This window comes from Pseudoalteromonas sp. SG43-5 (assembly GCF_014164345.1).
Taxonomy (GTDB): Bacteria; Pseudomonadota; Gammaproteobacteria; order Enterobacterales; family Alteromonadaceae; genus Pseudoalteromonas; species Pseudoalteromonas distincta.
Genome location: NZ_JACJFA010000023.1, coordinates 1 through 51,717, shown reverse-complemented (window position 1 = coordinate 51,717; position 51,717 = coordinate 1). Strand labels below are relative to the sequence as shown.

Here is a 51,717-nt window from a genome sequence, read left to right as displayed (position 1 = left end):
CAAAAAACTCAAAAAACTCAAATGGGTTAAATGAGTCAAAGCTTATGATTAAAGAAAAGGCTCTCTTACTTTTTTGTTTGCTGATAAAAGACTCGGTAGCAATGAGCGAAAAATATATAAGGAGGACGTTTGGTGTGAAGGCAGAAAATGCCTATGAAAAGTTTAACCAACTCAACTTAAAGCTTCATTGTGTCGTTAAAATACACTTTGAAAATAATAGCCGTATATTCAAAGTTGAAAAGATAGATAGCTATCAGATCGTCTTGGAAAGCTTTCAAGTCACCTTGCTTTTAATGGACTTAAACAAAGAGCCAAGTCTATTCACGGGAAGTGCTTTAAATTATAGCTTTAATGGATTTAGTACCACCCCATCACTGTCTAAACTATCTTCTCTTGTCAGTGATTATTTGGACTACTACCGAATTGATAAAATGAACAGTGAAGAACCTTATACTGTAGACAAACTGAATACGTTTGGGTTTAGTGATGAGGAGCATAGCCATTTGCTAATGAAGTACATAAGCAGAAAGTGCAGAGGGTTTAATAGCAAAACAGACCTGTTCAGTAATCATGCTGAATTGAAACTGACATTAGCTAAACAATATACTGAATTAGAAAATACTAAATTAAAGGGCTATATATCAGCACTTAAAGCAGGCCGCTATTCAGACGCTTATTTAGAGAAAGTCGGTAAAAGTGTTGTGAAGTTAATTTTTAAAAAAGATCATTATTTATTCGGCTATTGCTTTTTAAAAGCTGTTTGTACCTTTTATGTTTTATTTTTAAAGCGCTTGGAAAAAAGATTACAAGACGACTTCTATCAAAAAAAGGTGACGGCTATATACGTTAATGACGAGATGCCTACTTTTTTTAATATTCGTATCGCACAGGACAAGAAGCTAAATCAGTTTCTGTTTCAAAATAGGGTATTTAAGATTTAGCGAGAGGTTAAAAGCTTTATAATAGTGCACTAAGTTCCGAATGAAATAAGTATAATTTATATAGATAATCAGTGTGTATTTTTTAAGAACTTGAGGTTTAGCCTTCTTTTAACTTAGCTTTTTTTTCGTATAGTTAATATACATTTAATGTATTGTATTTAAATAATTTAATTCCTTAATGTTTTTTCTTACTTTAATTCCCCTTTGTATGAAATATACAAATTTATGGAAAAAGTAATGAGCTATAGAAAAGTTGAAAGAAATATATTCGATGAACGTTTTCGAGTACTAACCACATATAAAAAAATTATTGAAACAGAGCTTAAATATGCGTTCTATGATAATAGAAGAGTTTCTATAATTCGTTTTGATTTGCATATACCTAAGCTGTGCAGGGGACAAGACAATCCACTTACTCAAAGTACCGGATTGATGAAGAAGTTTTTTGGTTCTTTAGTTTCAAAATTAAAGGTTAGTTATCTTATTGATGATGTTTATCGAACGCAATGCTTACGTTACGCTTGGGTAAAAGAGTTTGGTGAAAATAGTGAGGTTGAACACTATCATATTTGTTTGTTTATGGACCAAGATAAGTTTGGTTTTATAGGAGATAGTGAATACACATCGAGGCTTAGGAAAAACAAAAAAGTAAAGAAAAAGTCATTAAAAACCTGCATATTCGAAGCTTGGGCTAGCGTTTTTGGCTTAAGTGCTAACTTAATCTTAAGTAGCGTTCATTTTACTAAAAAACCTGTACATTGGATTAGTTCTCGTGATTATGAGGAGGCAAATGAGGTATATAAAATTGCTGTTAAACGCTTAATGTATTTGGCTAAACCAGAAACAAAGTGCTGGAGAGGGGACGGTCTAAAATCAATCGGAACTGGTCGCATGACGATAAAAAAATCTATTAGGCCTAGAACTGTTAGTATTAAGGACTAGGAAAGTAGCTATGCACGGCTAAGAAATTACTGATAGTGATTTAACCACTCAAGATTTTGAAGTCGATAAGTGGTTAAATCAAATCTGAGTTAGTACGCTTTAGTCGTCTTCTTCACAATCACACTCATGTTTTTTAACTAAGCAGTCTTCACAGCCTGGGCACTCACAATTGCTTCCCATTTGTTCGCAGTTATCACAAATTTTATCTAATGGATCCATGTTCTTACCTTTTAATTAATACGATATGTCTGACACAGTGAATACTAGAGTGTGATTAAAAACAAGTATGCAATCAATTAAATAGAAAAATTTATCTAAATAGGGAGGCAGTACTGCATCCCTATTTTAATCGTCATTAATAACGTCACGTAAAATAATTAGAATTGCAATTACGTGAGTGACTAATTGTGCAGTTTTATTACGTCTAAGCATTCTACCTCCTGTTTTAGTTGAGCTAATAAATTAAGTTCAGCAAAAGAGGCGTATGAGTCACCAATTATTAAATGATCTAACACCTCAACATCTATCAACGATAAAGCTTTGATTAGCTTACCTGTTATAAGCTTATCCGCTTTAGACACCTCCACGCTCCCAGAAGGATGATTGTGCGCTAGTATTACACTAGCTGCATTAACCCTTAATACGTCCTTTACAACCTCTCTGGGATACACTGAGGCTGAATTAATTGTGCCAAAAAAAAGCTCTTTGTATTCAATGATTTCATTGTTATTGCTCAAGTAAATTATTGAGAATACCTCTCTCTCATAGCTACCTAATTTCAGCTTTAAAAAATCTACAGTTGATCTTGGGGAGCTAATTTTGCCTTCTCTTTTTAATCGTCGAAATATTATTCTTGATGCCAAATCAACAATTTCATTATCAGTTAAAATTGTATTGTTCGTGCTTAGTAATTGTTGGCTTTTTAACATGTGGACCTCTTATGAATTGTTTGCTCATAAAAGTGATATAGATTTGAAAGTATTTGGATTAGTGCTTTAGAAACGCAAAGGAAGCCTAAAAGTATTTTTTTACACAACTCCCTCATTAGATGACAAAAATTAGGAGTCATCAAATGAGATTAATTAAACTAAAAGAAGTTATTCAAAAAACGTCACTTGGCCATTCAAGTATTTATAAGTTTATTGCAGAAGGTACATTTCCAAAACAAGTATCGTTAGGTGCTAAATCGGTAGCTTGGGTTGAGTCAGAGGTTGATGATTGGATAATGGAGAGATTAGGGGAGAGGGATATTTAGTGACTGATTTGCTTCATGGTCTTGAAGGGGGAAAGCTCTGAAATCCGCTATGGCATATATTCTAACTTATGGCATGCTGCCTACCTTTAAACATAAGGAAGTGTGTTATGAAATCTTTTTATAATAATTTAGAAAAACAGCTCTCAGGTATGGATGGGGGGAACATCAATGCGCCCTTATGGCTTTCAGGTCTTGAATGGGGTAGCGCTGATGAAAAAGTTACCTTAGGCATAACGCGACCAATCCACGAAGTACATTGTAGTGGTCAATAAAATTTGGCTACAGCGTCCCTTACCTTTCTCATGAGTGGAAAGCTGAAAACCTGAATTTTTACAAGTGGCAATTCGACCAAAAAATAGCAAAAATTCTTTGTAAGACCTCTGAATTTGAAGGTGAGTATAAACAGTACATGAAAAATCACTACTGTAATTTTGATTCGAATGAGTTTAAGTTAAATCTATTCCCTCTTCCTTGCAAGAATATGAATACTTGGACTGAGGAACATGTCGAATTAACTAAAACTAAGATTAAATATCACTATCAAACACATTGTTCAATTACTCGGTTTAAATTGTTTAATGCCTTAGTAAAAGAGTTCCAACCAAAAGTCATAGTTTGCTTTGGGCCAAAGTATGTTGAAGAATATAAAATGGCATTTTGGGGTGATACCTATAATGAAAGCGAGTGCACTGAAGAGCGAGTATTTCTAGGGATCAAAAACGAGTTAAGAATACTTAAAGCTAACGGATTACCTGTATTAGTACTTGCGCCTTTTTTAGGGCGAAACTTAGTTGCTAATGTTGAGCTAAATAAAGTGGGGGAAATAATAAAAACATATCTTTAGTACAGTTCAGCAATAGGCTACTTTTCCTCTTTGTTAGTAACTTTATAAAACCCCAAAGGTGTATGTGATTAACTCATACTCTGGTAGGATGATTCATAAAATGTAAGGATTACAAGTATATGAATAATAATATCGAAAACATTCTACAAGCATTACTTGCTGGTGAGGCGGTATCAAATGCTGAACATGTAGTTTTAAAGGATGCTTTAAAGCCAGTTTTTTTTGGTAAAGGTTTTATGACATGGGCCCGAAATGAAAAAAGGGATGAAATAAAAGAAAATATAATAAGTGAAGGTAATAGCTTAATCTATAGTGCTAAAAATGACGCAAATGCATTAATTGACTCCTTCGCAAGTATGGCAAGTGAGTTAAATCAAGGTGGTCAATTAAACTTATTCTACGATCTCTACAAAATCTTCCCTAAGTTTCAAGGTGAAGCGCTTAAAGCTAAAGACGCTAAGCTTTTGTCTATAATTAAAGATGCACTTCAATCAGAAGAAAAAGATGCAAAAGCAAGAGCTACTATGTTGATTGCTTTGTATGCTGAATCCAGTAACTCTCAATCTAGAAAGTCATCCGCAGGTAACGCAGCTGAGCAAGCTATAGAGTTACTAATGCGTTCAATAGGCTTAGTTAAAGGTGAAACGTACGGAACACAGTTCATTTACCAAGGCTCTAATACCGATTTCGTAATTCCTTATGCGGAAAGTGGCGATATCAATAGTGTTTCAGCATTTATTGCTGTCCAAGTTAGTACTAATGATAGAGCCCGATTAAGTTCAAGTGAATTGCATCGCGGTGCAAAGAGATACTTGTGTTCACTCAATGGTTGTAATGCATCAAGTAAAAGCACTAAAGACATTGGTGATGATTTAGCCGCAGGTTATTTAGATAATGAAACGCACTATGTTGTCATTGAGCGTGAACGACTAGCTGCAATAGAAGATGCTGAAAGAAGGTTAGAGAAAGCCGAGGGCACTCCAAGAGCTGTGAATGCTAAAAGGCGTTTAAAATGGCTGAAAGCTTATGCAATTAACTATGAAGAATTTGCCCGTCAAATTAAACAATTAGCAAATGAATAACTCCCTCTTCTTAATTATTAAATCAGTTATATAAACAATTAGCTCTTAGCTTGTATTTATACCCTGGACTTAGCTTCAGGGTTGCGTTAAAATGTTAGCCATTAAAGTTTCGGAGTATTTATTTGTGCGGCATATTGAGCTGTTTGCTGGCTGTGGCGGCCTTTCATTAGGTTTAGAAAGTGTGGGTTTTGAGTTTGTCTTAGGCAATGAATTATCACCTATGGCAGCAGAGACGTTTGCTTATAATTTCTTTAATGAAAATTTAAGTGAATTAGCTAAAGCCCAAACAAAGCCAGCACGAGTAAAGTGGATTAATAGCCGCAATGATGACTTAAATGCTAGGTTACGAGAAAACCCTTTTGAATTTCCTACTATTGATGAGAGTGGTTACAGCGATTTACCTGTTGATGTTTGTGAATACGAAGGCAAGTTATTGGTTGGTAGTGTCAGGGAGCTAAACACTCTTTTATCACAACGACCTGAGCTCGCTGATGCGTTACATAATAGTTTCGGGAAAGGTGAATTAACACTTGTTTCAGGCGGCCCACCTTGTCAGAGCTTTAGTATGGCAGGTGCACGTAAAAAAGATTGTGAAAAGAATACCTTACCTTTGGAATTTGTTTCTTTTGTTGAACGTACTCGGCCGCGTTTTGCGTTGCTTGAAAACGTAACAGGTATTTTAAGAGCATTTCAAGACGATGACGGTAACAAGTACCATGCATGGTATGAAGTTGCTAAAGCCTTCGCTTCTATCGGATATGTGCCGCTTTGTCTTCACGTTAACGCTCGTTATGTAGGTATTGCGCAAAATAGACCTCGTTTTATTCTTATAGCTATTCGACAAGATGTTCATGAAGCTATTTCTGAAGCACAGCACTTGAATGAGCAAAGCCTTAGTCTACTTGCTTCATCCTTGCCGTTTTTTAATATGGTGCAAGAACAAGGCGCTGAATTAGAATTTGGCCATTTAGATTACTTTGATGTAGATAAACAACCAAAGGTATTCGAAGGAAGCTTTTTAGCTGAACTTGTCAATGGGACTCAGGTTTCTGTTAGTGAGGCAATTGATGATCTACGAGGTGAAGGTATAGAGTCATCTAGCTTTGTTACTCAACTTAACAGTACCTTTAAATTACCATATAGAAGCGCTATCCCCAATCACGATAAACGTGCGAATGGTGAACTTGTGCAAAGGCGCTTTAGGCTTTATCAGGTGCTACAACAGATAGGTAGCAAAGCTGTAAGCAAAGAAGTATTCGCTATTTTAAAAAGCGAATCTACAACCCTTAGTAATGATGCATGGGCTGCACTATCTAAGTACGAGTATTTAAATTTAGATGGTGCATTAGTACATATCAGAAGCCTTCAAGAGTTTATTGGTTATCTGAAGCTTCATCCAACTAAAAAACAAACACAGAAAGCTTTGACTCCAAACTCACCTGCACCAGCAGCTTTATCTATCCCTGATGATGCATGCCATTATCATGAAGATGAACTTCGCACACTTACAGTAAGAGAGATGGCCCGTATCCAGTCCTTTCCTGATAACTTCGAGTTTCGCTCTAAAGTAACTACTGGCGGTAAAATGAGGCGTTATGAAGTACCTCAATATACTCAAGTTGGTAATGCTGTTCCTCCATTGTTAGGTAGGAAGTTAGGATTAATTATTAAAGAACTAAACACTTAATATATTTAAATTAAAACCTCTATTAGCGGGTAAGGTGCTATCAAAGTACCTTATCCGTCCCTTCGCTATACCTTCCAACTCTAATCTTATCGGAATTAGATTTTATAATTTTAAACTTGTAGCTGAGTAACCTAATAAAAATTGATGACTCCTTTATACAATTATTGGTACTGAGGCTGGTTTTAATATTCAGTTTCAGTTAAGTTAGAAGTCAAAACATAAAAATAATATGGAAGTTATATGTCTTTATTTGATGAATGGAATTTACTTTTACTGGAAGAATACTTTTCTCCAGCCAGAGCTAACCAAGACGTTCGAATACCAACAACAAGAAATGAGCTTGAGGGAGTAGGTATTCGAAGAGGAGGAGCTGGTGGCCTAATTGAGGCAGTTAAAAGTGGACCAAAGTGTCTATCCAATTTTAAAGGCAATATTGCTGAAAAGGCGAAAGAGCTTGCTCGGCAGCGCGCATGGCCGAGTAAAAGGAGGTATGGTTATATTGACCCTGGGGAAATGTCGGTAAATTATATAGACTCTAAAGCACCCACCTATCTACCTTACCTTGCAATCTGGATTCTTGCTAAATCAGAGACAGAAAATACAGGTTTCTATTCTACTGTTGGCAGTTTAATCAATGAAGTGTTTCCTAGTAACACAGGGCCACTTATGGAAGCTGTATGGCTAGATCTAGATAACTGGTCAAATATAAGTCAAAAAGGCCGGTTTGGTAGATTTAATATCAATATTCTTGGTAGTCATAGGTTTGTTGGTATTGCATATGCTCAAACAATAATTACCCATAAAGATTTAGAAGGCTTAAGTCGTTTATTTGGTAGCTGTGGATTGCAATCAGGGCAAACTCTAAATCAGAATAGTTTTTTAAAGTTACTAGAAGTTGGCCGGAACTCGGACTATTTAAGTTTGGGGCTAAAAGATGCTATGAGTAATAAGAATTACACAGAGCATTTAAAGCAATCACTTAACTCACATCTAGAGTTTTGGGACGGTCAGGTTCCAATCCGCGATAGCTCCAATAATAGCTACTTTGATGGAAAAGCAGTAAACAGTGAAAATGATGAACTGACGTTGATCTTACGAATGAAGGATGAGGAGGATTCTTTCTCTTGGGAGATTGGTTGGCGCTTACCAGCAACAATTACTGGAGTGAATTACGCTATTAAAGCTGGTTGCTCGAATGAAGTTGGAGCAGATTTAGAATTAAGTGGAAGTCACATTTTTACAGTTCCCTCTAATCTTCAATCTGATATGCGAAATGTATTAGGGAAATCTGCAACGGCGAAAATTGATTCACTATTAACTTACTCAGATAGAGAGGGGGAACGTAACGAAAGAAAAATTTATTTAAGAGAGGATAAAATTCGAGTACTAGTTTGGGATAGCCCTGACCCCTTATTAAAAGATACGTTAATAGAGCGAGAAATACCTCTACAAGGCCCTGCTTATCTTCTTTATTTCCCCTCGATATACTCAAATCTAGAGCAGCTTTTAAATAATGAGAAAATAGATTTTGACCCGGTAGATATCCCCGGCTTGCCCGGTGAATGTAACCTTATTTGTATTCCGGATATTTCTAAAGTTACAGCAGAGCAAAGAGCCTTGATCCTTGATGAGGAACCAATCCATCCACCTAGAGCTCGTATCCGATTTGTTGGGGGGAAAGCTATTATTGGATCAGGTAGTAAGCAGTATGCATATTACGATTTACCAATAGTTGAAGTTGAAGCACCTGAGGGGGCAGAACTTAACTGTCCAGGTGTAACCTTTCAAGAGATTAACCGTGACGACAAAACATTAATAAGGCGCTTTCAATTTTCCTTAGATGATGAAGGTGTAAATGCTTTCAGAATAGGTGTAAGGCTGGCAGAAGAAATATTATGTACTGCCGGGCTTAAGGTTTTAGCGATTGGCAGCCTGTCTGCATCCAAGAGAACTAAGTTCTCATTAGATCGTTATGGCAAGGTCTTGCCTGATGATACAGGGCTCTGTGGAGCTACAATAAATAAGGCATTTACTGAAGGTTTAAATATTACTTCTTTTCAAACTGCCCCCCTAACCTTTATGAGTTGGGATGGTGAAGATGTTTGGAAGAGTATAGAGCCTAATATTTCAGCTCAATTTTTAGACTCCATTGCTGCCACTCCTTATGGATCAATGAGTTATGGTGTAGCTCGAGATCAAATTAGACGTCTTGCTAATAACGTTAATATTAAAGATGTTGCACCTGCTTTATTGATACGTGAGTTAAGGCGAAGAGGACATGTTGAGATTGAATGTGATGCTAAAGGTCATATGATACGAGTTTGCTCTGTTCCCCCAACAATTTATAGCTTGCCAATTACAGATAATAGAAACAGGCAGGTTTATGGTGTATGCGGTAGTTTGAGATTGCAACAGTGGAAAGAATTAACAACTCATTGTCATATACTTATTGAAAAAACAAATTCAGATACCCTTCCAGTAGTCAGATTCTACATAGATGGCCCCGGTTTGCTCAAACAGATAGCTGAAAAATATCAATTTTTAGTAGAAGAGCTTCCTATTAGAAAATTATCTCAATGGGTTGGTTCAGTTAAAGAAATGAAGGAAAGTTTGTCTTGGTATCACGAACAAGGCTATTCACCTAATTATCTGGAGCGGCTTAACCCTGGGAATGGAGTGTTTGGTGTTTCGGAAAATATTATGGTTGATCCTAAAAGAGTATTTGAGTTATTCAGATATGAAGATCCACAAGTACAAGGGCTTAGAGTCTATAAATTAGGGTGGAATTTTAAGGACCATCTTTCTAGGTATAGTTTCATTGAAGATTCCAGGTGGGGAGTCTGGATAGCAATAAATGCTTTTGCTGAATTTGTTAAACGTACAATGAATTTTGATGATGCTAGTCCTTGGCCAATTCACTTCGATAAAGAAAGTGGATGTTTATGGCTGCCAGCTAGAATGGAACCCCCCTTTATCATAGAGCGAATATTAACACTTTGCTCTGGGAGTAGCCCTTTATTGATTAAGACTGTTGGAGTGCACAATGACGATTCAATTTCACTTTATGATTCTAATGATAATTGTGTCGTTGAGGTAAGCTCTGCGTATTATGATATGTCAGATGGTAGATGGCTTTGCTATCGTTGGGTGCCAGAAAAAATTGCACTGATTGTCGTATCTTTATTAGGCGGTGAGCTCAAAGAAGTAGGGAATAACTCCCACACAATAAATTTTAAGGATGAAAAATGTCAGCTAGTATAGATAAAGATCCTATTGGTGCTTGGGAAGACTTGCAAAGCCATTTAAAAAAATACATAAAATCGGCATTTGGCACTAATTCAAAATCCTTTGAAGAGGAAAGAGAGCGCTTACTAAATACTCCTGGTGTTTTTTTTCAAGAAGCATTTTTAGAGATGTTGCCAACCTATGCATCAGGGAAAAAGTTAGATGAGTTAAGTATTAAAGACTTGCCCGCATTATCTCAAGATGTAATTGATGCTTTTCGTAAAGTAGCTGGATCTGGACTTATTCCTAGTTTTGTAAATTTGCATAAACATCAAGAAGCAATGTTGAAAAAAGCGATAGCAGAAGAAAGGAAACATTGTGTCGTCGTGACGGGTACTGGCTCTGGAAAGACAGAGGCTTTCTTATTACCAGTAATAGCATCAATAATTAAAGAAGCAAAAGCAAAATGGGCAGCTCCAGCTGCTATAAAGGCGGAGTGGCCATCTAAGATAAAATGGAATGATAGCAGAAGAGATATTAGGCAAGAGACGCGAAGACCTGCTGTGCGTGCTTTATTGTTATATCCGATGAATGCGTTAGTAGAAGATCAAATATCAAGACTTAGGGGGGCTTTAGACTCGGAAGAATCCCATAGGGCTATGGATTCAGCGTTAGCTGGAAATAGAATTCGATTTGGCCGATATAATGGTTCTACACCTGTTTCAGGACATCCTTTTAAGGCAGATGGTAAGGCGAATACATCTAAGAGAAATGAGTTTAGAAAAAAAATTGATGTTGCTAGAGAAGAGCATGTTGATTATAAAAAGCGTTTAGAAGTTGCGAAAAATAGTTTTAATAAAGCTAAAATAGATGGAGTTAGAGTTGAGGAAGCTCAAAGTGAGCTTGAGGCTTTAATGGAGCAGCGAGACTTTATTCCAAATATGGATGTTGATGCTTGTGAGATGTTTCATCGCTGGGAAATGCAAGATTCACCGCCAGATTTACTTATAACAAACGTTAGCATGCTTTCTATAATGTTAATGCGCCATAATAAAGAGGAAGTCCTTGGAGACAGAGCTGATTCAATGATTTTTGAGTCAACGAAAGAGTGGTTGGCAGAAGATAGAGATAATCATGTATTTCAATTGGTTATAGATGAATTGCATTTATATAGAGGTTCATCTGGAACTGAAGTCGGTTATTTACTCCGGCTGTTAATGGATCGATTAGGATTATCGCCTGATAGTAAGCAGCTTCAAATATTAGCTTCTAGTGCTTCGCTTGATGATAAAGATGAGTCATACAATTTTCTAGGAGGTATGTTTGGTTTAACTACTGATGAGGCAAAGAGGCAATTTCATATAGAAAGTGGTGAGTCCATCTACCCACCAGATGAGACTCCTCGTTCTATTTCCGAAAGGGATGGTAACGCCTGCTTGCAATTAGGCGTTGCTCTTAGCATGAATCATAAACCCAATGATCAACTGGTGAAGAAGCTAGTAACAAAAAGTAATATTGATACGTTAGCGTATAGCTTTTTTGATAAAGCTCGCAATCGTTTTGCCTCCTTATCATTAGAAAGTTTAATTGAAGAATGGTTTCCTAATTTACAGCAGAAAGATAAGTATATGGCTGTGAGAGGCTTTTTTTATGCATTTGGACAAGCAACTGTAATAAAAAATAGTGGCCAAGGCTTTCTTACAGATGTCCTACCCAGACTACGCTTTCATTGGATGGCTAAAAATATTGACGGACTTTGGGGAACAGCTGATTTGCCAAAAAGTGAGGATAGCCACCGAAGAGTTGGGCATTTATTACCAGAACCAATAATTTCCTTGCAGGGTAAGCGTGTATTAGAAGTCTTATACTGTGAGTGTTGCGGCACTCAGCTATTAGCTGGTTATAAAATGAATGCTGGTGGCACGTTAAATCACCCAAGATTTGAACTCGCTCCTATGCCTTCGGCAATTGCCAGTATGCCAGAATCTGTTCCTCAAGGGCGTACAGATGTACAAAACTATAAAACGCTTGGAGTTGTATATTTAGTACCTGATCAATACCCTGATGTAGCTGAGTTAATATGGGAACAAGGTTCAACTGAGCGGAAATTAAGAGATGGTCGCGTAGGCAGCCCCTGTGAGAAAACAAGCGCGGCATGGCTGAAGGCTACAATTGATTCAAATACTGGGGTAGTTGAAATTGGAGAAGGGGGAGAAAATAAAACTAAATGCTTATGGTTCAATGCTGATGTAAATGGTTGGGATGAAGATTACCAATTACCTGCTATGCCGCAAATGTGTCCATCCTGCCAAACAAGCTATTCTGAAAGGCAAGGCGGGAAGCCATCTCCAATACGCGCATTTGCAACTGGTTTAGATCAAATGTCCTTATTACTTGCTAAACATTTAATGAGTATATTACCAAAAGATTTCATAAAATTAGTTGCATTTTCAGATAGCCGTCAAGCAGCTGCAAAGTTAGCAAATGGCGTTGAATCAGGTCAATGGGATAATTTATTACAATACTTCATTTTGGATGAAATAAGGAATAGATCTCAAAGTCCAATAGAAGCAATTAAAGGGCTGATTTTAGAAAAAATTAAGCAAGGTGATGACGATAGCGTAGATGAGATTATAGATGAAGAAACTGACACTGATATTCAAGATGAATTGAAAGCGTTTACGAACGCTGCTGAGACAGTTATTTACAAACCGAGACGTGCTACACCAAAAGATAAAGAGCAAGTAGAGCTAATTAATAGCTATAAACCAGGGTATGTAAGGCTTGACTGCTTTTTACACCCCTTGAATGAGCAAGTTCGAGAGTTACCTGTTATTTGGAAAAGAATGCTTCAATTGGGTTTCAACCCCGGAGGCTCTGGTGTAGATACTAAGTACTCTCAGCCGAGGGGTAGTGATGAGTTTGGTTGGGTAGAGCTCATTAATTTTCATAAAATGTCATTAGCAGAAAACCTCACACAAGAGAAAATGAGCTTTTTAATTAATAAAATGGATAGCACGTTACGAAGGAAAGCTTGGAAAGCTATTTCAGGTAGGCTTTTATATAACTTAGAGGCTAAAGGTTTTGGTTATTTAGCGTTACCACCTGACCTTAAAATGTTAGGTCCTGATGGGGTTTCGCATGAATCATTGAGAGGTATCTCTACAAGCGTACTTCGTATACTCACAGAAGAGTATTTCACAGCGCCTTATGAGTATGATGATCTTTCTCCAAGAGAGGGTTGGACTCACGATAAACCTAATGAACGATCACAACAAGTTGCTCAAAAGCGAGTAAAGCGTTTTTTAGAAGCGTGTTCATTAAAACATAATACTACTTTCGAACTGCTCAGAGATGCTGTTCGCAGTTCAATTGTCGAGGCTGGTCATCAGTGGGGAGTTGTAAGGCTTGATCAGGTATGGGTCCACAGGGTAGAACGAAAAGATACTCCTTGGGTTTGTGATAATTGTACACAGATACATTGGCATTTTTCAGGAGGTGTCTGCTCTAGATGTTGTTCATTACTTACAAATAAAGCGAATGGCGAAAAAACGGCTAAGGAAATTGAAGAAGCACACTATTATGCAAATCTTTCTGGAACTTCTTCGTCTGCATTTCGTATTCATGCTGAAGAGTTAACTGGACAGACAGATAATCAAGCGCAAAGGCAACGACATTTTAGAGATATATTTTTTGCAAATGAAAAGTTAGATGATGTAGTTCCTCGGCTGGTTAATCCAAATATAGATAGTATTGATTTATTATCAGTAACAACAACTATGGAAGTTGGTGTTGATATTGGTGCTTTACTCTCTGTATTTCAAGCAAATATGCCGCCAGAGAGATTTAACTATCAACAGAGGGCAGGGCGAGCAGGAAGGAAAAAGCAGGCTTTTTCTTCTGCACTGACTTATTGCCGAGGACAAACTCATGATCGCATTCACTTTGAGCATCCTGAGGAAATGACAAGCGGGATACCACCTCAGCCGAGTGTTTCTATGAGTGAAGATCAAGAAATATTAGCTGAACGGTTATTTAATAAAGAAGTCCTTCGACGTGCGTTTAAAGCAATAGGGCTGACTTGGACTGACTCTAATTTACAACCAGATACTCACGGTGAGATGGGAAATGTACAAGATTTCTTGGCTAATAGTTGCGATCGGCGAGACAGCGTAGCTAGTTGGCTATGTCAGAATAATAAAATAGTCCAAGACGTTGCTGACGTTATAACTCGAGGTACAGAAATTGAAGCAGCTAAACTTGTTGAAAACGTAAATGTTTTAATTGCCCGTATGGATAATATAGCGATAAGTGAACAAGATAAAACTAGAGGTTTTGCGAATGCTTTAGCTGATGCGGGTGTACTACCAATGTATGGCATGCCTACGATGGTTAGAAACTTATACTTTGCACTTCCAAACAATGGTGGAAAATTCTCAGAGGCAAAGACCTTAGATCGTTCTATTGAGCAAGCTATAACCGATTATGCGCCAGGGGCTGAGCGTGTTTGGGATAAAAGGCTACTAACGCCAATAGGTCTTGTAGGCTCAATTCATCACAAAAATAGTAACAACTGGGCCTCTAAAGTCAAACCTGTTGGTGGTATGGAGTGGCAAATATTTTGCCGAGAGTGTAGAAACTTAAGTGTTGAGCCAATAACTATCGAAGAGGCTAAAAGTAGGCCTGAAATTGAGTTATGTCCTAATTGTAGTTCAGAGGAAGCCAATGCATATCTAGCTGTAGTGCCAAATGGCTTTATGACAGACTTTGACCTCAGTAAACCAGCTAATAAAGGTCAATCTAATGGCGGTGACGGGGCTGTATCGTTTGTTGCTTCTCCGGTAATTATTAGTAGTGAGAGAAAGTCGATAGGTGGTGTTTCTTTAGCTTTCTCTAGACAGCAAAAGGTTTATCGAATTACTCAGAATAAAAAATCAAAGCCTTTTCCTTTTAGGGAGCAAAAGACTTATCCATGCCCGAATGGTCAGTGGTTAAATGCTGATATGTGGATCAAAGATGAAAGACATCCAGAGGTTAACGCTTCACTTGTTGCACCTAAAACAACTGATTTATTGAGTTTAAGGTTGCTCGACCGACCTGGTACTAAGTTTTTTGATAATCATAAAGATATAGCTTGTCGCAAAGCAGCATGGTTCTCTGCTGCAACAATTCTCCAAAGAGCTATTGCCTTGGAGCTGGATGTTGATTCTTTAGATATTGAAATTGCTTCTGTACATAAATATAGCGACAAAGATGAAACCGGTGCCGAGTTATATTTATCAGATGAGCATCCTAATGGTGCTGGATTAGTAGATTGGGCTAGCAAAAAATGGCAAGAATTATTAGCTGGCTGCATTGACCCTCTTAATAATCAGGACTTTTCTAAATTAGGAATGTTTATAAAAGATGAGTGTAAGCGAGCACAAAAATTGGGACACGAATGGAGGAGTCCTGATTTACTATTAAAAGGTTTCAGAAATCGCCATTTACACCCAATGCTTGATTGGCGGCTTGGTCTGGAACTATTGTCTGTTATGAAGGATTCTTCTTATATCCCTGGTGTAACTCCACACTTTGAACTGTGGGGTTTAGGTTTAAAAAGTTGGCAAGAAGAAGCTACTGAGCTGGCAAAAAATTATTGCTCAGCATTTGGTGGTGGCAATATAAAACCTATAAGTAATGGTTCTTTCATTCATGGTTGGATTAATGAGAGTGAAAAAGTCTTAGAATTAGTAGCTCACCCTCTATGGGAATTCGATCCTTTATTAAGAGATAATGTGTCTAAGTCTATAGACTCTTTTGCTAAAAAATATACGGGTATTGAGTCTGTGAGATTACTAGATTCCTTCAACCTTTCTAGAAGGATGTCCTGGGTCAGAGGCTCATTAGCAATATATATTCGACACCCAATTAATAGTACTTCAGATAATACTGCTTCAAACGTTTCTATTGATTTAAATATAGATAAGGTTGAGCTAGGTGGTGTATTTGAATTTGAGAGCGAAAGCTGGATAAGAGTAGCTGAAATTGACGTATGGGATGCTGTTGCTGGGAGTTATGTTGTTCGACGTGAAGGGATTGCACCTTTCATTGTTACAGTAGTGTCTATGCCCGGGCGAACACTAGTAAGGAAAAAAGGAAAAGGAGCTTTAGATAAGTCCCTTTGGAATGGCTTAAAAGCTGTAGCTAGATACAAATAAGGAATAAATTTATGCCACGTATAATCGGGCCAGTCCCATCAGATAAGTGGGAAAGAGAAGTTCGTAGGCAATTGTCAAAACAATTACCATCTAGTTGGATAGTTATCTGCAATGTATCTTGGGCTTTAAAGGATGATCGAGGATTTGTTCGTGATGGCCAAGCTGACTTTGTAGTGCTTGTCCCTGAAATAGGGCTTGCTGTAGTTGAAGTAAAGGGAACTAAATTAGTTAGGGTTGATGAGTTTGGAAATTGGTACAGACTTGGTGGAGGTTATCAAGATCAACAACGAGAATATTTAATTAAAGAGCCACCGCCAGAGCAAGCTACACGAAATCTTCATGAGATAGCCAAACTTGTAAAAGCAGAGCTAACACATGAGCAGGGAGCTACTTTTCCTGGCTTACATGCTTGGTTGGTTGTATACCCTAATGGTGAAGTCGAAGGAAAGCTTGATACCTATGACCGAACTACGATAGTTACGAAGCAAAGTATGCATAAGTTAGGGAAGGTTATAAAAGAGGCTTTACTTGCGAAAGGTGATGAAAGAACAGGTAGAAAATTTAACTTAGGTTTAGCAAATAAAGCTGCTGAAGCTTTGACTAACCAACGCTTTCGAGTAGTGGCTGTAGATACTGAGCTAGACTCAATAGAAGATGAGAAAAATGTAGATGAGCTTACCCGTCAGCAATTTGCTGCTTTGCGTGGTGCGTTTGACTTACCTAGGGTGGCGATTATTGGCCCCGCAGGATCAGGTAAGACATTATTAGCATTTTGGAAGTTACAGGCCTTACTAGAAGAAGGGAAAAATGCGATTTTCGTTTGTTTTAATAAGAAGTTAGCTGAAAGTTTAAAGGCCCGGCACCCAAGTGTCGCTGGTGCAATTTTTAGTGTTGACTCTTTATTTTGGGGAATAGTTAAAGATCACGTTGGAAGTTATGAAAAAGACTTTTACTCGACGATTTTACCGGAAAGGGTTATAGATACTTTACTCAGAGAAGATGATAAATATGATGCAATCATAATCGATGAAGGGCAAGACTTTGGCGATGATAGAATTGTAGCTTTATATCAACTTCTTAAAGAAGAAAGCTCTCAGTGGTTATATTTTGGTGATAGTAAACAAGATTTATATGGCCAATGTACAAATGAAACACTGGGTGCTGAAGTAACATTTCGTCTTTATCATAATTGTAGAAATACTGAATTAGTAAATGCAGCTACAAATAAGGTTTGTAGTGGAATAGTAAAGCCTATGCCGGGAGTCCCTAAAGGTGAACTACCACTTATTAGTACTTGTAAAACCGAGCATATGGCACAAAAAGCTTGGGATCTTATCAATGATTTAAGCCCCGATGGTGGTGCAGTTATTCTGTCGCCATACAAATTAGATAACTCATGTATGAAGGCTTCAACAAAAGCTTTTAATTTAAATTTGACAGAAGATATTAGTAAACTTAATGAGCCTGGCTTTGTTTACTTTTCTACGATTAAGTCGTTTAAAGGCTTGGAGGCCAAGCATGTCATTATTATTCATGCTGATAAGCCTGATTCAAATATAGCACTGACAAAAGAAGATCTATATGTTGCTTTCACTCGAGCGGTAAGCAGGCTTGATATAATTACAACTAATTCAGAGGCCGGTATTTGGTTAAAAAATCTAATCAGTAGCTCATAAAAATTATTACAGTTTAGCTGTATTAGTTGTATTAGTTCAGTTCAGAAGCACAGCTAACAGGTGCTGTGCTTTTTGTTTTATTTCCTTTGTCTTGTTTTAATACTTTCTGTTTTAGCGCTCTCTACTAAAGAACCAATTCTTTCCCGTTGTTTTATTTCTTCCGACTTTTTAATTGAGGCTTCTTTACACTGGCTTATTGTTCTCGCCTGTTTTATAGCTTTGTGCTTTCTTTTGTTCTCTTTAACTTTCGGATATAGAGAGTACGTAACAATTGCCGCTATACTCAAAGTATGCGGTAAAGCTGCTAGTAGACAATAAGGGGCAAAACACGCACCAAAAATCAGTAACTGATTAAGAATGATTAGCGGCAACCAAATTTTTAGAAATAATGAAATAACTAACATCTAGACATGTCTTTTAATCCAACTTTCGATGTAATCTAAGCAGGTGTCAATCTCATCTCGGACCTCATAGACCCAAAATCGCTTAACATCCCAGCCTAGCTCAAACATACGCTGGTTTCGTAATTGATCTCTTCTACACAATTCACCAGTCCAGTTTTTGTGATACCTTTCCCCATCAATCTCAATATTCAGTTTTTTCTTTCCTGCGAACACTGCAAAATCTAGCGAGTATTTTTCAATATCGTATTGAGGTATTGCTCTGATACCACGATGATACATGGCCTTGTAGAACAGGTGTTCCCACTCAGATACTTGTTCTGGTTTAGCAACTATCGGGTACTCTGGTCCTAAATCAATTGCATCATGCGAGATAGGCTCAGTCGTTTTGAGTTTTAAACCATTGTAGTATTTAACAAATTTTTGAAAATACTCGATACCACAATCTGAGCAGTATTGTTGATCGCCTACAACGATAAGCTGTGCTCTAGCCCTTGTTATAGCAACATTAAACAAGTTTTTGTTATTTGATAAGAAAGACAGCGTAGCAGGCTGAGCGCCGTTAGATATCGTTGGAGAAAATATAATTATATCTCGCTCATCGCCTTGAAAACGGTGAACTGTATCAACCAATAGTTCGGCTTTATCTAGGCATTTGAACAGATGCTCGTGTAAAGAAATTCTTTCTCTTATTGCATTTGCTTGTGCTCTGAATGGACAGACAACACCGATAGTGCCTTCATAACCTTTGTGTAAGATTAAGTCTTCAATTTCGGCACAAACAGCATTTACCTCTGCAATATTGATCGCTCCACCTGTCACAGGTCTTTTGGTTTCACCCTTGACATTTATCCATCGAATACCAGAGTCTCCAGATGTTCTGCGTTTCAACCTGTCGTAGTTTGTTGCTACACGGAGCCTACTTTCATAAAACTCTTTATTTGAGTATTCAATGATGTCTGCATGGCTCCTATGGTGATCGAGCAAGTGTATAACATCATTACCATTCACTAAGCCAGAGGCCAAGTCAAACAGAGAGTTATTCGAATATGACCAATGCGGAAACTCGTCGATTAAGTCGTATTTATCCAGAAGCTGTTGATCATACCCTCGTTTCAAGGTGCTAATGTGGGATAACTGCTTGGGGTCACCAATGACTACTGCAGCTTTCGCTCGGTAAAGTAGTGGCAGCGCTGATGCAATATCACACTGGCTTGCTTCATCAAACACTACCAGGTCAAAATAGCCAGGATCAAATGGTAGTTTTCCTTTTGCTGACAATGAGGTGACAGCCCAGGTAGTAAGTAGATGAGCGACTTTTGCAAATAGCTCAGCATATTTTTTATAGATATTGCCTGGAAGTTTTTGGCCTTGAATATTATCAATAACCATCTTAAGCACCGAGGTATATCTGTTTAACATCGAACGTTGCTCATGAGTAAGTCGAGATGGCTGTATTTTTAGCCAATAGCTCCACATTACTTCAGCGTTGCTTGAAATGGACTTAAGTGTTTGTATTTTTTCTTCACTTAACGACTCGATAGACTTGGCACTCTGTAACTCTTTTAGTTTTAACTTATAGTCAATAATAGCACGGGCGCTGTTAAGCTTTTCAATAATACCCTCAACCCAATCAATCCATTGAGGAGCATTGGATTCGGTGATTTGATCAAAGGGTTCGACAAAAGATAATTTAGATAGTTGTTGCGAAACTTTTTGCTTTGACGCTAACGCTGAATCAATCTTTATATTTAGGACATTGAACCAAAAGAGCCTGCCAAAGAAAGAATTTTTTTCTTTGATACATTGGTTGAGACTATATATAAAGACACCGAGATTGTCCATTAAACGCGCAACGTCTATGGTGTGTATAATATTGAAAACATCTTTTCTAAATTGCTCGCGAACAGGCTCAATTTTCTGCTCCAGTCGGTCTACTTCATTTCTAAGGTTTATCAATTCACTGAGCGAAGCATTTATGTAGCTGAGTTTTTCTTGAAGTTCAGTATTTTTGTTTAAGCAGAATTCAAATTCATCAACATCTTCATTACTGGATACAGATGACATGATCCCCATGACATATTCTGCTAGCTTCATTTGGTATTGGTTTGAGCCAACTCTCATTAAGACTGGCCGTGGTCCTAAAGCATTAACTCGGGTTTCTACAACATCAACAGCTTTATTGTTTTTACTTGCAAACAATACTTTCTTGCCTTGCCAGGCCGCATTGACCAGAATATTAGTTACTACTTGAGATTTGCCCGTACCTGGTGGTCCGGTAATAATTGTCAAAGGTTTACTTATCGAGGAGCGAACGGCTGCTCTTTGTTCTAGGTTCATTGGCAGGACGTCAATGATATTTAGACTTTCATCTGTTGAAACCTCAGGTATTAAGCTTTTGAGCCAATGACCTAGCGCTGTTTGACTATATAGTTCTGGATCTAACTGTCCGAGCATTTTAAGCTCAGTTTCTAGCCCGGCTGTAAACGGCGAACGTTCAGCTTTGATAATGACCGCTTTGTTGTAGATTCCTCCATTTTTCAGAGAACTTATTTTTACATTAGGCTGATAGTTAAGTTGCTCAGGTGTGATCGCCTCTAACCATGGCCATTCAGCTCTAATTGCTTGGAGTCTGAGAGCCAATTCATCTATTTCTATGGGTTCATTGGTGGCGCCTAGTCCTAGCTCCGACTCTAACTGTGCAAGTTCGTCTAATATCAGCTCTCTCTCTGCATTCGTAAATGCTTGAAACGCTTTATAGTTAATAATTGGATAAGACAAATCTAAATAAGGGGAGCGATCTTCTGTATTTAGCTCTATTGGAAACAAAAGTATCGGTTCAACGACAAAGCCTTGCCAGTTTGATTTTTTTGATTTAATCAACTTCAAACTTGTTGGATACCCCAAGTAAGCTATTTGATTGCCCCGATCTTGTTTAATCTTATTTAACAGTGGCTGAATTTCCGACAGCTGAGTTAAGTCGTTTGAGGTGTGAGGTAATTTACTTAATTCAACATAGTCCTCATTGCCATACTTATCCCAAGCGAAAGTTGATATTCCTACCTCTTCTTGTCCTAAGCAAGCTAAGTAGTATCGGCAAAGACGGGCTAAATTAGTATTTTTGTATCCAATATGTTGTTGCGCAGCATCAGCCCTGAACCTTGCCGAGGAGAGAGACCAACGATAATTTGAGTCCTGAACAACTTTGCCTGTAAGTTGTCCGTAAAGGCAGCTATTAAGGAGCGCTTTATCTATATTTAGTTTCTTAGATAGTTCACTTGCAGTTTGATTCGGTACTTTTTCTAATTCAGAAACGATAGAGTTAGATAAATCATTCATGACAATTGATTCCATAGAGCTACTTTAGCTTCAGAGAAGCTAAGAGTGATTGACTTATTATTTATATAACTCAAACTGATATTTCCTTATAAATGCTCTGATCTAGAAAACTGGACACATTGTTGATCTACGTATGATTACTTAAATATTTAGGAGTTAAAAAACCCTTGATTACTATGCCTTTTATTTGTGTTTTAATCAATTTCAATACACTCTAATATGTTCGAATACATGGTTTGGCTGTTTATACGTGACTCGAGCTGGGCGGCACTATTAGATTGAGGCAGAAATGAGTTGCGCTGATGGTTTGCTTCTAGGGCTTATGACGACTGTCAGATTTAAGGCTAATTAAAATTAAGTAAAAATAGCTTTAGATCTTTGTAATTTTCACAGCAGCAAACCTCTTCACTATTCGTCTCACTATAAATCTCAGGTGTATCATTTGTCCCTTCATTTACTCCCTTAGTAATCAAATACCTCAGTGTTTCTTCCTCTCTTTGCTCTATGTCAGCATAATCAACCCATAGTACATAATACTGCTCGCCTACTTTAAAATAGAAGCTAGGGCAAAGATCATTGTGCCAGCTTTTATCTATTAAATAAGGGTGATTTTTTAAATCAAAGCCTAGGTCAAAGTTTTGACCAAACTCCTGTTTATATAACTCCATTTTTTACTCCTAAAAATAAATACTAAAGCAGGTGCGAACGCACCTGCTTCTATGTCGGTTTGTTATAGTGGAAAGCCTAAATCTGTTTCTGTGAGATAATAGCAGTTATCTTCTTTGTTAAAGCCTATAGAGCTTGCGTATGCAGGCGTGCCCTCAATAAAATATATTTTTAGATGCGGTGCATGGTTTTGGATGATCTCTATTTTAACGTTTCCATGAATTAGCTGTCTGCTTGGTATATTCAAGAGCTTTGATACACTTCTTACTATAGTCACGTTGTGCCCTAGTTCTTTAATAAATTTGTCGTTGTAAATTTCTAGCTCAGCTCTAACTATGCCTTTCTTTTTCCAGTCCCTTAGAGGGCCTGACCATATATTTGCTAATAGTTTGGATTCACTGTTAAATTTGCTGGCTTTCCAAATCCTTACTTTATGGGAGCCATCCGCATAATGAATAACTACTTCAGCTTTTTGAACCTTTACTAATCTAGATTTAAATTCCTCAGCATCTAATCCACTATAGCCACCATCAAATTGCTCCGTAAATGTTAGTTCAGGCTTTAGCTCAGCTTTACTTTCTTTCGAGTTTTCTACTAAATCAAGGAGGCGATTTATAGCTCTGTCAGCTGTGTCATTAAATCCCGCGGCATGTTTTTCTAATCTTTCATAAGTACACTTAGAAACCGAAAAATTAACTAAATTACTATTCATACATGACACCCATAATTTAAATCATAATTGATGCTTTTTATGATATTCTTACTATACCTTGATAGCCAATCAATTTTTTTGTCATTTATGATTTAATTTATGATTTAACTATAAATTTATGCAACAGGTGTAGTAAATGCTGTAAACTAGAGCCCATTAGTTGAGGTGATAAATCGAAATTATTCACCCAGTACCCCGCACAGTACCCCATGGTATTATGGGTTGAATTAAAAGGTTTAAAAATCAAATGAGTAGAGCAGGAATACAGTGGTTCCCTGGGCACATGAATAAAGCCCGCAATGAAATTAAAGAAATAATGCCACAAATGGATGTGATCATTGAAGTGCTTGATGCGCGCATTCCCTACAGTAGTGAAAACCCGATGGTGGCAACCTTGCGTGAAGGTAAGCCGGTCATCAAAATTTTGAACAAAGCTGATTTAGCTGATCCTAAAATGACTCAAATCTGGAAAGATTATTTTGAGCAAGAAAACGGTGTTAAAGCGATTTCTTTTGGGCATGATAAAGCAGCTGAAGTACACCGTATTAATGAGCTTTGTAAAAAGCTAGTGCCGCATAAAGTGGGTGCAGATAAGCAAATTAAAGCCATGATCATGGGTATTCCTAACGTGGGTAAATCTACGTTAATTAATGTATTGGCTGGGCGTATAGTTGCAAAAACAGGTAATGAACCTGCGGTAACCAAAGCACAACAACGCATTAAGCTTGAAGACGGTATTATGCTTTACGATACGCCAGGTATGTTGTGGCCAAAAGTAGAAAACGAAAACTCAGGTTATCGCTTAGGCGCCACCGGTGCCATTCGTGATACAGCACTTGAGTATGAAGAAGTAGCAAGTTACACAGCTGAGTACCTATTGCGTGCATACCCTGAGTTATTAAAAGCGCGTTATAAAATAGACGAATTACCAGAAAGTGATTGGGAATTTGTTGAAATGGCGGGGAAAAAACGCGGCTGTATTCGTGGTGGTAATCAAATAGACACATATAAAATGTCTGAAATACTAATCAACGAATTACGCGACGGTATCATTGGCCGTATTACTATGGAAACTCCGCAAATGCGTGAGGAAGAAGAAGTAATGGTTGCTGGTTTACGCGCTGCAGCAGAAGCTAAAAAGGCAGCTAAAGAAGAAGAGAAAAAACAACGCCGAGCACGCGCACGTAAAAACCGTCGTTAATTGATTTAGTTTAATTTAACCAACTAAATTACAGACATAAAAAAAGCCCGTAAGGGCTTTTTTAGTTTCATATCTACCGTCACCGATATGAGCAATGTAGCAAGTAAAATAGTAGGGCGGTTACTCATCATCAACATCAAGGGGCGTTGCGGTTCATAACAAGTAACCATAGCTGTTTACGTGCGCCACACGTTGTTTCAGGGTCGAGAAACAAATCAATTCATTCCTTAACAAGTGGTATGCAATCCGTCTTGTTGATATTGATTATCAGTTAGATTTAACTATCTGTCAACACCTAAATGCAAATAATTCTTATTATTGATTAGTTTGTTTTTTATTCATATATAAATCGGCTAGTTAGCACTGACATTTAATAAAAATACTTACTTTGGTTGAACAATGAAGAATAAAAAATAGATGCTTAATACTTATTAAATAATTTGATATGGATTTTTATTATAAAAGCATTGCTTGTAAAACCTTAGCCCCTAAAGATCAACAGCCTTTAATTTATGGCTAAAAATATTCGTACTTAACTGGATATTTTAAGCCACTAACGCACTTTATTTGCTGTTATACGTAAATTAATCTGCTCCACTAGTACTTTATCCTGCTTGTTTAGACGCCCTACAATGAGCAAGAAATCACTACCGTCAGTTTTTATTACTTTAATGCTTGTGTTATCAAGTTTGGTTTTACCGTATGTGGTTTCTATTTTTTCTATGTCTTTAAAGTGACTAAGATCTGATTCAAGCTTACCGTCATCGTTTTTGTAGTAACTAAAAATATAGTTCTCGGTTATTCCGTTACCGTCTTCTCGGTAATCAAACATTGCATCGCTATAAAAATAGAGTATTTCTTCGTTTTCAGGTGTGAGGCGATTACGTTTTAAAAAGTGTACTTGGTAAGGCCATAAACTATCGCCTTTTATAATTGCAGCATTGGGTAAAATATTTACTTCTTGAAGTACGCCTAAAAATAATAGAGGTGCAAACGCAAGCGAGATTAAATACTGCCTAATTCGCCAGTGCGAGTTGTAATGTAGGGCTTCTTTACTTGTATCGGTTTGTTCAATGTAACTAACTAGAGGCAACCATAAAAATGGCATTATACAAATCACTATGGTTGCGTATTCGTCCATTCGATAAGCAAAGGCGCTGGCAAGTACCATTAGCCAGAGTGTTAAGGCAGTCCAGTTAGGAATTACTCTATTTTTGTTTAACTGTTGTTGGCTGTGCTGTGCAAGTGCGCGATACAAAGGGTAATACCATAAAAATGCAAATATACCTCGAGCAATAGGCATAACACTTGAGTTATCGCGTTCTTTAATGGCCTTAAAGTTACGATAACTCCAGTAGTTAACAAATATGCCTAAACTTAAAATACTGTAAATTATAAACTTACTTACAGATACAGCATAAAATGGACTATCTTCAAATTTAACTTTTTTTGCTGACTCTAATCGCCAATCGGCAAAAAAGAATATGAGTACTAAAATATAGCCAGCCAACACATATTTAAGCCAGCTATAACCAAGGCTGTCTAGCACATCAGCTGTTGTTTGAGGCGTTTCACTCGCCTTTGCATATTTTAGAATAGGGTAATGAGTTGCTGATATTAACTTTTTACGCTGTGTTAAATAATCATCTATTTGAGTGGCTTTTATATGATCTTGTTTTGCGTAATAGCTATAGGTCAGTGTTAAAACGTTATTATTAAATTTAGTGGCTGTTTTTAAATTAAAGTAGTCGTTATCAATTTCTTCTTTTTCGCTATCAAATCCCCAATCTTTTTCTGTAAAATGTAGTTTTATTGTGGTGTTAATTATATTGGGATAGCTGAAGTAAAGCGGGTCAGTTCTGTTTACTTGTTTTGGTTCGTAAACACTGTTTTGTATTTCACTTGCATAAAAACTAGCTTCGTAGCCTTCATCTGTTTTTTCCCAAAATTCACTAATTAAATACGATTCTTTGGTTATTAGTTTACCCGTTTGCTCTTGCTCACTAATTGCCATTGCTTCATTGATTGATAAACCATTTAAAAATCCTTGGTAATACTCAAAGTAAGACTTAGCAACGCTATTTAGACCACTGCTGGCTATATTACTTCTTCGGTTAATTGCTTCAAATCCGGCATAAGTGTATTGGGTTTCAAAACGTGATGGCTCAGATACTTTTTCTGCAATAAAAAAGTTATCTTCTACAGATACATTTGTATGTACAGGCTTTTGTGCCATAGAGGTTAAAGCAGTTTCACCTTTATCAATAATTAGGGCATAGCCATAATCAGGTTGTGCTAAATATTCAAGTGTACCTCGTTGGTAGTTCACCGTAGGATCGAGCCAGTAGCGCTTTCCGTCTTGCTTAAGCGTAACAATTACGTGATTAAACACACTTGCAGTAGTCGGTAGTTCTATTAAACGTTTGGTTTCTTCAGTATCGACCAGCGCAGGGAAAGCCTCTATACCCATCGCTTTTAATAACGAAATAAGCAGTACCGTTTTATCTTTACAATCGCCGTATCGTAGCGAAAGCGTTTCTGAAGCTGACGTTGGTTGATGCGAGTTAGTGCCCATTTCAAGCCCTAAATATCGAACTTCGTCTTGGCTAAAGCGCAGTGCTGCTGCAATTTTATCTGATGTTTTTGTGTGTTTTGCTTTTATGTTTTCAGCTACATCCAAAATGCTATTTGGGGTTTCTATGGCTGATTGATAAAGCGGATATGCCCAATTAACTACCTGACCCCAATCGTCAAACTCAGAAAAGTAAACTTGTGTATATGGGTCATACCACGTTGGGGTTTGAGAATTCTGCTCCAGTAAAGGTTCTTCAAAAAGAGTTATAGAATAATCTTTGCCATATTTATTAAGCGTTTCTTGAATATCGGCTGCGCCGTTTATTGTATTTATATGTAGAGGTGTTTGTTTACCCCAAAGTACACGCATATTTTGTTGCACTACGGGTACCGACCAGTTCAGCGTGCGTCTTGTACTAAATTTATTAGCATATATAGGGTTGCTGCCTGTAACGGTGTAGCTGTAATCAAGTATGTCGCCACTGCGCATATCATCAATAATAATATTGAGTGATAAGCTACCATTATAAATACGCTCAGCTAACTCAGATTCACCCTGTATAACCGTCATTCTCGCGCTACCAAGCTTATCAATGCGCTCATTATTTCTAATAATCGTTAAGCTATTTAGTGTTAGCGACTCGTAACTTGGATCAAAATCAAGATTAAGCTGGCTTATATAATCAACACCACTTTGATTTAAAGCTTTCATAACCAAACGTGTATAGCGTTGCTGTTTTTGTCTGCTCGGTATATAGGATTGGTTATCGAGTAACAAATAAAGTGTGCCGTCACGTACCTTGGTTATATCGGAATTCTTGGGTTGCTCAATTATATGTGTATTAACCCAATTAGCTGGTTTATCTATTTTATATTGCTGCGCAAAAATATTATGAGAGAAAATTAATAAGGTAAGTGCAATTAGCCAAGCACTGAGTCGAAGGAAGTTCCATTTCATTGTGGGGTCTTATAGTTGTTTTTATAAATACTATTGAAGGAATAATGTACCAAATTTAGGCTTTTTTGACAATGAGATGTTAATAGAATCCATCGACATATTTATAATTATGATAATGAATAAGTTCAGCTCAATTTAGCTTATTATTTATAGGCATGGGTTATAAATACAATGAAAGCATAAAGGTATTTAATTATCTCTAAAAATGGCTTTGCTGTTTGTCTTATTGCTCGGCACACATTTTACTTTGCAAAATACATGATGCTTTTGTAGAGCACGCAACCACTGCATTTACTGCTCAGCAAATGGGCGATTTGGTCGGTGTGAGTCGCTCTACAGCACGCCGTTACTTAGAGTATTTGCTTGAATCAGGTAAGTTAACAGCGGATCAAAGTTACGGCAGTATTGGCCGCCCTGAACGTTGCTATAAAATAGCGAAGTAACTTGGTGTATCTGAAACTTAAGTATTAAATACTATTAATTTCAATGCCTTGCGATTTTTTTGTTATGTTTGATATTTAATAGATTCTGACGATAAAAAAAATATGTTGAATTGATTGCATTTTAAGCGGCTTGTATGGTGATGTTCGCATTAAGTGATGTTATACTCCTGCCGAATAATTTATCGACTTTATTAAGAGTAAAATTAATGGCAGATTTATCGAAGTACAGAAACATTGGTATTTTCGCGCACGTTGATGCGGGTAAAACCACGACTACTGAGCGTATCCTAAAGCTTACTGGTCAAATCCATAAAACAGGTGAGGTTCATGATGGTGAATCTACTACTGACTTCATGGAACAAGAAGCTGAGCGCGGTATTACTATCCAGTCTGCGGCTGTAAGCTGTTTCTGGAAAGATCACCGTTTTAACGTTATCGATACTCCTGGACACGTTGACTTCACAGTTGAAGTATACCGTTCACTTAAAGTATTAGATGGCGGTGTTGGTGTATTCTGTGGTTCTGGTGGTGTTGAACCACAATCAGAAACTAACTGGCGTTATGCTAACGAATCAGAAGTTGCACGTATTATCTTCGTTAACAAATTAGACCGTATGGGTGCTGATTTTTACCGTGTAACTGAGCAAGTACGTAAAGTACTTGGCGCAACTCCACTAATCATGACTTTACCAATCGGTATCGAAGATGAATTCTGTGGTGTTGTTGATGTTTTAACTAAAAAAGCATACATCTGGGATGAAACTGGTCTTCCAGAGAATTACACAATTGAAGACGTTCCAGCTGACATGGTAGACAAAGTAGACGAATACTATGAAATGCTTGTTGAAACTGCTGTAGAGCAAGACGACGACCTAATGGAAGCGTACATGGAAGGTGAAACACCTTCTTTAGAAGATATCAAGCGTTGTATCCGTAAAGGTACACGTGACCTTGCTTTCTTCCCTACATACTGTGGTTCTGCGTTCAAGAACAAAGGTATGCAGTTAGTACTTGACGCTGTTGTTGATTACTTACCAGCACCTACAGAAGTTGATCCTCAACCTCTAATGGATGAAGAAGGTAACGAAAACGGTGAATACGCAATCGTATCCGCTGACGAACCTTTCAAAGCGCTAGCATTCAAAATCATGGATGACCGTTTTGGTGCATTAACATTCGTACGTATCTACTCAGGTAAACTTAACAAGGGTGACACTATCCTTAACGCGTTTACTGGTAAAACTGAGCGTGTTGGCCGTATGGTTGAGATGCAAGCAGACGACCGTAACGAATTAACTAGCGCACAAGCTGGTGACATCATTGCTATCGTAGGTATGAAAAACGTGCAAACTGGTCACACACTTTGTGATCCTAAGCACCCAGTAACACTTGAGCCAATGGTATTCCCAACTCCAGTAATCTCGATTGCTGTACAGCCTAAAGATAAAGGCGGTAATGAGAAAATGGGTGTTGCTATCGGTAAAATGGTTGCAGAAGATCCATCTTTCCAAGTTGAGACTGATGAAGATTCAGGCGAGACTATCCTTAAAGGTATGGGTGAGCTTCACTTAGATATCAAAGTAGATATCCTTAAGCGTACTTACGGTGTAGACCTTATCGTAGGTCAACCACAGGTTGCTTACCGTGAAACTATCACTCGTGAAGTTGAAGATAGCTACACGCACAAGAAACAATCTGGTGGTTCTGGTCAGTTCGGTAAAATCGACTACCGTATCAAGCCAGGCGAAGTTGCTTCAGGCTTCACGTTTAAATCATCAGTTGTTGGTGGTAACGTACCTAAAGAATTCTGGCCTGCAGTTGAGAAAGGCTTTAAGTCAATGATGAGCGAAGGTGTGCTAGCTGGCTTCCCTGTGCTTGACGTTGAAGTTGAACTTTTCGACGGTGGCTTCCACGCAGTGGATTCATCAGCAATCGCATTCGAAATCGCTGCTAAAGGCGCTTTCCGTCAATCGATCCCTAAAGCGGGCGCACAACTTCTTGAGCCAATCATGAAAGTTGACGTGTTCACTCCAGAAGATCACGTTGGTGATGTAATCGGTGACCTTAACCGTCGTCGTGGTATGATGAAAGACCAAGAAGCTGGTTTAACAGGCGTTCGTATTAAAGCTGACGTTCCGTTATCAGAAATGTTCGGTTACATCGGTTCATTACGTACAATGACATCAGGTCGTGGTCAGTTCTCTATGGAGTTCTCACACTACGCACCATGTCCACAAAACGTAGCTGAAACTGTAATCGCAGCAGAAAAAGAGAAAAAAGCTGCTAAGTAATTAGTTCCTTAACTCTTTAAAAAAACCCGCACATGTTGCGGGTTTTTTATTACCTATAATTTGGTTTTATTTTTTTAGTTATTTATAACTACTTTTTATTATTAATTAGTCCTATATAACTAATTAATAAAAAGGTACTAGAGAGTAATTTATTTACATTAATTATTTAATCGATTGCTTTATATAAGGTTTATTGTGAGTAGAGTGTAACTTGTTGAATTTTGGTAGCTTATATTGATGCTTTACGATACGTAATGTAGAATATCAGCACTTTTAGACTAGAGCTCTAAAGTCAGATAAGGAAGTCTCCGAAGCAGAGACGTTTACATAGTAATTTTATATAAGACGTAACTATAATGAAATCTATTAAATTGGCACCAAACTGGTGGCTACAATTTACAAAATGCGTTTTCGCATTCAGCCTAATATTTTTAATTCATATTATATTTTCTGAGAACCTAGAAGTTGTTTTTTTCACTGCATCACCAGTTCTATTGATTATTATTGCTTTCAATATTCTCCATCTTCGTTTTTTACATTGTTACAGAGCAGGAATTTGTTATACACGTCTATGCACAGAGCGTTATATCAATAGTGAAGAAATTACTTTTGTATCATTTAGCGCGTTTTTTCTTTTCACCATTTTTAAAGTAGAGCTGGAGAATGGTAAAACTTTTCATTTTTATAACTGGCAACTTGATGATGAAACGCAATCAGCTATTTCTAAAATGTACTGTAATAAGTTAGCTAAAAAAGTAGAAAATATTGGCGGTAAATGCAGCGCGTGATTTTTTAATTTAGATAAAAAAGGAGCAATTAATTGCTCCTTTTTTGTTTTTATTTTATAACGCGCTAATTAAACTTTTTTATAGCCTTAGCTTTTAGCGCTTTCATCTTTAGCCTGCGTGGCTTTTTAAAAGATTGTATAGGCATTGATACCATATGCTCTTGTGGCAGTGCCGGAATTGTTTGTGGGTAAGTTCCTTCCTCTGGCACGGAAATCTCTTTTAGATGTACTTTAAGCGCCTCTAGAGTTGAGTCGTTATCAACTTCACTAGGGCAAATAAATATACCTAACTTTCTTAGCTGTACGCCGAGTTTGATACTACTGGTATAACGGATAATTGGAGCACCTAATACTAAGCCTAATAATATAGGTGATAGCCACCAAAAGAAGACAGGTGTGAAGTAGTAGGCTGTGCTGCCCCATGCTATAGCCACAATAGTAGAGAATAACGTATAACCAAACGCTTCTTTCCACGGAACCATACGACCTTCGCGAGGTTGTGCATCCCACTTCACTTTTTTACCTAAAAATACGCAAAGTACAAAGTAAGCATGAAATACCATCATTAATGGTGCAACAATAATAGCAAATACAGTTTCAATAATTGAACCTAGGATTAACTTAATTGAACCACCAAAGCGTTTGTTTCTATGTATTAGGGTGACTATTACGCCCATTAATTTAGGCATTAATAAAATAATAATAGTTAAATACAAGAGTGAATCAATAAGATCGGTTTTAGCTATTTGCCATGTAGGAAATAATTGATAAATACGATTAAAGTACACATCACTATTTAATGCGCGCGTTACTGCATCAATAGTACTTAGCGCTAGCATTGAGAGCCAAATTAGTGATGAAATATAAGCGGTTGCACCTAATAGAAAGTGCAGCTTACTCATTAATTTTAATTTAGATGACGATAGTAAACCTAAGTGCTGAATATTACCCTGTACCCAGCGTCTATCGCGTACAGCATAATCGAGAATATTACTTGGTACTTCTTCGTAGCTACCTTCAATATCTGATAGTAATAGTACGTCCCAACCTGCACTATGAAGTAGTGATGCTTCTACAAAGTCATGACTTAAAATCTCACCGCCAAAAGGTGCGTTACCTTTGAGTGTTGGCAAGCCACAGCACGTTATAAATGCTTCAACTCTAATGATTGCATTATGACCCCAGTAGTTGGCTTTATCTGTTTGCCAAAATGCTGAGCCAGTAGCGAGCATTGGGCTATATAGCACTGACGCAAACTGTAAAAAACGACCAAAAAAGGTATCTTGACGAACAGGTATTGGAATCGTTTGGATCAGGCCTGCTTGTGGGTTGTTTAGCATGCTTGTAGTAAGTTCTAACATACATTTACCGGTCATTACGCTATCTGCATCAAGCACAATCATATGGTCGTAATTACTTCCCCAGCGCTCACAAAAGTCGGTTAGGTTACCTACTTTGCGGTGTTTGTTATCTTCGCGACGACGATAAAAAACATGCTTTGCTGTATCCCCTAAACGTTCGCACAATGCATGCCATGCACTTAGCTCGTTTTTAACTATTTGAGGGTCTTGTGTATCGCTTAATAAATAAAAATCAAAATTATCAAGCTGACCAGTTTCTTTTAACGATTGTAGACTTACTTCAAAGCCCGCGATAACACGGTGGGTATCTTCGTTATAAATAGGCATTACAACGGCGGTTTTCTGAGCGTTAATTGCCTCGTTATTGAACTCAATTGGTTTAATACGTTTTAACGTAAGCGGGTCAATTCGAAATAACTGTAGTACAAAGCCGATTGTGCCACTACAAAAGGCCGTTACAATCCAAGCAAATGTGATTGAGAATAATATTAAAAGAGCATACTCAAGTAGTGTCATACCGTTTGAGCTTAAAATCTCAAACATAATAGATATGCCGTAGCCAGATGTGCCAAGTGCCGCAATGGCAAATAGCCATACTCTTAGTGTTTTGAATGGCATTGGAGTGCCCCTACCTTTATTACTTGATGTCATTTGGGTACCAAACATAGCTCCATACCTCGCTAATTTCTTTGTCACGTAGTTTTAACGATAAACGCATATCAACGGGTTGATCGTCCTGTGGTGCAATTTTAAAGGCTACACGCCATCCACGTGAATCCGGAAGTTTTTGTACATTCACGTCGGTTACTTCGCCTGTTGTAAGTTGAATGTCGGCATCTAGTTTTAACTGTTTAGACAGTTGATTTATTTCTGATCCAGTAAAATCAACAGTAAATTGGCGGTGGCTTTTTGGTGGTGGGTTGTCCTCACCAGGTAAAGCGGCGCTACCAATTCTTGTACGTAGTACACGTGCTTTCTCGTGCTGAGTTAAAACTGAATTGAAGGTGGTCATTTTGTAGCTTAATTTTAATGAATCTCCGGCCTTCATTGGTTTTTCTGGTACCCAGTAACTTACGATATTGTCGTTAGTTTCTGTATCAGTCGGTATTTCTACAAGCTCTACACGACCATTTCCCCACTCACCTTGTGGTTCAATCCATAGGCTAGGGCGGTCGTGGTAATGTGCTTCTGTGTCTAGATAGTTATTAAAGTCTCGGTCTCGTTGAGCTAACCCAAAACCTTTTGGGTTATTGTACGAAAATGAAGTAACGCTGAGTTGTGATGGGTTGTTAAGAGGACGCCATACCCACTTGTCATCAGCAGATTGAGTTAATAGGCCATCCGAGTCATGAACTTCAGGGCGATAGTCATCAAAAAATTTGGTGCTGTTTTCGCCGTGATAAAACATACTCGTTAATGGTGCTACACCTAGTTTTTTAATATCTTTACGCGCAAAAATCTGCATATCAACATCAACTAGCATGTTAGTTGTAGGGTCGACGCTAAATTTGTACGCACCAGAAATAGATGGACTATCCAATAATGCAAAAATGATGATTTGTGTTTGCTCTGCCTTTGGTTTAACTAACCAAAACTCTTTGAACATTGGAAATTCTTCACCCGAATTCTCAGCAGTATCAATGGCAAGGCCTCTTGCTGATAAGCCATAAACTTGTTGAGGGCCAACGACTCTAAAATACGATGCTCCCTGAAATACCATTACTTCGTCTTTATACTCGTTAGTATTTAATGGGTAATGTAAGCGAAATCCAGCATGGCCTAGTTGAGTGCCCGCCACACTTTTAGCTATTTCTTCTTGTAGTGGTGCAGCAGTGCCATCGTATTGGTAAAAGTCGGTGCTGAAAGGTAAGCGGCTACGTTTAGAGTCGCTATCAACAGTATTTATTGTTACAGGTGTTTTATATAAAAAACCAGGGTGGAATAATTGCAGCTCGTACAGGCCTTCATCTTTCCACACCGCTTTGTCTTTTTTAAATCGAATTGAACGGTAGTCTTGATAATCAATATTATTTAGTGCTTCAAGCTCGATGTTTTTAGGTGCCACATATTCTTCGCTTGCTAGCTTTTTAGCGCGAGCGCTAATTACATCAAATAAGCTACTTTGTGGAATTGCTACATCAACAGTTGCAGCAATCGCTTGGTTGCTATTGCCCCAAGTCGAAAAAATAATAAGTAGACCCAGTAGTGGTGCTGACTTTTTTTGCCATTTAGGCAAGTTTTGGGTTAGTTGTTTCATTCTCATTCCTTTATAAAAACACGACTTATTTTTACGTTTAGGGTAAATATTGATTTTGTTTTGTAAGTATCTTCTAATTTACTTAAAGCAAAATGTGAACCCTTATAAAAGTTCATATTTATCAATAGGAAAACCAATATACGTAACTCATTGAGGTTTTTGCTGTGTAAAATTCACTCAATCTTATGTAGTTGTTACTGATTAATTACTAGAAGACTCACTAATCGTATGAACATATTACGGGGAGTTTAATGAAGCTTGTCTGAATTACATTTGTATAAAATAAAAAAGCCGCAAAAGCGGCTTTTTATATGTTTAGATTTTACTTAATTATTTCTTTTTAAATCGACGCACTATTGATAGTGGTGCTAAAAGAAGTGATAACCATAATAATGAACCTGCATCATTATCATCATCTGAGCGTAAGTTATTTACCTTAACGGCTACTTTTTCAATGTTTGATAAGTTACCAGCACTATCTTGAGCTTGTACTGTTAAAGTAATACGATTTTCGAATTCGTAATCAATCTCTCCAGCAACAATTAACTGCCCCTCATTGTTAATAGAAACGCTGTCATTATCAGATGTAATAAATTTAACAACAGGTGATTCATCGGCATTTGGATCACTAAAATCGAGCGTGCCGATAATTGTGCCAATTGCGCTGTTTTCATCGATTGCAAAAACTTGATCGGCTGCAATTACAGGTGTTTGCTCTTCAGGCGTTAAAGTAATTTCAGATTTAATGTCAATAATCACAGGGTCATGGTCTGATGCGCGGTATGCACTTTCAGAGTACAAGCTAGATTGTTGTCTTTCGCTTTTAAACTCTACATTGTAATCAAGTGAAATAGGTTCATCTGCGTTGATATGCCAATCTGTTGCAGCGACAACTTTGCTAAGTAATGATTGTGTAGCTACTGCATGGTCTAAACTTCCTGCACGACCAGAAAAGCTATAAGAATAACCAAGTGTATCACCATCAATTTCAGCAACTACATTTTTGTAGCCTTTATCAGCAAATGCACGTATTGGATCTTCCATTGCGTAAGCATTCATATCGCCGACTAAAATAGTATCTTCGTCATCAACACCGGTTGGTTTGCTATCAAGCCAATCTGCGAATGCATTAGCACCTTGCGTGCGTATTTCATTCCAACAGCCTTGGCCATCACCTAAATCTGCATTATTTCCAGAAGCACTACCACAGCTTTTAGATTTAAGATGTGACACAGCAACAGTAAATACTTCATCAGTTTCTATTGATTTAAAGCTTTGTGCAATTGGAGCACGGTTACTAAAATCAAATGGAGCCTCAGTTGTAATGGCAGCAGTGCCTACTTCTTCTACTTTGTTAGCACGATAGATAAGTGCGGTAGTAATTGCATCGGTACCAATTTGATCTACGTTAAAATCAACAAATGCATAGTTGTTAGCACTATCTGCATCATTTAATGCATCTACTAAGCTAGCAATTGCACTAAATTCGCCAAAGCCATCATTCTCAATTTCCATTAAACCAACAACATCGGCCTCAATAGCGCTAATAGCACTTACAATTTTAGCTTCTTGACGAATAAATTCAGCTTCAGTATCTGCACCTCGAGATGTAGGGAACCCTCCGCCTTGGCCATCACCATTGAAGTAATTAAGTACGTTAAAGCTAGCTACACGTAAATCTGCTTCAGCATTAAGTTCAGGCGCATCTTCACGTGCATTTGTTGCAATAAACGAAGGCGCTAAAGTTGGGTGAATTCGGTAAAGACCGAAGCTATAAGCAAGTGCCCCTGTAACAGTATTAACAGTATCGCCAGTTCGTAATGTATTTTCTGCTGATAAGCCTGGAGTTGGATAAGCTGTAGGGTCTAAGTTTTGTACTGTAGAGCCATCATCTATTAAAATCTTTTTAAGTAGATTTTCAGTTTCAACTGCATTAGCAGCATCGCCAGGTAACGCAACCTGAGTACCTTGGTACAAGCGCTCTGTTGCTAATTCAACTTCACCATATCGACCAAGACCAAAGTTATTAGTCACTACTAATGGTTGCTCTAATGTGACTAACATACCTTCAAAAGCTTCTAAATCAGTTGTATTAGCTAAAGGTAAAGTGATTTTTGTAGCTGCTGCAGCTAAACCAGTGCCACACACCGCAACTTGGCTAACACTGCCTATTTGTGTTGCATCAAAATATTCTTCAACAGTACCTTGTACACGTACATGGTCGCCTACATTCACGTCAGTATCTGCAAAATATACAAATACACCTTCAGAGGTAAGTGGATTTGCATCTATATCAGCAGCCAGTGAGTTAACAAAAAAGCCTTTTAATTGTTCATCACCTTGAAAATCGGCGCTTACAACACCTTCAAGTTCTACTAATGTACCTACAAGTGGGCTAGCAGAGCCGTCACCTTGAATAGCATTTATTAGTGTTTTTTCTGCACCACAAACTAGTGGTTCAAGTGGTTCTGGCTCAGGGTCTGGCACAGGAGCGGTACCGCCGTTTCCTGTGTGTGAACCTAATCCATCAAAGGTGTCAATATCAAACTGTTCCCATTCTTCGCTAGGATCAAAAATGGCTGTCGAGTCAGTTCGGCCTGTGGTAATGCTATCTTTTCTTCGCAGCGTTTTGTTAACCGTAGTTACACCCCCTTCAGACCACTCTGAACCCGGATCAACACCAACTTGACCAAAACTATCAACAATTACACCGTCTTTAGTTAAAACAAGGGCATCATCACCGTTATAGTAGGTTACTGTGCTGGTTTCATCTGCAATATCAAGTATTGCAGCTGCTGCACTGGGGTTTGAAATAATGTAGGTGGTATTGGCGGCCAATGTTCCGGTTAAATCAATCGAGTTGCCAATCGAACTGCTACCATTTGAATAGAGTCCTAAAGTATAACCTTCAAGAGAAAGCTCCGTATCAGCATTATTATAAAGCTCGATTGCTTTATTATTACTGCTTCCCTCTATATATTCTGAAATGATTAGATCAGCGGATGCTGGTGCACTGAGACTTGCTATAACAAGTGCGAGTGGTGTTATTTTTGTTTTAAACATTTTTTTATTATTCCCGTGTATTAATCCCAAAATGGGACACCAGTTTAGAGAATAAATATGACGAAAATAATACAAAAATGTAAATGAATGTAAACAAAAGGCGGTTTAACCGCCTTTTAATAAAAAATTACTTTTTAGCTAGATATTTTGCGGCTTGCTTAGCAAAGTAGGTTAATATTCCATCGGCTCCTGCACGCTTAAATGCAAGTAAAGATTCCATTATTGTAGCCTCTTCACTTAACCAACCGTTATCAATTGCTGCTTTGTGCATTGCATACTCGCCACTTACCTGATATGCGAAAGTAGGTACACCAAATTCGTCTTTAACACGCCGTACAATATCTAAATAAGGCATACCGGGCTTTACCATAACCATATCAGCGCCTTCTTGTAAGTCTAATGCGACTTCACGTATTGCTTCATCAGAGTTTGCTGGATCCATTTGGTAAGTTTTTTTATCAGCACCTTTTAAGTTACCAGCAGAGCCTACAGCATCTCTAAATGGGCCATAGTAGCTAGATGCGTATTTAGCTGAGTAGGCCATAATTCGAGTATGAATAAACCCATCAGCTTCAAGTGCTTCGCGAATAGCGCCAATACGACCATCCATCATATCAGAAGGGGCAACAACATCAGCACCAGCTTCTGCATGGGAAAGTGCTTGTTTAACTAAAATTTCAGTAGTGACATCATTAATAACATAACCTGAATCATCAATAATACCGTCTTGGCCATGCGTAGTGAAAGGGTCAAGTGCTACATCAGTAATCACACCCAGCTCAGGAAAAGCTTCTTTTAACGCTCTTACGGTGCGTTGTGCTAAGCCATCATCGTTATATGCTTCTTCGGCAAATAATGATTTTTTATCCGCAGGCGTTACTGGAAAAATAGCAACGGCAGGTACGCCAAGTTCAACGAGTTCTTTTGCTTCAACAAGCAGTAAATCAATCGATAGGCGCTCAATACCAGGCATTGATTCAATTACCTCGCGGCGATTTTTACCATCAAGTACAAATACAGGGTAAATTAAATCATTTACGCTAAGCTGGTTTTCAGCCATTAAGCGGCGAGAAAAGTCGCTGCGGCGCATTCTGCGCATGCGAGTATATGGGAAAAGGTCTAATCCTGATTGGGCCATGTTAATATGCTCCTACTGTGGTAATGGAAAAGTAATTACTTGATTACGGCCATGCTGCTTTGCGTAATAAAGTGCTTTGTCGGCGCACTCAGTAAAAATTTGAGGGTTGCTAACATCATCAGCAATACTGGTGTATACACCAGCGCTAATAGTAAATTGAATATCATTATTGGCAACCGTTACTGTACTTACTGAGATATCAGCTCGTATTTTTTCAGCTATGTCTTGTGCGCCTTCACTAGGGGTATTAGGTAATAGCACAACAAATTCTTCACCGCCATAACGGGCAACTTCATCGAGTGGTCGTTTTAAATGGTCTTTTATAAGGTCAGACACTGCTTTAATAACTTGATCGCCAATGATATGGCCGTACGTGTCGTTGATATTTTTAAATCGATCTATATCAAGCATAACAATGCTAAGCGGCGTTTGTTCTCGACGAGAGCGACGAAGCTCCATTACCAGTTTTTTATCAAAAAAGCGTCTGTTTTTTATTCCAGTCAATGCGTCTTCAGTATTTAGTAACTCAAGTGAGCGGTTTTTTTCTTCAAGCTCTCTAAGCGTCACTTGTAATTCAAAGGTGCGCTCGTCCACCTGAGATTCAAGTTCTTGGCGAGTTTTTTCTTGTAATTTTAAGCGCTCTTTAAGTAGTGTATCTTGTGCTGTGTTTTCAGCAATCAAGGTTTGTTGAGCAATCACTTCTTCATCGCGTTGTAAAATAAATAACTTCATTACGCTGTAGCATAAGCAAAAAGTGCAACCAAAAAAGTATGCAAATACAAATGCGAGCGTACTTCTGTCAAAGGCGTATAGGCCCATTACTGCAACAGTAAAATAAAGCATTACCACCAAGAAAAAAACCAATACAAGTAATAGTGCTTTGTTTGGTTTAGAAGGCGTTAAACGCACGCACATAAACGTAGTTACAATATAAAAGCCTAAAACGATTGGAGTAGTGATTAAACAAAATAATGTAACTATGTTGTTTGGAAGTAGCCAAATAAATAATAACGAAATGGCTAAAGCGTTAACTACAACTTTTTGAATAGTTAGCAGAAGAGAGGACCTGGGATGGCAAACTTGCTTCTGCAAAGGCAAAAACAATAAAGTGATAAGCATAAGTAATATAGGGATCATAACTTGCTGTAATGCAGGCAAATTAGGATGAACGTACCTTAAGCCAAAACCACAAATGTAGGCTAATACACTACCTAATGTGAGAGATATAACCCCAGCATAAACAAAATAACCTTTACGTGAAAAACCATATAAAACTATGCAACTCACACCCAAAGAAAATATAAAACCAATCAATAAGCCATAGAGTAAATTGAGTTTTCCTTTGTGTGCCAAATAAGCTTCTGGTTGCCACAGTGTTAAAGGGACTCGCAAGCCTGAGCTATTCGCCACTTTCATTATAATAAGCGTTTCGCTATTTGCAGGGCTGAGCAGTTTAACTAATAAAGATTCACTTTTAATTGTGCGCTTATATAAGGGGTAGGCATCACCAATTTGAGTATAAGAAAGTAATTGCGAGTTATGTAATTGATATACTTGAACGTCGTTTAGCAAAGGATTGTTTAGTGACAATATTTGCTCAGTATTATAACTAAGTGTGTTTTTTATTTTAAATTTTATCCATACAGGACGCTGCTCTAGTCCTAAATTAAGGGGTTTTGCTGTGTTTTTTTGCCACTGTATATGGCTACTTTGTTGTGCACTTAATAGCGACGTTGGTTCAAAAGAGTAATACAGGTTATTAATGTTTTGAGAGTTAAAATCGTGTTTTATTATTACTGGGTTTGCGAAACAGCAAAAAGTGCAAAGGAATACTAATAGGCTTAAAAGTGCCTTTGCATAGGCCATTAACGATCTTCTAAACCAAAAACACGGTGAAAGTTTTCTGTAGTTTTACGGGCCACAACTTCTTCATCTATTTGATAAAGTTGTGCAACCGTTTGACAGATATAAGGAAGCAGGGCAGGTTCATTTTTACGTGATTTAGGTTTTGGTTTAACTGTTCGTGGAATTAAAAATGGTGCATCAGTTTCTATTAATAATCGATCTAGAGGAATGCTAGGCACTAGCTGTTGTAAATCTTTTCCACGCCTTTCATCACATACCCAACCCGTTATACCAATATATAGACCTAAATCTAAATATTGCTTTAGAGCTGCTGAGTTACCCGTAAAGCAGTGGAGTACACCGCGAATACTAAACTCTTTTAAAATACTTAGCATGTCGTCACTTGCATCACGTTCATGCAAGTAAACAGGTAAATCTAATTTCTCTGCAAGTGCTAATTGGCGCCTAAAAACACTACGCTGTACATCGCGAGGCGAAAAGTCGCGGTTATAATCAAGGCCACATTCACCAATAGCAATAACATGCTTATTATTTGCAAGTACAGTTAGTTGTGCTTCTAGCTCATTAGTGGCTGATTTTGCATCATGTGGGTGGATACCCGCCGTAGAATATTGAAGATGCTTTGTTGCAAGTTCAAGTGATTGCTGACTGCTTGCAATATCACAACCAATAATAAGCATATTTGTAACACCCGCTTCATTGGCACGGGTAATTACATCGTGATGCTGCTCATCAAATTGATGATTAGTTAAGTTAACTCCAGCATCAATTAACGTATATGACATTATTTAGTACGTTTAACGCGAATAGAGCGGTTTTCACCGTCAATTTTAAGTAAAAATGAGTTAAAAACACCACGGCTAATTACAATCGTATCGTTCTTTTTCAAGCGCATGCTGTCAGAGCCAATTTGACGCCATTGTTGACCGTTATCTAGCGAAATAATTAACTCGCCGTAAGCAGCTTCTTCAACTGAAGCAACCATCGCTTTAATTTCAGCGTCTTTTTCTGTCTGTGATTTTTTGTACTCTAACCCAAACTCATCAGCTGTTTTTTTCACTTCTGTTGGTGTTGTGGCTACTGCCTGAGGTACATTATTAGCTGTTGGTGGTGTGAGCGTTTTTGTTACTGATGGCTTAACCAGTGACTTACCCGCGATGGTATTATCGTAACAAAGTAAGCGGTTAAAATCGTTTTCAATAAAGCTACATGCTTGTAACGCTTGAGTATTAAACTCTGTTTGCGCAGCAAAAGTCGGTGCGCTTAATAAAACCAATAGTGAGAGTAGTTGTCTTTTCATTTTATTCCTCAGATTCTTTTTGTGGTTTAGCGGTATAAAACTTTGCTAAAATTAGACCTAGCTCAAACAGAAGAAGCATCGGAAATGCTAGCAATGTTTGTGATAATACATCAGGCGGTGTTAAAAACATCGCGACTACAAAAACACCCACGACGATATAAGGGCGCTTTTCTTTTAAGCTTTTTGTTGTTGTTGCGCCACTCCAGCATAGCAACATAATAGCCACTGGAATTTCGAAAGCGACGCCAAATGCAAAAAACAACTTTAATACAAATCCTAGATAACTACTTATGTCAGGTGCAAGTGTCATCATTTCGGGACCGGTACTTGTAAAAAATCCTAAAATAATTGGCAGAACTACAAAGTAACAAAAGGCTATGCCGCCATAAAATAATATTATACTTGAGGCGAGAATAGGCATGAGCATTTTCTTTTCGTGCTGATATAAACCCGGCGCTATAAACCCCCAAACTTGATGCAATATCCATGGAATCGACGCAAATAAAGCGACAAATAAAGTAAGTTTGAAAGGTGCAAAAAAGGGAGCTGTTACATCGGTTGCAATCATGGTTGCAGTACTTGGCAAATGCGAGACTAACGGCTGTGCAACAAAAGCATAAATATCATTCGCAAAATATACTATGGCAATAAAAATAACAAAAATGCTTAGTAGTGCTTTTATTAGCCGATCACGCAACTCAATTAAATGAGCTACAAACCCTGATTTTACTTCCTCAGCCATTATTTTTTATACCATGTAGTAAGTTGACCACAAAGTGAGAAATAAATTTCACTTTTTCTCATCAAGTTGTTGGTTATTTGATGTATCAGATTGTTGTTTCTTGTAGCTGTGAGTAACTGATTCAGCCGCTTTTTGTAGCTCTGTTAGTGAGCTTTGTAACTCAGGGCTTAAATCTTTTAATTCTTGCTGTTCTGCTTTTTTAAGGTTTTCGTGCAGCTCATGGATGCGAAGCTCTTCACTTACTTCGGCTTTTACTGAGTTGGCAAGTGATTTAGCGGTTTTAACCCATTTACTCACTGTTCTAATTGCAACAGGTAAGCGCTCAGGGCCGAGCACCACTAAACCAACAATAAAAATAACAACAAGTTCCCACATGCCCATACTAATTAAACCTTATTGTTATCTTTGTTTTTTTCAGTATCGGTTGAGTTGTCAACAGTGTTTTTTTCTGATTGTTGAATTTGCTCGGATTTCTCTTTCTCGCTCATTTGATCATCTGACATTGCTTTCTTGAAGCCCTTTACAGCGCCCCCAATATCGCCACCCATACCGCGTAGTTTTTTTGTGCCAAAAAGTAAAACTATGATCGCTAAAACAATTAATAATTGCCAAATACTAATACCACCAAAACCCATGGTTTTCTCCAATATATAAAACGGTTAAATGTTTATTTTAAATACTAATTATACGCTCACTAGCGCAAATAGCACCCAGTTTATGCGCTGCGCCATGCCGCTATAAAGCTAATAGCCGATAAGCTTATTGCAAGACTTGCAGCTATTAAATCGTGCTGTAAATAACAAAGTGTTGCCATAATCATTGTAGCACTACCAAATAAACTCAATATTAAAGGTTTATGAGATACCTTTTGTTCTTGCGGTTGAATGTGTGGTGCACGCTTTAAATTTTGGTAAATTAGATCCGGTAACTCGGGCATTTTTTCAGCCCAAAATGGCAAGTTAGCATACATTTGCTTCAGTACTGATAGCGGTCCAACTTGTTGCTTTACCCAGTCTTCTAAAAAGGGCTTAGCTGTTTTCCATAAGTCGAGTTGTGGGTATAGCTGACGCCCCAATCCTTCAACGTATAATAAAGTTTTTTGTAGTAATACTAATTGCGGCTGTACCTGCATGTTAAAACGACGTGCAGTATTAAATAGATTTACGAGTACGTGCCCAAATGAAATTTCAGCCAAAGGTTTATTAAATATAGGCTCGCAAACTGTGCGAATCGCAAATTCAAATTCTTCAATGCTAGTATCTGGTGGTACCCAACCAGAATCAACGTGTAGTTGTGCAACTTGGCGATAATCACGATTAAAAAAGGCGATAAAGTTTTCAGCTAAATAGCGTTTATCTTCTTTGCTTAACGTACCAACAATACCGCAATCAATACCGATATACATTGGGTTTTCAGGGTGCTCTCGAGAGACGAAAATATTACCCGGATGCATGTCGGCATGAAAAAAACTGTCTCTAAACACCTGCGTAAAAAACACTTCTACGCCACGCTCAGCAAGTAATTTCATATTAGTTTTTTGCGCCATAAGTGCATCGGTATCAGAGACGGGTATGCCGTAAATACGCTCCATCACCAGCACATTGCTACGGCTGTAATCACTGTAAACTGCAGGGATGTATAATGAATCAGAGCCTTCAAAATTGCGTTTTAGTTGAATGCCGTTGGCACCTTCTCGCATTAAGTCGAGCTCGTCTAGGAGTGTTTTCTTATATTCTTTAACTACTTCTACAGGACGCAGGCGTTTTGATTCGTTATGTACTTTTGCAAGTACCTTTGCGAGCTTTTCCATTAGCGCTAAATCGGCATTAATTTGCTCATAAATATTGGGTCTAATAACCTTAATTACGACATCTTGCTCAATACTCTGCTCATCAATAAGTTTTGCTGTATGTACTTGCGCTATAGATGCAGAGGCCAGTGGAGTTTGTGAAAACTCACTAAATAATTCACTTATATCGTTAATTTCGAGCGCTTTTTCTATTATTTTTTGTGCAAGTTCGCCTTCAAATGGTTGAACTTGATCTTGCAAAAACGCAAGCTCTAAAGCGATATCATGAGGGAGTAAATCACGACGAGTAGAGAGCATTTGACCAAATTTGATCCAAACAGGACCCAGCTCTTGTAATGCTAAACGTAAACGTAGCCCCGCCGGTTTTTCTTTGTGCTGATTACGCAGCCAAAATAAACTACCACGGGCTATTTTACCAAACCAAGGCACTTTATGCTTTGGAATTAGCTCGTCTAGTCCATAGCTAAGTAACGTTTTGGTGATGTTATACAAACGTGCAGTCGACACAAAAAATCCTTAGCGGGTGTTTGAAGGTAAAAAAGAATTTAAGAGGGCGTTAATGCGTTGCTCAACGGCAGCGACTTGTCCTTTGAGTTCTCTATTTTTTTGTTTAAATTGCTCAAGTTCTAATGGATGAATAGTAATTGCGAGCTCATCTTGGCATAAACTTGTAAGCATGGTACTTATTTTAGTATTGGTTTTGCTGCTCTTTTGTTTTAGTTCTTTTAAGTGCAGGTATAACTGCTGAGCGGGTGCATCGCCAATGTATTTAGAAAGTTGTTCAGGCCAATCAATATCAATACCTGAAAATGCATTGCTATAAGTTTGCGCAATATTTAAATCGCCTTGTAAGTCGAGCTTATCTTGGCGAATTAATTGGGTAAGCATTGCAGGGTTTTTGAGCGCTAAAAGTGTTTCTATATCTGCGCTGATCATACAATCTGCGTTTTCGTTACTTTGGGCACTGTATAAGTGTAATTGATCAGCACTATAAACGAGTTGGATGCTTTGTTGCCAATCTCTTATTTCAACCACTAAGCGCTTATGTTTAACGGCGTTTAGCTTTTGAGATAATTGTGGGTCAAGGCTAAGCGCTTGATTTAGTACACGCTCAATAAGCGAAAGTACAAAATTAGGTAACATAAAAAACTCAGATGACATTGCACCATTATTGCTTTTTGTTATTTTTTCAAGCGCCATAACTGCTAGCCTTAATATTTAAAACCACGATGCAGTGCAACAATTCCGCCTGTGAGGTTTTGGTATGTTGTTTGTTCAAAGCCCGCATCTTCCATCATCGCTTTTAATGTGTCTTGATCTGGATGCATACGAATAGACTCAGCTAAATACTTGTACGATTCACTGTCGTTAGCAACTAGCTTACCCATTGTTGGCAATAAATTAAATGAGTAAAAATCGTAAGCTTTACTAAGTACGTCATGCTCTGGTTTTGAAAACTCTAAAACAAGTAATCTGCCACCTGGCTTTAAAATACGGTACATAGAGCGTAATGCTTTGTCTTTATCGGTAACGTTACGTAAGCCAAAGGCAATAGTGATCACATCAAAGCTATTATCTGGAAATGGCAGCATTTCAGCATTCATTTGTACGTAGTCAATATTGCCTACTAAGCCAAGATTGTGTAGTTTTTCACGACCAACCTTAAGCATAGATGAATTTATATCGCCCAAAACAACTTGACCGGTCTCGCCAACTAGTTGACTAAATTTTGCCGTTAAGTCGCCAGTGCCGCCGGCTAAATCGAGTACATGATGGCCTTTACGAACACCTGAGCTTGCAATAGTTTGACGTTTCCATAAACGATGCACACCAAAAGACATTAAATCATTCATTACATCGTATTTTGCAGCTACTGAGTGAAATACATCAGCAACCATAGAAGCTTTATCGCCCTCGGCTACTGTTTTATAACCAAAATGCGTGGTCTTTTGTTCGGTTTCGTTCATGACTAATCTCTATCGTGACAATAGAGGTTAGTGTACTTTATTGTACGCAGTAGGTGCAATTTGAATATGATTTATCAGGTAATTTATTGCCCTGCAGTGTAGCTACTTTGCCCTAATGACCGCGCTTTAAAAGCCGCATGAGACGCTTTTTTAGCTAACTGGTTAAAATCATCTTCTTGTAGATGTTGAGCAATTCCTAGAGATAAGCCAATACTAGGTAACTTAATCCCTGTTTTTGAACTAACAAAGCGAAGCTTTTCGACTCCATTTCGGACTTTTTCAGCTATAACATTGGCTGTTTCTGGGTCTATATCGGCGAGTAAAACAGTAAATTGATCTTTAGCTGTGCGGCCAGGCAAGCCACTTTGAAAAACATATTTTTGCACTTGTTTAGCTACTTTATTCAAAATAACTTCACCAATTATATCACCGTAATTTTCAGTAAAGTGATCAAGGTTATCTATTTGAATCGCAATGGCGCAAATAGACTTTTTTTGATTAGTCCATACTTGAGTTTGTTGCGTTAAATAATGGCGTTTATAAAGCCCTGTTTGGCTATCAATAATATGTTGTTTACGAAGTTGATTTAGCTGCTTTTTTGTTTTTTCGTGTAGTTGTTTGGCTTTACTTAGTTCTTGCTTAAATTGCTTGTGTTGATTTAGTAATTCGGCGGTTTGATTATGAAGTACTTCAAGCGCTTGACGGCTTTGTTCTATGTTGTTCTCATCTAGTGAATGTACGCATTCGCTCACCTGACCCGCAAAGCGAATTATCTGTTTTTCAGTAGCTTGAGAGTTTTGAGAAAGTGAACTTATAACACCATCAACATTTTGAATCATGTTGACTTGCTCTGTGTGACCGGTATTTAAAAATTCAGCATGGAGCTGTTCAATTAAAACACTGTCTATATTATCTTCAACCGCAATAGCGCGGTCTAAGGCTTTGTTCAGCTCAAGGTTAGTTTGGCTAGTATAGGTATAAACAACTTGATAATTGAGCGGCGTAGGAGAAAGTGCATAGCGCTCTAAAAACACACACACTTTAGTCATCTTCTCTTGTGCAATAGCCATGGAATCATGGAACATCATTTTAAATACCAACTAAGTACGCATAAGTGCAAATTTTAAAATATCTCATTCCATGAGGCGGTTATGCGTCCGAGCTTTTTATTATTTTTTTATACAGTAATCATTATCCGCGCTATTTAAAAGCAAAAACGATAGTTAGGGAACTTAAATTTTACTTTAGCAGCCCAATCGCTGTTTTTCTCATCAATTCGGCTGGTTTTTACTTCTGTTAACGTATGTAGCATTATTTCAATATACTAGTTTGTCTCATTTACTTGCTATTTCTTTAGCCTACGATAGTTTTATGCAATCTATTGCATCATCAAGTTAAATAATAATGAATCTTTTTTTACCAAAAACGCTTCGCCAAACGCTTCTTGGCATAACTGCTTTATGTTCGTTAAGTGCATGTCAAATAACCACACCCAATGCGGATGAGCAGTTTACTCAAGTAGCACAATCTATTGTTCAATATAGAGAAAGTATAAATCCTTATAGCAGTTCAAAAGGGGTTGATGGCTATTTACTTGCCAATTTATCGCCAGAATTTTTAGCAAAGCAGTACAAAAGTAATACTCAATTATTAGCAGACTTAGATGCCGTAGATGCAACTAAGCTTAGTGACGAAAATCAAATTAACTTAAGTATTATTCGTGCTCAGGTGCAAAATAGCGTTGACGAATATGTGTTTAATGCGCATTACATGCCGCTTACATCTGAGTATGGTTTTCACTCCGGTCTGTCGTACATCGTTAACAGTTCTCAATATAAAAAAGAGCAAGATTTAGAGACATACCTTGCACGTTTAGCACAAATCCCCCGCTTTTTTGGGCAAAATATATATTGGATGAAAAAAGGGCTCGAAACAGGTCTCACCCAACCAAAAGCAGTGTTAGAAGGATACGAAGACTCCATAAGTACTTATATTGTTGATGATGTAACTCAATCAGAATTTTATAAACCGTTTTTAGCTAACACTGCCAGTTTAAGTGAGAGTGACTTTTATGCACTTCAACAGCGAGCTAAAGTTGTTTTAAAAAATAAAGTAATACCTGCATATAAAAGCTACTTAACGTTTTTTACTGAGCAATACCAACCGGGCGCCCGCACAAGTATTGGTATTTCAGAAACCCCTAATGGCAAAGCTTTTTATAAAAACCGTGCTAAGCATTACACTACTACCGACATGACACCAAAAGAGATCCACGAGCTAGGCTTAAAAGAAGTTGCTCGCATTCGAGGTGAAATGGAAGCTGTAATAAAAGAAGTTGGTTTTAAAGGCTCATTTGCTGAGTTTATTCACTTTTTACGTACCGACCCACAGTTTTACGCAACAACACCTGAGCAACTTTTAAAAGAAGCATCTTACATTGCTAAAAAAATGGATGCACAGCTGCCTAAGTTATTTCATACCTTACCGCGTAAACCTTATGGCGTGGCACCGGTACCCGCAAGTATTGCCCCTAAATACACAACAGGTCGGTATTCTGGCTCTAATCGAGATGATGAAGCTGGATACTACTGGGTAAATACTTACGCTTTAGATAAGCGCCCTTTGTATGTTTTAGAAGCATTAACATTGCACGAAGCAGTGCCAGGTCATCATTTACAAATATCACTTAATGCAGAGCTTGAAAATTTGCCGAGCTATCGTCGTGATGCTTACCTTTCGGCATTTGGCGAAGGTTGGGGGCTTTACTCTGAATATTTAGGTTTAGAGGCAGGCTTTTATCAAGACCCATATAGCCGTTTTGGTCGCTTAACTTATGAAATGTGGCGAGCAGCACGTTTGGTTGTTGATACAGGGATGCACATGTATGGCTGGAGCCGCGAGCGAGCTATGAACTTTATGAGCGAGAACACCGCGCTTTCGCTGCATAATGTTAAAACAGAAACTGACCGTTATATATCTTGGCCAGCTCAGGCACTGTCATACAAAATTGGTGAGTTAACTATTAAACGTTTACGTGTTGAAGCAGAGCAAGCGCTTGGACCAAATTTTGATATTCGCGAATTTCATCATCAGGTTCTTCGCCATGGTTCAGTGCCCTTGTCAGTATTAGAAACACAGGTACGTTTATATATAAAAAATGAGTTAACTAAGCTGCAAAATTAGCTTTGTAGGGCTTATAAACCTTGAACAAACAAAGGTGTTGTGTCATTTTGACCGCAACACCTTTTTTATACCACAGACCTAGTAATGTAGTTTATTTTAGCGACTCCAATCGTCAAAATATTCACATACTACGCAATAGGTATTATCTAAAAATATAGCCATCAAGGGGCCTTAGATGAGCAATTTCATTATGTTTAGTATTGACGTATTTGCGAGTATTTTTATTATCGCACTTGGGTTAATTGTGCTTACTGTTATTATTTTTTACTTTCGCGATATAACACAAACAAAACATGCTATTAGGCGTAACTACCCAGTAATTGGCCGCTTTCGATATTTTTTTGAACGCCAAGGTGAATTTTTCAGACAATACTTTTTTGCTCTCGATCGAGAAGAAATGCCATTTAACCGCGCTGAGCGCAGTTGGGTTTATCGTGCTGCAAAAGATGTCGATCGCACCGCTGCATTTGGTTCAACACAAAGCTTAGAAGTGACGGGTACGGTTATGTTTATGAACTGTGCTTTTCCTACTTTAGATGAAGAGGCACTTGACCCGAGTAATGTTACTTTAGGTCCGTATTGTAAAACACCTTACACCACTAATTCGTTATTTAATGTGTCGGGCATGAGCTTTGGTGCGCTTTCAAAGCCTGCTGTGCGCGCTTTATCAAAAGGTGCTAAATTAGCGGGTTGCTGGATGAACACAGGTGAAGGGGGCTTAAGCCCTTACCACCTTGAAGGTGGCGCCGATTTGGTATTTCAAATTGGTACAGCTAAATATGGTGCCCGAGACGAGCATGGAAACTTAAGCACCGAAAAACTTAAAGAAATAGCAGCTCACGAACAAGTCAAAATGTTCGAGCTAAAAATGAGCCAAGGTGCAAAACCAGGTAAAGGCGGTATGTTACCAGGGCGCAAAGTTAACGCCGAAATAGCTAAAATTAGGGGTATTCCAGAAGGGCAAGATTCGATTAGCCCAAATGGACACCCTGAAATTAAAAACCCAGCCGATATTCTCGATATGATTGCCACTGTGCGTAATGCCACAGGAAAGCCAACAGGCTTTAAAGCCGTTATTGGTGATTACACCTGGTTAGAAACGTTATTTGCAGAAATAAATCATCGTGGCATTGAGTCGGCACCCGATTTTATAACAATTGATAGTGCTGATGGTGGTACGGGGGCTGCACCGCAGCCGCTTATGGATTCGGTGGGTTTACCTCTTCGCGAAAGCTTGCCGTTTGTAGTTAATATGCTTGAAAAGCACGGGCTTCGAGATCGCGTGAAAATTATTGCATCGGGTAAATTAATCGTACCTTCAAAGGTTGCTTGGGCATTGGCGCTCGGTGCTGATTTTGTTGTATCGGCTCGTGGTCATATGTTTGCACTGGGCTGTATTCAGGCAATGCAATGTAATAAAGATACCTGTCCAACCGGGATCACTACGCATAACGAGCGTTTGCAACGCGGCTTAAATGTAGCTGATAAAGCGCAACGAGTAGCTAACTATAATAAATACATTCATTACGGAGCCGGTTTAATTGCTCACTCATGCGGTGTAACAAGTGCACGAGAGTTGGCTCGTAAGCATGTACGTATAGTGCAAGAAAGTGGGCTTTCAGAGCCGCTTGATAAAATTTATGAAAACTACAAGTAAGTTTTAACTAACTAGAAGGCGCTTATAGCTGTCTCTTGATCACAAGTCTGACTCAAGAGATTTTGCTAAATCGTAGCCTTCCAGGATGGCTTGTAACTTAAGCCATCCTTGCCATAACACTTTCACAGATGCACGCCCTGTGCGCTTGG

35 protein-coding genes and 1 pseudogene are annotated in these 51,717 nt (G+C 38.0%); 16 read left to right on the top strand and 20 right to left on the bottom strand.

Going from position 1 to position 51,717, the window contains the following annotated elements; genetic code table 11:
- Both H5161_RS17820 and H5161_RS17815 read left to right on the top strand, forming a co-directional pair.
- Positions 1-941: hypothetical protein (locus H5161_RS17820; RefSeq protein WP_220493568.1), on the top strand; the 941-nt coding region annotated here is incomplete at its 5' end.
- Positions 942-1,178: 237 nt separating this feature from the next.
- Positions 1,179-1,883: an inovirus-type Gp2 protein gene (locus H5161_RS17815; protein ID WP_182769788.1), complete on the top strand. Its 705-nt coding sequence runs from the start codon at positions 1,179-1,181 to the stop codon at positions 1,881-1,883.
- Positions 1,884-2,284: 401 nt separating this feature from the next.
- Here the strand turns inward: H5161_RS17815 and radC are convergent, their stop codons facing one another.
- Complete coding sequence (radC, locus tag H5161_RS17810; protein ID WP_182769787.1) at positions 2,285-2,812, bottom strand: DNA repair protein RadC; 528 nt, start codon at positions 2,810-2,812, stop codon at positions 2,285-2,287.
- Between the two features lie 143 nt (positions 2,813-2,955).
- On the opposite strand from radC, the gene H5161_RS17805 reads away from it, so the two are divergent.
- The 8 genes from H5161_RS17805 to H5161_RS17770 all read left to right on the top strand — a co-directional run bounded on the left by H5161_RS17805 (position 2,956) and on the right by H5161_RS17770 (position 17,852).
- Positions 2,956-3,138 carry an AlpA family transcriptional regulator gene (locus H5161_RS17805; protein WP_182769786.1) on the top strand — a complete coding sequence of 61 codons (183 nt, stop codon included), beginning with the start codon at positions 2,956-2,958 and terminating at the stop codon, positions 3,136-3,138.
- A 107-nt stretch (positions 3,139-3,245) separates the two neighbouring features.
- Positions 3,246-3,410 carry a hypothetical protein gene (locus H5161_RS17800; RefSeq protein ID WP_182769785.1) on the top strand — a complete coding sequence of 55 codons (165 nt, stop codon included), beginning with the start codon at positions 3,246-3,248 and terminating at the stop codon, positions 3,408-3,410.
- Positions 3,411-3,547: 137 nt separating this feature from the next.
- Positions 3,548-3,982 (top strand): hypothetical protein, encoded by a 435-nt coding sequence (locus tag H5161_RS17795; protein WP_182769784.1) that lies wholly within the window; start codon positions 3,548-3,550, stop codon positions 3,980-3,982.
- Positions 3,983-4,101: 119 nt separating this feature from the next.
- On the top strand, positions 4,102-5,064 hold the full coding sequence (locus H5161_RS17790) for a hypothetical protein (RefSeq protein ID WP_182769783.1): 963 nt from the start codon (positions 4,102-4,104) through the stop codon (positions 5,062-5,064).
- A gap of 91 nt (positions 5,065-5,155) precedes the next feature.
- Complete coding sequence (locus H5161_RS17785) at positions 5,156-6,751, top strand: DNA cytosine methyltransferase (RefSeq protein WP_220493567.1); 1,596 nt, start codon at positions 5,156-5,158, stop codon at positions 6,749-6,751.
- A 240-nt stretch (positions 6,752-6,991) separates the two neighbouring features.
- Positions 6,992-10,012: a hypothetical protein gene (locus tag H5161_RS17780; RefSeq protein ID WP_182769782.1), complete on the top strand. Its 3,021-nt coding sequence runs from the start codon at positions 6,992-6,994 to the stop codon at positions 10,010-10,012.
- Entirely contained in the window at positions 9,997-16,176 is a 6,180-nt protein-coding gene (locus H5161_RS17775) for a DEAD/DEAH box helicase (RefSeq protein WP_182769781.1), read from the top strand. Before H5161_RS17780 ends, H5161_RS17775 begins: the two co-directional genes overlap by 16 nt.
- Before the next feature lie 11 nt (positions 16,177-16,187).
- The gene (locus H5161_RS17770) at positions 16,188-17,852 is read left to right on the top strand and encodes an NERD domain-containing protein (RefSeq protein ID WP_182769780.1); all 1,665 of its coding nucleotides are present in this window, start codon (positions 16,188-16,190) and stop codon (positions 17,850-17,852) included.
- A 77-nt stretch (positions 17,853-17,929) separates the two neighbouring features.
- On the opposite strand, the gene H5161_RS17765 is transcribed toward H5161_RS17770, so the two are convergent.
- The 4 genes from H5161_RS17765 to H5161_RS17750 form a co-directional block, all read right to left on the bottom strand.
- Positions 17,930-18,256 carry a hypothetical protein gene (locus tag H5161_RS17765; protein WP_182769779.1) on the bottom strand — a complete coding sequence of 109 codons (327 nt, stop codon included), beginning with the start codon at positions 18,254-18,256 and terminating at the stop codon, positions 17,930-17,932.
- On the bottom strand, positions 18,257-21,592 hold the full coding sequence (locus H5161_RS17760) for an AAA domain-containing protein (protein WP_182769778.1): 3,336 nt from the start codon (positions 21,590-21,592) through the stop codon (positions 18,257-18,259). It lies immediately after the preceding gene.
- Between the two features lie 344 nt (positions 21,593-21,936).
- On the bottom strand, positions 21,937-22,260 hold the full coding sequence (locus H5161_RS17755; RefSeq protein WP_182769777.1) for a hypothetical protein: 324 nt from the start codon (positions 22,258-22,260) through the stop codon (positions 21,937-21,939).
- Positions 22,261-22,322: 62 nt separating this feature from the next.
- On the bottom strand, positions 22,323-22,970 hold the full coding sequence (locus H5161_RS17750) for a hypothetical protein (protein WP_182769776.1): 648 nt from the start codon (positions 22,968-22,970) through the stop codon (positions 22,323-22,325).
- A 247-nt stretch (positions 22,971-23,217) separates the two neighbouring features.
- Here H5161_RS17750 and ylqF point away from each other — a divergent pair, with 247 nt between their 5' ends.
- The gene (ylqF, locus tag H5161_RS17745; RefSeq protein WP_182769775.1) at positions 23,218-24,171 is read left to right on the top strand and encodes a ribosome biogenesis GTPase YlqF; all 954 of its coding nucleotides are present in this window, start codon (positions 23,218-23,220) and stop codon (positions 24,169-24,171) included.
- A gap of 553 nt (positions 24,172-24,724) precedes the next feature.
- Here the strand turns inward: ylqF and H5161_RS17740 are convergent.
- Positions 24,725-27,703 carry a DUF3857 domain-containing transglutaminase family protein gene (locus H5161_RS17740; protein WP_182769774.1) on the bottom strand — a complete coding sequence of 993 codons (2,979 nt, stop codon included), beginning with the start codon at positions 27,701-27,703 and terminating at the stop codon, positions 24,725-24,727.
- Between the two features lie 239 nt (positions 27,704-27,942).
- Between H5161_RS17740 and H5161_RS17735 the strand changes: the two are divergent.
- From H5161_RS17735 to H5161_RS17725, 3 genes and pseudogenes are all read left to right on the top strand, one after another.
- A pseudogene (locus H5161_RS17735) lies at positions 27,943-28,146 on the top strand (HTH domain-containing protein); the annotation flags it as partial.
- Positions 28,147-28,352: 206 nt separating this feature from the next.
- The gene (fusA, locus tag H5161_RS17730; protein WP_182769772.1) at positions 28,353-30,437 is read left to right on the top strand and encodes an elongation factor G; all 2,085 of its coding nucleotides are present in this window, start codon (positions 28,353-28,355) and stop codon (positions 30,435-30,437) included.
- A 356-nt stretch (positions 30,438-30,793) separates the two neighbouring features.
- Complete coding sequence (locus H5161_RS17725) at positions 30,794-31,225, top strand: hypothetical protein (protein ID WP_182753699.1); 432 nt, start codon at positions 30,794-30,796, stop codon at positions 31,223-31,225.
- 64 nt (positions 31,226-31,289) lie between these two features.
- Here the strand turns inward: H5161_RS17725 and mdoH are convergent, their stop codons facing one another.
- The 14 genes from mdoH to H5161_RS17655 all read right to left on the bottom strand — a co-directional run bounded on the left by mdoH (position 31,290) and on the right by H5161_RS17655 (position 47,798).
- Positions 31,290-33,251 carry a glucans biosynthesis glucosyltransferase MdoH gene (gene mdoH, locus H5161_RS17720; RefSeq protein WP_182769771.1) on the bottom strand — a complete coding sequence of 654 codons (1,962 nt, stop codon included), beginning with the start codon at positions 33,249-33,251 and terminating at the stop codon, positions 31,290-31,292.
- Positions 33,223-34,842 carry a glucan biosynthesis protein gene (locus H5161_RS17715; RefSeq protein WP_182725046.1) on the bottom strand — a complete coding sequence of 540 codons (1,620 nt, stop codon included), beginning with the start codon at positions 34,840-34,842 and terminating at the stop codon, positions 33,223-33,225. Before H5161_RS17715 ends, mdoH begins: the two co-directional genes overlap by 29 nt.
- Positions 34,843-35,172: 330 nt before the next feature.
- Positions 35,173-37,905 carry an ExeM/NucH family extracellular endonuclease gene (locus H5161_RS17710; protein ID WP_182769770.1) on the bottom strand — a complete coding sequence of 911 codons (2,733 nt, stop codon included), beginning with the start codon at positions 37,903-37,905 and terminating at the stop codon, positions 35,173-35,175.
- A 127-nt stretch (positions 37,906-38,032) separates the two neighbouring features.
- Positions 38,033-39,043: a porphobilinogen synthase gene (hemB, locus tag H5161_RS17705; protein WP_024597079.1), complete on the bottom strand. Its 1,011-nt coding sequence runs from the start codon at positions 39,041-39,043 to the stop codon at positions 38,033-38,035.
- 12 nt (positions 39,044-39,055) lie between these two features.
- Entirely contained in the window at positions 39,056-40,909 is a 1,854-nt protein-coding gene (locus tag H5161_RS17700) for a diguanylate cyclase (RefSeq protein ID WP_182769769.1), read from the bottom strand.
- On the bottom strand, positions 40,909-41,694 hold the full coding sequence (locus H5161_RS17695) for a TatD family hydrolase (RefSeq protein WP_154903832.1): 786 nt from the start codon (positions 41,692-41,694) through the stop codon (positions 40,909-40,911). The genes H5161_RS17700 and H5161_RS17695 overlap by 1 nt, the downstream gene beginning before the upstream one ends.
- Positions 41,694-42,209 carry a hypothetical protein gene (locus tag H5161_RS17690; protein WP_182769768.1) on the bottom strand — a complete coding sequence of 172 codons (516 nt, stop codon included), beginning with the start codon at positions 42,207-42,209 and terminating at the stop codon, positions 41,694-41,696. The genes H5161_RS17695 and H5161_RS17690 overlap by 1 nt, the downstream gene beginning before the upstream one ends.
- Position 42,210: 1 nt before the next feature.
- Entirely contained in the window at positions 42,211-42,951 is a 741-nt protein-coding gene (tatC, locus tag H5161_RS17685; RefSeq protein WP_004334958.1) for a twin-arginine translocase subunit TatC, read from the bottom strand.
- Between the two features lie 48 nt (positions 42,952-42,999).
- Positions 43,000-43,332, bottom strand: coding sequence for a Sec-independent protein translocase protein TatB (tatB, locus tag H5161_RS17680; RefSeq protein ID WP_024597077.1), 333 nt, complete (start codon positions 43,330-43,332; stop codon positions 43,000-43,002).
- A gap of 5 nt (positions 43,333-43,337) precedes the next feature.
- Entirely contained in the window at positions 43,338-43,586 is a 249-nt protein-coding gene (gene tatA / locus H5161_RS17675) for a Sec-independent protein translocase subunit TatA (protein ID WP_182769767.1), read from the bottom strand.
- A gap of 80 nt (positions 43,587-43,666) precedes the next feature.
- Positions 43,667-45,268, bottom strand: a complete 1,602-nt coding sequence (ubiB, locus tag H5161_RS17670) for a ubiquinone biosynthesis regulatory protein kinase UbiB (protein ID WP_182769766.1) — start codon at positions 45,266-45,268, stop codon at positions 43,667-43,669.
- A 9-nt stretch (positions 45,269-45,277) separates the two neighbouring features.
- Positions 45,278-45,961, bottom strand: a complete 684-nt coding sequence (locus H5161_RS17665) for an SCP2 domain-containing protein (protein ID WP_004334950.1) — start codon at positions 45,959-45,961, stop codon at positions 45,278-45,280.
- Between the two features lie 11 nt (positions 45,962-45,972).
- Positions 45,973-46,728: a bifunctional demethylmenaquinone methyltransferase/2-methoxy-6-polyprenyl-1,4-benzoquinol methylase UbiE gene (gene ubiE / locus H5161_RS17660; protein ID WP_024597074.1), complete on the bottom strand. Its 756-nt coding sequence runs from the start codon at positions 46,726-46,728 to the stop codon at positions 45,973-45,975.
- Between the two features lie 83 nt (positions 46,729-46,811).
- Positions 46,812-47,798 (bottom strand): GGDEF domain-containing protein, encoded by a 987-nt coding sequence (locus H5161_RS17655; protein WP_004334947.1) that lies wholly within the window; start codon positions 47,796-47,798, stop codon positions 46,812-46,814.
- Between the two features lie 334 nt (positions 47,799-48,132).
- Between H5161_RS17655 and H5161_RS17650 the strand changes: the two genes are divergently transcribed.
- Positions 48,133-49,911: a DUF885 family protein gene (locus tag H5161_RS17650; protein WP_182692482.1), complete on the top strand. Its 1,779-nt coding sequence runs from the start codon at positions 48,133-48,135 to the stop codon at positions 49,909-49,911.
- 175 nt (positions 49,912-50,086) lie between these two features.
- Positions 50,087-51,568, top strand: coding sequence for an FMN-binding glutamate synthase family protein (locus tag H5161_RS17645; RefSeq protein ID WP_182769765.1), 1,482 nt, complete (start codon positions 50,087-50,089; stop codon positions 51,566-51,568).
- The last annotated feature ends 149 nt before the right edge of the window (positions 51,569-51,717 follow it).

What these genes read in the sequence shown, in the direction of transcription:
- H5161_RS17815 (WP_182769788.1), top strand. Translation starts at nt 1,179, where the DNA reads ATGAGCTATAGAAAAGTTGAAAGAAATATATTCGATGAACGTTTTCGA.
- radC (WP_182769787.1), bottom strand. Translation starts at nt 2,812, where the DNA reads ATGTTAAAAAGCCAACAATTACTAAGCACGAACAATACAATTTTAACT.
- H5161_RS17805 (WP_182769786.1), top strand. Translation starts at nt 2,956, where the DNA reads ATGAGATTAATTAAACTAAAAGAAGTTATTCAAAAAACGTCACTTGGC.
- H5161_RS17800 (WP_182769785.1), top strand. Translation starts at nt 3,246, where the DNA reads ATGAAATCTTTTTATAATAATTTAGAAAAACAGCTCTCAGGTATGGAT.
- H5161_RS17795 (WP_182769784.1), top strand. Translation starts at nt 3,548, where the DNA reads ATGAAAAATCACTACTGTAATTTTGATTCGAATGAGTTTAAGTTAAAT.
- H5161_RS17790 (WP_182769783.1), top strand. Translation starts at nt 4,102, where the DNA reads ATGAATAATAATATCGAAAACATTCTACAAGCATTACTTGCTGGTGAG.
- H5161_RS17785 (WP_220493567.1), top strand. Translation starts at nt 5,156, where the DNA reads ATGTTAGCCATTAAAGTTTCGGAGTATTTATTTGTGCGGCATATTGAG.
- H5161_RS17780 (WP_182769782.1), top strand. Translation starts at nt 6,992, where the DNA reads ATGTCTTTATTTGATGAATGGAATTTACTTTTACTGGAAGAATACTTT.
- H5161_RS17775 (WP_182769781.1), top strand. Translation starts at nt 9,997, where the DNA reads ATGTCAGCTAGTATAGATAAAGATCCTATTGGTGCTTGGGAAGACTTG.
- H5161_RS17770 (WP_182769780.1), top strand. Translation starts at nt 16,188, where the DNA reads ATGCCACGTATAATCGGGCCAGTCCCATCAGATAAGTGGGAAAGAGAA.
- H5161_RS17765 (WP_182769779.1), bottom strand. Translation starts at nt 18,256, where the DNA reads ATGTTAGTTATTTCATTATTTCTAAAAATTTGGTTGCCGCTAATCATT.
- H5161_RS17760 (WP_182769778.1), bottom strand. Translation starts at nt 21,592, where the DNA reads ATGAATGATTTATCTAACTCTATCGTTTCTGAATTAGAAAAAGTACCG.
- H5161_RS17755 (WP_182769777.1), bottom strand. Translation starts at nt 22,260, where the DNA reads ATGGAGTTATATAAACAGGAGTTTGGTCAAAACTTTGACCTAGGCTTT.
- H5161_RS17750 (WP_182769776.1), bottom strand. Translation starts at nt 22,970, where the DNA reads ATGAATAGTAATTTAGTTAATTTTTCGGTTTCTAAGTGTACTTATGAA.
- ylqF (WP_182769775.1), top strand. Translation starts at nt 23,218, where the DNA reads ATGAGTAGAGCAGGAATACAGTGGTTCCCTGGGCACATGAATAAAGCC.
- H5161_RS17740 (WP_182769774.1), bottom strand. Translation starts at nt 27,703, where the DNA reads ATGAAATGGAACTTCCTTCGACTCAGTGCTTGGCTAATTGCACTTACC.
- fusA (WP_182769772.1), top strand. Translation starts at nt 28,353, where the DNA reads ATGGCAGATTTATCGAAGTACAGAAACATTGGTATTTTCGCGCACGTT.
- H5161_RS17725 (WP_182753699.1), top strand. Translation starts at nt 30,794, where the DNA reads ATGAAATCTATTAAATTGGCACCAAACTGGTGGCTACAATTTACAAAA.
- mdoH (WP_182769771.1), bottom strand. Translation starts at nt 33,251, where the DNA reads ATGTTTGGTACCCAAATGACATCAAGTAATAAAGGTAGGGGCACTCCA.
- H5161_RS17715 (WP_182725046.1), bottom strand. Translation starts at nt 34,842, where the DNA reads ATGAAACAACTAACCCAAAACTTGCCTAAATGGCAAAAAAAGTCAGCA.
- H5161_RS17710 (WP_182769770.1), bottom strand. Translation starts at nt 37,905, where the DNA reads ATGTTTAAAACAAAAATAACACCACTCGCACTTGTTATAGCAAGTCTC.
- hemB (WP_024597079.1), bottom strand. Translation starts at nt 39,043, where the DNA reads ATGGCCCAATCAGGATTAGACCTTTTCCCATATACTCGCATGCGCAGA.
- H5161_RS17700 (WP_182769769.1), bottom strand. Translation starts at nt 40,909, where the DNA reads ATGGCCTATGCAAAGGCACTTTTAAGCCTATTAGTATTCCTTTGCACT.
- H5161_RS17695 (WP_154903832.1), bottom strand. Translation starts at nt 41,694, where the DNA reads ATGTCATATACGTTAATTGATGCTGGAGTTAACTTAACTAATCATCAA.
- H5161_RS17690 (WP_182769768.1), bottom strand. Translation starts at nt 42,209, where the DNA reads ATGAAAAGACAACTACTCTCACTATTGGTTTTATTAAGCGCACCGACT.
- tatC (WP_004334958.1), bottom strand. Translation starts at nt 42,951, where the DNA reads ATGGCTGAGGAAGTAAAATCAGGGTTTGTAGCTCATTTAATTGAGTTG.
- tatB (WP_024597077.1), bottom strand. Translation starts at nt 43,332, where the DNA reads ATGGGCATGTGGGAACTTGTTGTTATTTTTATTGTTGGTTTAGTGGTG.
- tatA (WP_182769767.1), bottom strand. Translation starts at nt 43,586, where the DNA reads ATGGGTTTTGGTGGTATTAGTATTTGGCAATTATTAATTGTTTTAGCG.
- H5161_RS17665 (WP_004334950.1), bottom strand. Translation starts at nt 45,961, where the DNA reads ATGGCGCTTGAAAAAATAACAAAAAGCAATAATGGTGCAATGTCATCT.
- ubiE (WP_024597074.1), bottom strand. Translation starts at nt 46,728, where the DNA reads ATGAACGAAACCGAACAAAAGACCACGCATTTTGGTTATAAAACAGTA.
- H5161_RS17655 (WP_004334947.1), bottom strand. Translation starts at nt 47,798, where the DNA reads ATGGCTATTGCACAAGAGAAGATGACTAAAGTGTGTGTGTTTTTAGAG.
- H5161_RS17650 (WP_182692482.1), top strand. Translation starts at nt 48,133, where the DNA reads ATGAATCTTTTTTTACCAAAAACGCTTCGCCAAACGCTTCTTGGCATA.
- H5161_RS17645 (WP_182769765.1), top strand. Translation starts at nt 50,087, where the DNA reads ATGAGCAATTTCATTATGTTTAGTATTGACGTATTTGCGAGTATTTTT.